Source organism: Lutibacter sp., assembly GCF_013041805.1.
GTDB lineage: Bacteria > Bacteroidota > Bacteroidia > Flavobacteriales > Flavobacteriaceae > Lutibacter.
This window is the reverse complement of record NZ_JABDRI010000059.1, coordinates 1-47,060: the sequence shown is the minus strand read 5'-3', so window position 1 is coordinate 47,060 and position 47,060 is coordinate 1. Positions and strand designations below refer to the sequence as shown.

The window sequence follows — 47,060 nt, the reverse complement described above, 5'->3', positions numbered from 1 at the left end:
TTTCTAATCCGCCTTATGTCCGTGAATTAGAAAAAGAACAAATGCAACAAAATGTTTTAGCGAATGAACCTCATTTAGCACTTTTTGTAGATGATGAAAACCCTCTATTATTTTATGAAAAAATTGCCGATTTTGCCAAAAAAAATCTCAAAGAAAACGGTGTTATTTATTTTGAAATTAATCAGTACCTAGGTTCACAAACTATTGAATTATTGAGTTCGAGAAATTTCAAACATGGCCAATTAAAAAAAGATATTTTTGGAGCTGATCGCATGATAAAAGCAACTAATAATTAGTTCTTTATTCTCATTGGAGAATAAATTTTTACAGCGGTTTTAAGGACTTCATCTTTATTTAAGGTCATTTTCTTTAATTTCTGATCAGCATAATAGTTCATTTGTGTAGTAGAATTTTCCGCATTTTCTTTAGATGAAGCTCCATAACTATTTATTGATTCTATTTCTACACCATTTTCTCCAAAACGAACCAATTGAATGTAGGATTCTCCTGCGTGAGCTCTATAAGTTCCATCTTCTTGCTTTTTAGCATACATAGCGGCTAAAACATCTGGAGCACCACCAATTGGAATGTTTACATTTCCTCTACTATGCCGCTGTAATTTTCCTAACTCAACCTCTAATGAACCATAATTTGCTATCAATTCTTTCTTTGCTTCTGTAATACCATAAATACAATCATCTAGAGTGATTTTACCGCCAATTTCAATTCTATTTTCCATTTTACGTCTTTCATCTAAATGCATCCAAGATAATATATATAAGGCTGCTGTTGTATTTGTAATATCTGTTTTTCTATCCCACCCATTCAGTAATTTTATAGCATCAGCAATTTCAGGGTATTTTTCAGGATTCAAATTCATAAGCATTTCTAAATTAGTAGCTGTCCTGGTCGTCATTTTTGATGGAAATTGATTGTCGTATTTTATACGCTTAAAATCATCATAGCTCATACTATCATATTGAGAAATCAACTCTAAAAAACGTATACTTCTATTATTTTCTAATCCGGTTGGTTGAAAGCCCATCGTTTTATTAAAAGAAGTTTCCTTGAAATTACTTAAACTATCACTCGCTGAAAAAGGAGTATTATTTGTATTGAAAACCCATCCGCTTTTTGGATTTAAAACTTGAGGTAAGCTATCTAAAGGAACAATTTCATGACTCCATAAATTTTTTGAGGTATTTCCTGGTAATACTTTATCCCATGCAAAATCTGGATTTCTAATTGGAAATCTACCATTACTCACATAATAAATAATATCATCTTTATCAGCATAGACAATATTTAATGAAGCTAAACCTCTAATTTTTAATGCTTTTTTAAATTCGTCAAAATTTTTCGCTTTATTCATTTCATACCATTGTTCAGCCATTTTTATAGATTGACCAACAACAAAACGCCAAGCAAAAACACCTTTATCAGTTTTAAAAGTTGGACCGTATTTACTCTCATAAATAGTTTTTCTAATTGGAATTTTTATAGGACCCACAAGCTTTAACCAAGACCAATATATTTTTTCCTTTAATTCCAACCACTCATCGTCAAAGTGATAAAAATCTTCTTTATCTGGATGCATTTCTAATTCATACACATCAGAAAAATCTGCGTGATTTACAGTATGCGCCCATCCTAAATTTTCATTTACTCCATGGAAAATACAAATTCCACCAGCAAAGGTTCCACCTAAAACATTCATTCCTTCTTCACTATTTAAATGTGCTTCATACCAAGAATACCAACCTTCTAGAGGTTGATGCGCATTAACCGCTAAATACGTTTTATGATCTGTTGTTTTTCGTTTAGAAATTGCAAATGCATTAGATCCTTTTGGAACATCACTTTTTAACTCTTTAATAATAGTTCCGTTCATGATTTTAGCCAAGTCTTGCCCTGCATGTGAAACTTCTAGATTTCCTAGTAAATAACCTACAATAATATCTTGTCCTGTTAATGGGAATAAATCTTTTAACAAAACTTCATTTGGATGCAAAGCGGCATAGGCATTTACTCCATTCACAAAACTTTCTAAATAGTTTTTAAACTTTCCTGTTACTTCAGTAGTATATTTTTTTGCAGCAATTTCTTGAAAACCCATAAATTTCACTCCAAAATCTGCCACTAACCCATCTTTTCCTTTTATTTCTCCTAACATTCCTTTACAAGCAGCCATTAACTCTTGAAGTGTCACAAAATCATCTTCACATTCAGCCCAAGCCAAACCATAAGCAACCTCAACATCAGTTTTAGCAAAAATATGTGGTACTCCCCAAGCATCTCTTGCTATTTGAATTGCTGAAAATTCTTCAGATTCAGGAATGGTTGAACAAGCAGTTATTAATATAAGTACTAAGAATTGAAGTTTACGCATCTATTCATGATTTTTTGTAAATATAAATGATTTGATTAATTGAGGAAATTTAAAATATTAAATCACTAAATAACCATTTTATTGCTAAAGTTTTAAACACAAAAAAGTATCTTTGTACCATGCGAATTGATATTATTACAGTTTCTCCAGAATTAATTAAAAGTCCGTTTGAGTTTTCAATAATCAAACGTGCCATTGATAAAAATTTAGCAGAAGTTCACTTTCATGATTTAAGAAAATATGCCTTAAATGACTATGGAAAAATAGATGATTATCAATTTGGCGGAGGAGCTGGAATGGTTTTAATGGTTGAGCCTATTGATAAATGCATTTCAAAATTAAAATCAGAAAGAACTTATGATGAAATAATTTATATGACTCCAGATGCCCCAACTCTAACTCAACAAACAGCAAATACTTTATCTTTAAATGAGAACATTATTATTCTTTGTGGACATTATAAAGGAGTAGATCAACGTGTTAGAGATTTATTTATTACTAAAGAAATTTCAATAGGAGATTATGTTTTAAGTGGAGGGGAATTAGGTGCTGCGGTTTTATGTGATTCTATTATTCGCCTTATTCCAGGTGTTCTAGGTGACGAAACTTCAGCTTTAACTGACTCTTTTCAAGACGATTTACTTTCACCTCCTGTTTACACTAGGCCCTCTGAATATAAGGACCTTAAGGTGCCAGAAGTGTTGCTGTCAGGTAATTTTCCTAAAATTGAAGAATGGAGAAACGAACAAGCTTTTGAGCGCACTAAAAAAATTAGACCTGACTTGTTGGAAGACTAATATTTTTTATTAAATTTGCAATCTCAAAATTAACCTCTGACGAAAATCGTGAATGTTGATTATTGATAAAACCATTTAAAAGTTAACAATGGAAAATTTAGTAAAATTTATACAAGACGAATTTGTAGATAAAAAAGAGTTCCCTCAATTTCAAGCAGGAGATTCAATTACAGTATACTACGAAATTAAAGAAGGGCAAAAAACTCGTACTCAGTTCTTTAAAGGAACAGTAATTCAAAGAAGAGGAACAGGAGCTTCAGAAACTTTCACAATTAGAAAAATGTCTGGAACAATAGGTGTTGAAAGAATTTTCCCTATTAACTTACCTGCTATTCAAAAAATTGAAGTGAATAAACACGGTAAAGTTCGTAGAGCACGTATCTTCTACTTTAGAGGATTAACTGGTAAAAAAGCTAGAATTACAGAGAAAAGACGTTAAGTTATTCTTTAATAATATTATTAAAACCCGTTTTGAAATTCAAAGCGGGTTTTTTGTTGTTAACAAATGTTAATAAGTCACGTTTATATCTTGTTCAAAACTAAACAGTTATAAATTTGGAAATTCCCTTTTTCTGTCATTATTTTACATAAGAATTAACAGAGAGATGTGAGGTGAAATGGAGAGATGCAAATTTTGAAATAACACTAAAATTCTCAAAGTGAAGTTCGAAATGTTCTTGAACATCGTTTTTAAAACTAAGCTTTAAGTAGTAATGTGCCCTGATATTTAGCATGAATGAATGGAAACATAGTTTTAAAAGCACCATTTAAAATAAAAATTTCAAGGCGAGTGATTTTAATAAATTACAACAAAGTTTTGAGTTTTATTTTAAACGAAATAACTAATTAGTAAGAAGTTGAGTTTGTAAGAAAGCAACAAGTTACAGTGAAATTGATAATTGTGGGTGATCTTTAACGAGAATAGCTAAAACAATTAAATAAAAGTAATTGTAAACTTATTAAAAAAGTGTTTCAGCAAAAAGCCATGATACTGAGAAATCAATATGATGGCTTTTGTTTTTTCAACGTATTATTATTCCTATAAAATATCTCATTTTTTTTGCTTTAATAATAAAATTCACCCCCTATTTATAACGTTTTCGCAAGCAATTTTTCCAGCTATATTTAGTATATTTGTGCTGCTTAAATTTATTTAATTATTAATGCCTTAATTAAAATAATCAAAACTAATTATAGGTTTAAAAAACATACAAAAACCATGAGTCAAACACCAAGAATTATTTATACTAAGACAGATGAGGCACCTGCACTTGCTACTTATTCTTTATTGCCAATTGTTGAAGCTTTTACAAAATCATCTAATATTGAAGTTACAACAAAAGATATTTCTCTAGCTGGAAGAATATTAGCTTTATTCCCTGACCGTTTAACACCTAAACAGCAAGTATCAGACGCTCTCTCTGAGCTAGGAGATTTGGCAAAAACTCCCGAGGCAAATATCATCAAACTACCAAATATTTCTGCATCTGTGCCACAATTAGTGGCAGCAATAAAAGAATTACAAGCCCTTGGATATAACATACCTGATTATTTAGAAAATCCTAAAACCTCAGAGGAAAAAGAAATTCAACAAAAATACAATAGTGTAAAAGGTTCTGCTGTAAACCCTGTACTAAGGGAAGGAAACTCTGATAGAAGGGCTCCAAAAGCCGTTAAAAATTATGCTAAAAAAAATCCACATTCTATGGGTGCCTGGTCACCTGATTCAAAAACGCATGTTGCTACCATGGGAGAAAACGATTTTTTCTCAAATGAGAAATCTGTAACTGTTTCAAAAGCTACAGAAGTTAAAATTGAATTTTTTAATAAAAATGGAGGTTCCACTGTTTTAAAAGAAAAAACATCTTTATTGGCTGGTGAAATTATTGATGCAACTGTTTTAAATAAAAAAGCACTTGTAAATTTTTTGGAAGCTCAAATTAAAGATGCCAAAAAGAAAAATGTGTTGTTCTCAATTCATATGAAAGCAACTATGATGAAAATATCTGATCCAATAATTTTTGGACACGCTGTTTCTGTATTTTTTAAAGATGTTTTAGAAAAATATAGTGATTTAGTTCAAGAATTAGGTGTTGATGTAAATAATGGATTTGGTGATTTTGTAAAGAAAATTCAACATTTACCAGCTTCTCAAAAATCGGAAATTGAAGCAGACATTAAATCTTGTTTAGAAAATGGTCCTGCTATTGCTATGGTAGACTCAGATAAAGGTATTACAAATTTACATGTTCCTAGTGATGTGATTATTGATGCTTCTATGCCTGCTATGATTCGTACTTCTGGACAAATGTGGAATGCTGAAGGAAAACTTCAAGATGCCAAAACTGTAATACCAGATAGCACTTATGCTGGTGTATACGATGCAACTATTGATTTTTGTAAAAAGAATGGTGCTTTTGATCCTGCAACAATGGGTACAACCCCTAATGTAGGTTTAATGGCTCAAAAAGCTGAAGAGTACGGTTCGCATGATAAAACTTTTGAAATTCCTGGAAATGGTGTTGTAAAAGTAATTGACAACAATGGGGCTACATTAATGGAGCATACTGTTGAAAAAGGTGATATTTGGAGAATGTGTCAAGTAAAAGACGCTCCGGTACAAGATTGGATTAAACTTGCCGTTAAAAGAGCCAGAGCAACTAGTACGCCTGCTATTTTTTGGTTAGATAAAAACAGAGCGCATGATGCTCAAATTATTGAAAAAATAAATATCTATTTACCAAATCATGATACAACAGGATTAGACATTCAAATTATGTCTCCTAAAGATGCTACAATCTTTACATTAAAAAGAGTTAAAGAAGGTTTAGATACTATCTCAGTTACTGGAAATGTACTTCGTGATTATTTAACAGATTTATTCCCAATATTAGAATTAGGAACAAGTGCTAAAATGTTGTCTATTGTACCTTTAATGAAAGGTGGAGGGTTATTTGAAACTGGAGCTGGAGGATCTGCACCTAAACACGTGCAACAATTTGTCAAAGAAGGACATTTACGTTGGGACTCATTAGGAGAGTTTTTAGCTTTAGCAGTTTCATTAGAACATTTAGGAGAAAACTACCATATCCCTAAAGCACTAGTTTTAGCTGAAACCTTGGATGAAGCAACTGATAAATTTTTAGATAATAGAAAGTCACCTTCTCGTAAAGTAAATGAATTAGACAATAGAGGAAGCCATTTTTATTTAGCCATGTATTGGGCTCAAGCGTTGGCTGCTCAAAATAAAGATACTGAATTAAAAAACCAGTTTACAAAAGTAGCTGCTGATTTGGAAGCTAATGAACAGGCGATTGTTCAAGAATTAAATAATGCTCAAGGTGATGCTGTTAATATTGGAGGATATTTCCATTTTGACGATAACTTAACTAGTAAAGCTATGAGACCTAGTGCTACTTTAAATAGTATTATTTCTTCTATCTAAGCTTTTAAATAAATAATTTTAAAAAAGCGAGAAATAGGATTCTCGCTTTTTTATTTGACATACCTATCTCCACAAATTTTAAATAGTGTTGTACAATTTAGTATTTTTGACAAATAATAGCTATTAATAAAAAAATAAATGAGTACCGATAGAAATGAACTATTACGAGGATTAAAATATGAATTGATAGCATTTCCACTATTAATTATTGGACCTATATTAATTACCATAGGTTTAAAAGCCATAAAGCACCAAAACAATTATATATGGTTTGTCGCGGGAGTGCTAATTGCAATTGCATCTATTATCATAGGCTTTTTAGGAATTAGAATTATTTTAAATGCTTTTTTTAATGAAAAATAATGTCGAATCTTAATTTTAAAAAAATTACAAATTGGGAATATTGGCCTTCGTACATGTTTTATATTCCTATCATTCCATATGCATTTCTTTTAGCTTTAAAATCAAGGAGTTTCGGATTTTTTTCAGCAGTCAATCCAGCAATTGATGGATCAGGTAATGGACTAGAGTCTAAATATGATACCATTCAATTAATTCCTGATAGCTACAAACCAAAAACAATTTTTTTAAAAAAAGGTGAACAAGTAATAAACTTACTACCTAAACTTACTTTAAATAACATTAACTATCCTTTAATTATAAAACCTGATATTGGTTTTAGAGGTTTATTAGTTCAAAAAATAAATTCAGAGAGTGAATTATCCGAATACATTACAAAATACAATTCTATCAACTTAATTATACAAGAGTTTGTTGATTATAAAAATGAATGTGGTATTTTTTATCATAGGTTTCCCAATGAAAAAACAGGAAAAATAACCTCAATTACATTAAAAAAATATTTAACCATTATTGGCGATGGGAAATCTTCCATTTCTGAACTTATTTTAAAAGATGAGAGAGCCAAAATTTATACCTCACTCATTTCAGAAATAAATAAAGATAAACTTGAAACAATTCCACTTTTAAATGAAAAAATCGTACTCAATATTATTGGAAATCACTCGAAAGGAACACAGTTTATCAATGGTAATAACCTTATAAACAAAGATTTAATTAATTTTTTCGATAAATTAAGTTTTGATATTGACGGTTGGTACTATGGAAGAGTTGATATTAAATATACTACTTTTGAAGAATTAATTAAAGGTGAAAACTTAAAAATTATTGAAATTAATGGTGTTATTTCTGAACCAACTCATATTTATGATGCATCCAGTGGAACTTATTTTGGCGCCCTAAAATCTATCAAAAACCACTGGAAATTAATATATCTTATTGGTATAAAAAATAAAAATATGAATAATGCCAATTTTACAAATTTTAATTATTTGATTCACCTATATTTTAGATATAAGAAGTATCTAAAAAAGATAAATAACGTATCGATTAACCAATAACTTTATCTCTTGGAGTGGTTGGATTAAATCCAAAATCGTCATCTGGTAATTGTATCCCTAACTGAGAAATAATATATCCTACACTTGCGAAATGATGAATTGCATGACTATGAGCTTGAATTAGTATTGAAGCTAAAGTATAGTTTGCGGTAACAACTCCTAAACCCAAATCATCAGTCACTTTCAAAATTTTATTCAAATCCTCTGATTTAATCTTATTTAATTGATTTATGGTTTTCTCAAAATAATCAATACCACTTTTCGTATAATTCTCAACTGATTGATTTCGAGTTCTTTCTATTAGATTTATATCTCTTTCAATTATACCATTAAAAATACAATCAAAAACATCTAATATATGTCGCATATGACCTCCTATACTTGAGTAATATGGAGCTATTGAGGTATTACTATATTCTTCATCAGAAATATATTCCAATAACTGTATACCTCGTTCTAAGTTTTTTTCAATAGCTTCAATCATACCAACTAAGTCGTAAAAAATAATTTCGTAAATATAAAAAATAAAATTAAGCCAATAGCTTGACTAAAGTGAATATCCCTAAAACTAGAAATAATAAGCTTAAAATAATATTAATATTAGTAGCGATAAATGAAACTTTTTTAATAATTATTTTAGCAAATAAAATGTAGGTAAAAAACAATAAAAACGAACCTATTGATGCTCCAATAATAAAGAATAAAATATACGGTTGTTCAATAATTATTTTATCAATAGAAACTAAATAAATACTTAGGCCCAAATAAAAAGGAATGGCCAGCATATTTACCGATGACATGGCTAAACCACTTACAAAATAATTCTTTTTATTGCTTTCTGAGTTAGGCTTTATTTTTTTTCTAGAAAGCAAAAAAAAGAAAATTGACAATGCAAAAAACACAAAGACAGCGGCAATTTTTAAAATCTCAATAATTTTAGGATTCTTAGTGAAATAATCTGCAAAAAATAATGCAATTCCTGCCTGAAAAAAAACAATAACTGATGCACCAAGTGCAAACTTTACACTTTCAACTTTACCTGTATTTATTCTTATTTTTAGTGCTGTCATATTTAGCATACCTGGTGAAACCAAACCAAAATATGCCATAACCAAACCATAAAACACATGAAGAATATAACTTACTACCATTATTTAATTTTAAAAAATAAATACTTCGATATTAAAGAGTTAATATCTTTAGAAATTTCTAATTTTTTTATGAGCACAACATAAGTTACGACCAGTATTAAACTCTTTAAAACAATATTTAAGATTGGGTGAAATGAAAAATTCCAAAAATAAAACAAACCAAAAACTACGATGATAACAGTAATTACTTTACTTGTTTGCCTACTAAAAGGCTGAATATTTAATTTGCCCTTTATATACAAAATTTTGAAAATTGTATAAAAAACCACAACAATTAAAGTAGCTAGAGCGGCACCATTGATTCCAATTAAATGAATAAGCCATTTATTCAGTAAAATTACACTTATAGCCATTGCTAATGATAAATAGAAAAATATTTTATAATATTTCGAATTTACCAAAATAGCATTTCCTGTACCTAATGCTAGCTCCATTAATTTAGCTAAAGAAATAATAAATACAATCCAAATTCCTTTCGTAAATTGAGGCTTATTAATTAACATATACAAATCACTTATATTTAAATTAATTAGTAAGAAAAACAATCCGCCTATTACTAATAAATTTATTGAAGTTTGTTTGTATAATTTTTCTACATCCGCTAACTTATTTTCATTCATATCCTTAGCGGTAATTGGAGTTGTGATATGCTGCATTGCACGTGTTGGAATGGCAATAACACTTGCAATATAAATACCTACAGAATAATACGCAACTTCAGCAATTTGTTCCATCTGAGGTATCATAAACTTATCAATTTCTAATAAAACGCCTGCAGCTGAACCAGCAACAATGATATATAGAGAAAATGATAAAATTTCTTTTATATTCATAGGGATTTTAAATACTAATTGAGGCCTACACACATAAAATGCATATAGCTTCATTATGAATGCTCTAATTCCATAAACTAGCACAATAGCATATATAAATTCATCATTTGTTAACAACTTAAAATAAACCGCTATTAATAAAAAAGATGTACAAATACGTGCAAATAACTCTTTAATAAAATTTCCAAAAACAGAATTGAATTTAACTTTCGTCCACGAATAGAACACTTCAAAATATCCCATAAAAATGGCAGTAATAAAAATAAGGCTTGTGTAATCTTTAATTAATGTATTCTCAGAAGAAATCCAATTTGCAATAACATCATACAAGTAGATTCCAATAAGCCCTACAGGAATAATTATTAAAAGGGGAATAAATATTGTTGAAATCAAAAAGCTATCTTGCTCTTTTTTAGATGTATAAAAGGAATAAAATTTAATTACAGAATGCTGCATTCCAAAAACTAATAATGGCAAAATAATAGTAGCAGTTGATAATAAAAAAGTAATTAATCCAAAATAATCTTCGTGTAAAAAATGAGTAAATAAAAATAATACGTTAATCCCACCAATGGAAAATCCTAAAAATAAGATTAACGTATTTAAAAAAGATTGTTTTAAAACAATACCCATTATAATAATTTAAGAATTTCAGAATGAATCTTCTCTCCTACTTGATTTCCATATAAATCAATCTCAAAATTAGCTGTTGAATTTTGAAAATCTTTAAATGCCTTTATTATTTCTTTTGAAGAACTACCAACAATTTTAGCAAGTCCATTATTTACCAGCTCAACCCATTCAGTAGAATTTCTAGCAACTATACAATGTTTCCTGTTAAAAAAAGCTTCTTTTTGAAGTCCTCCACTATCAGTTATGACTAAATTACAGTTTTTAAGTAACTCTAACATATCAAAGTAACCAACAGGATCAATAAAAGTTACATTGTATTTTAACTTGTTCTTTTCTAAAACAGCTTTTGTCCTTGGATGTATAGGAAGTATTACCTGTTTATACTTATTTATTTCTTCCAATCCAGAAAAAATAGCTGTTAAATTCTCTATTAAATCTGTATTTTCTTCACGATGAATCGTTGCTAAAACAAATTCATTTTTAGATAAATTTAATTTAGATATAATTGTCGATTTTTCAGCTGAATTTTTCCCGTAAAACTCCACTGCATCTTTCATAATATCGCCACATTTTACCACTTTTGAAGGTAAATTATCGAAACCTTCATTTTTCAAGTTTTTAATAGCTGTGTCAGTTGGGCATAATAATAAATCTGAAATTCTATCAGTTAAAATTCTATTTACCTCCTCTGGCATTTTCATATCAAAAGAACGCAAACCTGCCTCAATATGAACAACCGTAATGTTCATTTTTTTAGCTACTAAAGCGCCAGCAATGGTTGAATTTGTATCACCATAAACCACAACTAATTTTGGCTTCTCTATTAGCAATACTTCTTCAATTTTCTCTAACATTTGCCCAGTCATTTGAGCATGACTTAACCCATTGATATTTAAATTATATTTTGGCTTTGGAATCTCCATTTCGTCAAAAAAAATGGCACTCATGTTTTCATCATAGTGCTGTCCGGTATGAATTATAACTTCGTGCATAGCTTTGTGTTTAGAAATAATTCTACTAAGCACTGCGGCTTTAACAAATTGAGGCCTAGCTCCTAATATGGTAACAATTTTTTTCATTCAGCAATTGAATTAATAATTTGAGCAACTTTTTTAGTTAGTTCTTTTCTATGAAATTGTTTTATATTTTTTGAATCAATACTCAACTCTTCTTCTTTAAATTTCGAATACAAATTTAAGATAGTTTTTTTCAATAAATCTCTTTCTTCAAAATCAACTACAAAACCACTAGCCGTTTCATTAATTATTTCGGCCAAATCACCATTTTTTGGTGCAATTGCTAAAATAGGACGTTTTGCCATTAAGTACTCAAATATTTTACCCGTAATAATTTGGTTTGCACTAACCACATTATTAACAAGCAACAATAAGACTTGTGCTTTTTTTTGAAATTCAACAACTTTATTATGAGCTACATAATTAATTAAAGTTACACTTTTTATAAGATCAAATTTTGAAATATCAGCTATCACTGAATCAGCTACGTTTCCTATTAGTTTTAATTCAAAATCGTTAGCAAACGACTTATTTTCGCTGATAATTTCAGCTAAAACTTCCCATAACATTTTAGGGTTTCTATCTGAATTCATCAATCCAATATGAGTGAGCGTAAACTTCGTATCTAATTCTGTTTTAACATCAGAAAATTCCGTATCATAACCATTGGTTACAACTAAGGTATTTTTATTAAATTTCACATATTTCTCTTTCATTGAATTCCCAACAACTAAAACAGCATCAGCATTTTTCAATACCTCTTTTTCCAATAAGTGGTGTTTTTCAATTGCCTTTTTAGATAGTGGTAACTGATGAAAATAATCAATCTCAGTCCACGGATCACGAAAATCAGTAATCCATTTTATACCTAATTGCTTTTTTAATTTGAGAGCAATTAAATGCATACTATGTGGAGGACCAGAGGATATTATAACATCAATATGATGCTCTTTCAAGTATTCTTCTAAAAACTTAACAGATGGTTTTATCCAAAATTTACGAGCATCAGGAATAAAAAAATTGGCTCTAATGTAGTGAGCTAACTTACCAAATAAAGAAGGATTCGAATTTAAAAAACCTGCACTTTCTTTTTTTTTCTTACCAAATAGCCCTATTAAATTATTTGGTTCCCAAATAGGATGTCTTAATATTTCTAAATTGTTTGGAATCTCGCCCATAAGTGACTCATCCAATATTGGATAATTCGGATTTTCAACTGTATAAACAACTGGTTCTATACCAAAACCTCTAAAATATTTCACAAATTTAAGCCAACGCTGTACTCCTGAACCTCCTGCTGGAGGCCAATAATAGGTGATGACAAGTACTTTTTTCATGTGCTTAATTTGGAATAAAAATCTATTAAATCTTTTGATGCTTTTTCCCAGTAAAAATCTTCCTCAACAAATCTCTTTCCATTTTTACCTAAAGTTTCTCTTAAAATTTCATCTTCAAATAGCTTTACAACATTATTTGCAAAATCATCTGAGTCCTTTTCTAAATGCACCAATCCACAGTTGGTTTTTTCAATTATGTTCTTTTGTGCTGTTGCATTACTAACCAATAATGGTTTAGAAAAACTCATATATTGAAAAAGCTTATTTGCATATGTTGTATCATGATGTAAATTTTTGTGTAAAGGAGAAATACAAACTGAGCTTGCTTTTATATAGGAAGGAAACAATTTTTCATCTTGCCAACCTTCAAAATCAACCAAATGTTTTATATCTAAATCTTCAACTTGAGATTTTAAAACTGTATCAGATGTGTTACTTCCTATAATAACCAATTTTATAGTTGGTATTTTATTCTTTAAACTATTCAGAGAAGCTATTGCAGTTTGTAATCCTCTTCTTAAACCTGTATCCCCTAAATATAATAAAACAAAATTATTTTTATATTTATCGATTATCTCATTTTGAATTACTGCATTTTTATAAAAAGTTTGATGTACTGTATTTGGAACAATAATTATATTTTCAGACTTAGTATTTGTTCTTTTTATAATTTCATCTTTTGATTCTTCAGTAATTACAATAACCTTGTCTGCCTTTTTAATAAATATTTCCTCTTTTTGTTTCCATTTTTTTGAAGAAATTAAAAACTTACCTGGAAATTTTTGTAAATGAACGTAGAACTTCATAATTTCTGGTCTGTTTTCGTGTAAATCTAAAACAGTTTTAAGTTTTAAATTTTTAGCAGCTCTGAATGTAGCTTCTGCGATTTGAATATCGTGAATATGTACTACGTCAATTTTATTGGTATTTAAAAAGTGATTGATTTTTTTTGCCATAATTAAAGAATAAAAAGGAATTGTATAAACCAAAGCAGATAATTTATAAATCATCTTATTAGATGCATATCTTATAACCTGAATGCCCTTTATCTTTTCATTATCCTTTTCCTTCCCATATTTTAAACAAAACAAATATACTTCATGACCATTTTTAATTAGTGAAATAGCTTCATTTTCTACCCTTGGGTCGGGTGGAAATACTTTATCTAAAATCATTCCTATCCTCATACTACTTATTTTTCAGCGTAAATAGCATAATATCTTGGTGTAAATTTTCTTAAAATTGGTCTAAATCCTATTTTATGAATTGGGCTTGTCCACTTAGATTTCTTTTTAATGTTCCATCCTGATTTTTCTAATAGCCAATCAAATTGCCAATCTTCAAACTCATGAAAATGCCTATCGCGCATGTCTGTTTTACTTCTATAAGCTTTGGCAAACCATAATTTTAATGGTACTGTAGCAATAATTTTTTCACATTCAATAGCCTTCAATACTTCATATGGAGAAAGTAGGTGCTCAAATATTTCAAAAGCTGTAACCGCATCAACCTTATGCTGCTTTACAATTTCTGGAAATTCATCTAAATCTTCACCTGATGTATTGTAAACTTTATATCCGTGTTGCTCCATAATTTCACTAAATGGATTCCGAACCCCCAAATCTAAAATTGTAGCTGGTGCTGGTAAAATATTTTGTAAAAAATCTAATGTGTGTTTATATCTTTTATGCGGTAATTCATTATACATCAGCAAACTAATTAAATCATCTAATAAGTAGCAAGATATTGATTTAATTATAAAATCAGTAAAAATATTTCATAAAAAAAGGGTCCTAAATCAAAGTTCATTTTTTACTTGAATCAAACAATTTTTTCGGAATTGATTTTGATTTAGAGACAAAACTTGTATTCTAAGAATAGAAAAATTAATGAATTATTCTATTTAGATTTCTTTTTTTGAATAATAAACCATCCTAAAGGAATCATTAATAACAACACATATGATATAAGTGTTATTGTATTTCCATTTTTAATAATGGTTGGTTCAAATTTAAATGTAATATTGTTTTCACCTTTCGTTATTTCCATTCCGCGCAATACATAGTTAACACGATAATGTGGCGTTAATACTCCATCAACATAAGCATTCCATCCGTTTTTATAATACATTTCAGAAAATACAATAAACTGATTAGTATTCGTCTTAACTTTATAGGCTAATTCATTTGCCTCATATGAAATTAATTTAATTGTTGCAGTTGTATCAATTGAGTAATTTTTAGCAATATCACTGCTTAATTGGTTGGAGTTAATAACTGCTTCACTTTTAGTATTTAAACTATCTAATGCTCCAATTTCTTCATTAGCAGTTTTTACAATTTTTAATCTATTTATGAACCAAGCATTTCCATTTGCTTCTGGATTTTGTTGTACTGATTTCTGCCCATTTTCATCTTCAAAAATCAAGTATTTCGTGTTTAGCATATTTAACACTTGAATATTATTTTTAGCTATTTGAAAATCATATAATTCTTGATAACGTCTTGGTTTTGCGGCGTGATAACCTCCAATAGACTTATGAAAATAAGATGTTGCGCCGTCAGCCATGATATTTTTAGTAAAATCAGCAACCCTATAAATGCTTTTATCTTTTAAAATTTCTTTATCAATTTTAGAAGCAACAAATGGTTTATCAACTTTCCTTGCCGAAACAAAAAAGTTATTATCTACATAACGTTTATCAACATTTACCAAATCAAATAGTAATAATACAGCGAGGACAATCAAAAGAATATTCTTGTTTAATTTTTCTTTCAAAAACAACCAGATCGCTCCCGAAATTAATACAACAAATACCAATGATCGTAAACTATCATTCACAAACAATGTTTTTCTATCGGCGGTAATTGCATCTAAAAACCCTGATATTTGTTCCTCAATTTGAAGGTCTATTGCTGTTTCAAAAGTAAATAAACCTGTACCTCCAATAACGAACAGTAAAGCTAAACCACCAACAATAATAGTTGCCCATTTTAATGCCTTTAATTTTAATTCTTTTGCAGTTTCATTAGAAAATAACTCCTTTAAACCTAAAATACCTAATAAAGGAATTGCTAATTCTGCTATAACTTGTATTGAAGAAACCGCTCTAAACTTATTATATAACGGCACATAATCAATGAAAAAATCTGTAATTATATTAAAGTTTTTTCCCCAACTCAACAGTATCGAAAAAATAGTTGCTGCCAATAACCAATTTCTAATTTTAGGTTCAACTAAAAATAACGCTAAAACAAACAGAAAAATAAATAGTGCTCCAATATAAGCTGGTGCAGCTACAATAGGCTGCTCTCCCCAATACATGGACGCTATTTGCATCAGGTAATTTGCGTCATTTGGGTTTAATCCTTTATTTACAGCATCTTGTAAAAAACTCTGTAATTCACTATTTTCCAAACTTTCATGTCGTGTTCCTCCCATAAAACGAGGAATAAACAAGTTAAAAGTTTCAGCCCGTCCACAACTATATTCAGTGATATAATCTTTGGATAAACCTGAAGTAACTTGTTTTGAAGAACCATCAGGATTTATGGTTAATTCACTTTTACTACGAGTACTATGCTCAGAATATTCCTTCATCGCAAGCAAACTAGTTGCATTTGTACCTATTGCAATTAGTACAGCAATTAATAAAACTCCAATGCTTTTTCCAAAATGAGGAAGTTCTTTGTTTTTAACTGATTCTATTAATTGAACAATTCCAAAAATTATCACTAAAAACAATAAGTAATAGGTCATTTGAATGTGACTTGCACTAACCTCAAGCGACATTGCTAGAGCAGTTAATACAAACCCAAATAAATATTTATGTTGAAAAACCAATAAAATCCCTCCTAAAACTAAAGGCATATAGGCTATTGCGTGTGCTTTTGCATTATGGCCAACACCTAAAATGATTATCAAATAGGTTGACAGTCCAAATCCTAAAGAACCAATTATTGCGAGTTTCCAATCAACTTTTAAAACCGTAAGGAGAATAAAGAAACTTAAAAAATATAAAAATAAATAATCAGCTGGGCGAGGTAAAAAACGAAGCAACTTATCTATTGATTTGATAAAATCATTTGGATAGTAAGTGCTTACAGCATATGATGGCATCCCGCCAAAAGAAGTATTTGTCCAATACGGTTCTTCACCATACTCTTTTCTAAAATCCTTAATTTCTTTGGATGAACCTATAAATTGAGTAATATCACTTTGCTGAATTTTCTTTCCTTGTAAAACGGGAGAAAAATAAGCAAGCGAAACAAAAACAAAAACTGCAATTGCGATAAGATATGGTGTAATTTCTTTAACTGAAAACTTCATTTATTTATCGTCTTTTACTTCTTCATAATCAACATAATCACCTACATCTTTATTACTTTCTTTTCTAACTTGTGGTTTTTTAGCAATCACAGTTTCACCAATGTTTCCTGAATCCTCTTTATATTGATTTTCTTGTTGTTCCCTCATTTTCTTTTCAACATTTTTCACTACCCTTTTTAAAAACAACGGCATAATATACTTTCCAATAAATTTAAAAGCATAATAAACAATAATTATAATTGCTATAGTTCTTAACAATCCCATTTAAATAACGTTTTATAATTTTCAAAAATAACAATTTGACAGGAACTAAAACGTTTAATTATATAAAATCTTATATTTGACAACTTAATCAACATACAATATGAAACGAATTTTATGGCTTGTAATTCTTTTTGGCGGTATTCAAATAGTGAGTGCCCAATACACAGAAATAATTAACTCTAAGCGGCCTGGTTTTTCTGAAAGTCCGTATAGTATTGGAACCGATGTTTTTCAGTTCGAAACAGGTATGTTTTATAGATCAAGTGATAACAATGCCTTTTTATCAAAAGCAAACTCTCTGGGAGGAGAGTTGTTTTTTAGATATGGGAAATTTTATGATAAACTTGAAATGAATGCTAAAATTACATACCAAAAAGATGAAATTGTAAATAATCCCTCAGAAGCCAGAACTAATATTAGCGGAATAAGTGAACTTACTATTGGTGCTAAGTATTTAATTTATGAGCAAAATTACACTGACAAATCTAAAGAAGTAAGAAGTTGGAAGCGTAGAATGGCATTTGATAAAAAACGATTAATTCCATCTGTAGGTGCTTTTGTAGGTGTAAATACTAATTTTTTAAGTGACGATTATAAAGCAAATGAGCTAACATTAAAAGGAGCTATTTTATTACAAAACGATTTCTCAGACCGATTGGTTTTATTAACTAATTTAATTGCAAATAAAATTTTATCTGACTCAAATGAATATTCCTATATAGCAACAATGACCTATGCTTTGAGCTATAAGTGGTCTTATTTTGTTGAAAATCAAGGTGTATTTGAAAAACATGCAACACCAAAATTCAATTTTGGAACTGGAATTGCCTATTTATATTCAAGAAATTTACAATTAGACGCTTCTTTAAGGACAAACTTTTTTGATGATTATTCGTTTATTTATTCTTCCGTAGGTTTAGCTTGGAGGCTAGATAGACATTCTGATCAATTAGTGGTTAAAAACTCTCCAAGAGCGAAAATAAAGAAGAAAGGAAATTTCTTTTCAAGATTATTTAAGAAGAATTAATAGTTATGATTATACTGCAAGAAATGACTACAAAAAAGGAAATGAAAGCTTTCGTTAAATTTCCTTTTAAACTTTACAAAGACAATCCTTATTGGGTGCCTCCAATTATTAATGATGAAATTAGTTCGTTTGATAAAACTAAAAATCCAGTTTTTGAACATGCTGAAGCTCGATTTTTTGTAGCTAAAAAAAATAATGAAGTTGTTGGACGCGTTGCTGCAATTATAAATTATACTGAAATTAAAAAGCAAAAATTAAAGAAAATGCGTTTCGGATGGTTTGATTTTATTGATGACATAGAGGTTTCTACATTATTATTACAGAAAGTTGAAGAAATTGGAGTTCAAAACAATTTAGAATTTATGGAAGGTCCAGTTGGATTTTCAAATCTAGATAAAGTTGGAGTTTTAACTGAAGGTTTTGATCATATCGGAACCATGATAACTTGGTACAACCACGCGTATTATAAAACTCACTTAGAAAAGTTAGGCTTCAATATTGAAAAAGAGTATTTAGAAAGTAAATTTCTTTTTAAAAATGTAAAAAGAGAGCCGCTAGAACGAGTTGGTGAGTTGATAAAAAAACGTTATCATCTTACACCTCTTAATTTTACTAAAACAAAAGAAATTTTCCCTTATGTAGATAAAATGTTCGACTTGTTTAATGAAAGTTATGCTGCGTTACCATCCTTTGTTCCAATTTCAGAAAGAGAAAAAGAATATTTCAAAAAGAAATACATCTCTTTTATCAACCCTGAGTATATAAAATTTGTAGTTGATAAAAACGGCGATATGATAGCCTTCGCAATTACCATGCCTTCATTCTCTGAGGCTTTACAAAAGGCGAATGGCAAATTATTCCCTTTTGGAATATTTCATTTACTTAAGGCAAAAAACAATAGCAAAGATGCTCTATTTTACTTGATAGGCGTGCATCCAGAGCATCAAAATAAAGGCATACATGCATTGCTTTTTTTAGAATTTCAAAAAAGTTTTGAACCTAAAGGAATTATAAATTGCATTAGAACTCCAGAACTCGCATCAAATGAAGCCATCGCTGCAGTTTGGAAAAATTTTGATTCAAAAGTATACAAAAGGCGTTGTACCTATAAAAAAGTGATTTAAATGCAATTATTCTACAATTCTGAACTAACAGCTACTTCTCAACAATTCACTTTTGATAAAACCGAAAGTAGACATATAGTTCGTGTATTAAGAAAAAAAGAAAATGATAAAATTTTTATCACCAATGGAAAAGGAAAACTATTTACATCTGAAATTCTAATAGCAAATGACAAAAAATGTTTAGTTAAAATTATAACAACTGAAGCTTTTAAAAAACCTTGGAATTATTATTTACACATTGCTATTGCCCCAACAAAATTAAACGATCGCTTTGAATGGTTTTTAGAAAAAGCTACTGAAATAGGTATTGATGAAATAACACCAATTATTTGTGAACACTCTGAAAGAAAAGTAGTTAAACCAGAACGATTGGAAAAAATAATTCAATCTGCGGCAAAACAATCTTTAAAGTATCACTTTCCAAAATTAAATGAACCTGTCACTTTTAATCAATTTATTAATTCAAATTTTGACGGACAATTATTTATAGCACATTGCGAAGAAACTGCTAAAAAATCATTAAAAACTGCTTTAAAACCAAAACTTGACACAACTATTTTAATTGGTCCTGAAGGTGATTTTTCAATCAAAGAAATTATGCAAAGTTTGGTACATAACTTTATTCCTGTATCTTTGGGAGAAAGCCGCTTACGAACTGAAACCGCTGGTATTGTAGCTGTCCATAGCGTTGCTTTTACAAATGAATAATTAGATGAAGAAATTTTTACAAGTACATTTTAAAATTTATAGCTTTCAAATAAATATTATATGCTTATTTTTTTTAGTTACTCTTTTTTCTTTTTCAAGTATTTCAGCACAGCAAATTGCCATTTTAAAATATAACGGTGGTGGAGATTGGTATGCAAATCCAACGGCTTTACCCAATTTAATAGAATTTTGTAATTCGAATATACATTCTTCAATAAATGCAAATCCTGAAACGGTTGAAATTGGTAGTTTAGACATTTATAATTATCCTATTGTATTTATGACTGGTCATGGGAATGTCTTATTTTCTAATGATGATACTGAAAACTTAAAAAGCTACCTTCAATCTGGAGGATTTTTGCATATTTCTGATAATTATGGTTTAGATAAATACATTAGACGGGAACTTAAAAAAATATTTCCGAATCAAGAATTTCAAGAAATTCCTTACAATCATCCCATTTTTCACCAATCATTTAATTTTGAAAATGGAGTTCCTAAAATTCACGAACATGACAACAAAGCATCTAAAGGATTTGGTTTATTTTACCAAGGAAGATTGGTTTGCTTTTATGATTATGAAGCTGATTTAAGTGATGGTTGGGAAGATGAAGAAATACATAACGATAGCTTTGAAGTACGTGATAAAGCACTAAAAATGGGTGCAAATATTATTGAATACGCTTTTAAAAATTAATATGCAGGAAAACTTAGATTCGCTTAAAATAAATTTCGATACAGAAGGTCTATGGGTTTTAAATGTCACCTTGGCATTAATTATGTTTGGAGTTGCTCTTGGTATTACTATAGATGATTTTAAACGACTTTTTAAATCACCTAAAATCTTATTAACAGGTATTATTTCTCAATTTTTTTTACTTCCATTTGTTACATTCATTTTTATAAAATTAGTGAATCCTATGCCAAGTATTGCTTTAGGAATGATGATGGTTGCTGCTTGCCCCGGGGGAAATATTTCTAATTTTATGACACAAATGGCTAAAGGAAATTCAGCTTTATCAGTAAGCTTAACAGCTTTTGCTACTCTAATTTCTGTAATAATGACACCTCTGAATTTAGAAATTTGGGGAAACTTATATGCTCCAACTGCTAAAATTCTTCAAACCATAGAACTAGACCCTTATGAATTAGTAAAATTGGTGACCCTTATTTTGGGAATTCCTCTTATTATTGGGATGTGGGTAAGAAGGTATAAACCGAATGTAGCTGATAAATTATCTAAAATTTTAAAACCTGTTTCTCTAATCATTTTCATGATTTTTATAGTTATTGCATTTTACGACAATTTTAATATTTTTATGAATTATGTGCACTATGTTTTAATTTTAGTCATTGCCCATAATATTTTAGCCCTACTTACAGGATTTTATTTTGCAAAAGCAATGAAACTATCTTATAAAAATCAAAAAACCTTGGCCATTGAAACTGGGATACAAAATTCAGGCTTGGGTTTATTATTAATTTTTAGTTTTTTTAACGGTCTTGGAGGGATGGCACTCTTAGTTGCTTTTTGGGCAATTTGGGATATTTTATCTGGACTTTTATTAGCTAGCTATTGGGCAAAACAAAAAACAGCTGAATAAGTGAAAAGTCTCTGGTATTACATAATGAGGGCTTATTTAAAAATTGGTTTATTTTTTTTACATAAAAAAATAACGATTGTGGGTAAAGAAAACATACCTAAAGATGGACCTATTCTATTTATTGCCAATCACCAAAATGCTCTTATAGATGCTATTCTAATTCCAACAACTACAAAAAGAGAAATTCATTTTTTAACTCGAGCAAGTGCATTTACGACTAATCTTATTTCAAAATTTTTAAAATCTCTAAATATGATTCCCGTATATAGAATTAGAGATGGGTTTAATACGATTGAAAAAAATGTTTCCGTTTTTGAACAGTGTTTCGATATTTTAAAAAATGAAGGAGCAGTTGAAATATTTGCCGAAGGAGCACATCACCTAAAAAGGCAAATTATGCCATTAAAAAAAGGGTTTGCTCGTATTATTTTAGGAACACTTCAAAAATACCCACATCTAAACATTCAAATTGTTCCTATTGGAATAAATTATGATTCACATTTGAATTTCCCAAGTAGTGTTTCCATACACTATGGACAACCCATTTTGGCAAATAACTTTGTCAATACTGAAAATCCAGATCTACGCTTTACAGCCATTATTAATGAAGTTACTATTGCTCTTAAAAACTTGACCCTTCATATTAAAGATGATGCCAATTATGACGAAACTATTTCAAAATTAAACTCAGCTAATGTTGACTTTACAAACCCAATTGAAGCTGCTGAATTACTACAAAATATAAATTCAATTTCAGAAACCAAACCAACAAAGAGTAGCGTTAATTGGTTCTTTCCAATTCATTTAATCACTAAATTAAATAGCATACTTCCTTTACTTATTTGGCTATATTTAAAATCTAAGATCTCAGATATTGTTTTTACAAATACCTATAGATTTGCTCTAATTTTGACTGTTTTCCCTTTATTCTATATTATTCAAACACTAATAATCTATTACTTTTATAATAGCTATTATGCTTTAATTTATCTAGGAATAAGTATTCTATTAGGAATTATTTCAACCAAAACAATGTCTATTAATAAAGAATAGCATCTTGAATGTACTGCTGAATTTCAGTTCTTATATTTTTTCTAATTAAACCCATATTATCAGCCGTTGGATATACTCTATTCGATAAAAATATATAAATGATTTCTGTTTCAGGATCAGCCCAAGTATAGGTGCCAGTAAAACCGCTATGTCCAAAACTTTCATCAGAAACACACCCACAAGTTGCTTTTTCTCTTTCACGTATTTGAGGTTTATCAAAACCAATACCTCTTCTCACTTGATTATTTGCATAATACCGATGATTAAATTTATCAATAGTTTCAGATTTAAAATAGCGTTTACCACCATAATAACCTTTTTGTAAATATAATTGCATAATCTTAGCAATATCATTTGTGTTTGAAAATAAACCTGCGTGACCTCCAATACCTTTTTGGAAGGCCGCTCCCAAATCATGCACATAACCGTGAACTAATTGATTTCTGTAATAATCATCTAATTCAGTAGGTATAATATTCTTCTTTGAAAATTTATTTAATGGAAGATATGTTGTTTGAGTTGCTCCCAATGATTTATAAAAATGTTCCTGTGTCAATTCATTTAAATCTTGTTTATAATAGTTTTCAATATAGTTTTTAAAAATATAAAATGGTAAATCACTATATTTATAACCAACCCTTAACCTTTGCTCAGCACTAATAATACTATCTAGCATGATAGAAGGGTAATCGGTTTTTAAATACATCTTATCACCTACTCTAATACCGAATTCTTCAGTTCTCTTTTGGTTATAAAATTCATTTGAAGGTTCATTCGTTATACTATCTAACGTGTTTATATAAAATGGTATCCAGGATTTTAACCTACCGTAATGAGATAACACTTCCTTTACTGTTAAAGTATCTTTATTTGAATTTTTAAACTTCGGAATTAAATTACCTAAAGTGGTATTCAAATTAAAAATTCCTCGTTCTTCCAACTCCATAATTAAAGGCAATGAAGCCAATATTTTTGTTAAAGAAGCGATATCATACATGTCATTATTCTTTACCATTACTTGCTTTTTGTTCGTGTGATAACCAAAAGCTTTTTGGTATACAATTTTTCCTTTTCTGGCGACCAAAACTTGCATTCCCGGAGCCATTTTTTCTTCCAAAACAATTTGAGCAATAGAATCAATTTTCTCTAACTTCTTAGAACTTAGTCCAACATCCTCGGGTATTGAATATGCTAAACGTTGCAATGAGGTAGACAGTAATCCGTGTCCTTCAGAAAATATGTTTTTCAATGAAACTGGTAACTTACCTTTAGTTTCTATCGCTCCAAAAATCATTTGAGCTGAAATTTCTTGAGAAATTTTACTATTTTGATATGATAACAATAACCCGTTAATATTTTCAAATGTTTTTAATTGTAATAAACTATATGGGCTAGCAAAAACATCTAAAATGACAGTATTAGTTCTGGCTATTTCTTGTAGCCAAACCAATTCCTTATCTTTAAATTTATACTCTTTCCAAGGAGTTAAATTAGATTTGTGATATCCTATTATTACTAAATTATATGACTTTAATTTGGTAACTAATTCATCTAAATTTTTGCCTGAAACTACAGTTACATCTGTGTAATTTTTTAGCATATTTACAAAGTCTCTATTTTGAGCATCACCTAATTTTACATACGCAATTTTCTTTTTGTCCAAATTTTGAATTGGAAAAACTAACGACTCATTTTTTATTAATGTAATTGAATTTTCAACTAATTCTCTATGAAGCAATTCATCAGAAATTGAATTTAAATCTTCTTGTAGATTTTCTAACTCCACCAACTTAAATTCACTTAAACCAGCCCAGTATTTAGCCATTAAAACTTTACGAACTGAAAAATCAATCCTTTCTTCCGTAATTATATTCTCATCAATTGCTTTTTTAATTTTGGAAATAGCAGCTGGGACATCTTCAGGAATCAATAAAAGGTCATTTCCAGCTTGCAAAGCTGCTAAATCTATATCACCTGGTTTTGCAAAATTTGAAGCTCCTTTCATATTAAGGGCATCGGTTAGTACTAAACCCTTAAAATTTAATTTTTCCTTTAATAATTCAGTAACCACTTTATACGAAAGTGATGTTGGTAAGTCTTGACTTGGCTCTAACGCTTTAACACTTAAATGTGCAACCATAACGCTAGTTAAATTACTTTTAAAAAGTTGTTTGTAAGGATACAATTCAATAGAATCTAATCTTTCAATGTCAAAATCTAAGACAGGAAGCGTTTTATGAGAATCTGAATCGGTATCTCCGTGACCGGGAAAATGTTTTGCAGAAGCTAATACATACTGACTTTGGATTCCTTTTATAAATGCGGAAGCTTTATTAGTTACGTTCTCTCTTCCTTCTCCAAAAGAACGATTTCCAATTATTGGATTTTCAGGATTTATATTGATATCTACAACAGGTGCAAAATTTATATGAATCCCTAAACGTTTGCAATGTTTCCCAACTTGTTCTCCAAATTTTTCAATTAGTTTATTATTTCTTATTGCTCCAAGTGTCATATTCCAAGGAAAACGATACGTATTTTTTAAGCGCATATCTAATCCCCATTCACCATCAAAACCAATTAACAAAGGTGTTTTAGAAATAGATTGGTATTTATTAGTAAGTTTGGCCTGAGATTCAGGAGTTCCCTGCATAAAGATGAGTCCACCGATATGATGTTTTTTAATTAAATTTTGAATAAAATTTGTGTGGCTAATATCTTTATTTGAATAGGCTTGAACCATGAACAATTGACCTATTTTTTGATCAATAGTCATTTGATCCATTAACGTATCTACCCACTTTTTTTGAGCCAACGAATCCTGAGCGATTAATGGATCCAAATTTTGTGACTGCAAAAAAGCACTAAATAATAGCGCAAATATGAAAAATATGTTTTTTTTCATTTTATCAAAAAATCAAAAAGGTGATTATACTGATTCTACTAAAAAACGTTTGTGCCAACTGTTCTCTGCTGTAACTTCCCAATTCTTAATTAAATCTTCCTTGGTTGTAACCATATTGTTGAATACAACTGTATTTGAAGTTATTTTTTGCTCTTGGGCATATTTTTGAAAATCAGCCATAGAAACAATGTTTATACTATCTCTATGCTTAAATGAAATGTTTAATTTATTGGTTAAATCTAACTGAAATTCGTTCTCTAGTTTTTTTATAAATTTTACTGAAGAATCAATTGAACAACCAGAAACATCATTATAATGCTGGTCAGCAGCAATAATAATAAATTGATTGTATTTAATTAAAAATGAAGCTTTTATTTGATCACCATGTCCTAACCAATCTTCAATAAATTCTTCAACTTTATCACTTATTTTAACAACTTCACTTTCTAAAAATTCTCTATCAGACTGATATATCCATACTCTGGAAGTATCTGCCAAACTTTCAAAATTCACTAACATATTTATAATTTTTGATTGAATTTATTTTTTAAATCATCTATTGTAGTTTCTTTCTTTCTAGGAAATAAACTCTCCTTAATTTCTCCCAAAACTTTTTTTGTATATAATGGAAAATCCGCATTTTGAATCCATGAAAAATAACCCTTATCTTTCTTCAAAATTTCTTTTACTGTTTGATTTTTATATTTTCCAAATGTAAAAATTTCATCACCTTCCACATTGTATTGAATAAACCCTGCAAAATCAGCTCTTTTATTAAATGTTGAATATTCATTTAAAAAATTAACATTATTTTCTAAATCATCATACTTATCTAATTGTGCTTTTAAAATTTCATAGGTTGCAAGAGTATCCGCTTCTGCCGAATGGGCATTTTCCAAACTTTTATCACAATAAAATTTATAACCTGCACTCAGCGTTCGTTCCTCTTTTTTATGAAAAATAACCTGAACATCAATAGCTACTCTATTCTTCATGTCAAAATTTACATTGGCACGCAACATTTCTTCAGCAAGCAAAGGAATATCAAATCTATTCGAGTTAAATCCAGCCAAATCACAACCTTCAATAAGCTCACTCACTTGTAAAGCAAGTTCGTTAAATGTAGGTTCAGTAACTACTCGTTCATTAGTAATTCCATGAATATCTGAAGCTTCTTTTGGTATTTCCATTTCTGGATTTACTAACCACGTTTTACTTTCTTTATTTCCATTTGGAAATACTTTTAGTATTGAAATTTCAACAATTCTATCTTTTGCAATATTAATACCTGTTGTTTCTAAATCGAAAAATATAATCGGTTTTTCTAATTTTAATTCCATAGTAAATTTTAAATAATCGAGATGTAAATATACAATTTGTAATGTACGATTTATGCTTTAAAACAAGTAGTTTTAAAGACTTTTTAACAAATATTTAAGTTACTCATTTTGAAGTTGTTTTTTATAATTTTCAATTTCAACTTGGTATTTTTGAGGTAATTCAGGTTCTTTAAAATTGTATGTTTTTAAAGATTCTAAAATAGTTTCAGCTACTAATAATCTTGCCGTTGACTTGTCATCTGCAGGAATTATAAACCATGGTGCATTTTCTTTTGAAGTCTTATTTAACAAATCTTCATAACAAAATTGATAAGCATCCCAAAGCTTGCGTTCTTTCAAATCTCCAGGCGAAAATTTCCAATTTTTTTCTTTTAAACGCAGCCTCCTTAATAATCGATTCTTTTGTTCTTCTTTGGATAGATTTAAAAAGAATTTTAAAATTATTGTACCATTATTTACAATATGACTTTCAAAATTATTTATTTCTTCCATTCTGTTATTGAAAAAATCATCATTTAAGACCTCTACACTAGTTGCTGACGGAATATTCTCACCAACAATATACTCAGGATGTACACGCGTTACTAGTACATTTTCATAATGGGTTCTATTAAAAATTCCTATTTTACCTCTCCCTGGTAATGCTATGTAATGACGCCATAAATAATCGTGTTTTTTTTCTAATTCTGATGGCACTTTAAAACTATGCACATTAATACCTTGCGAATTCACATCTTTAAAAACTTCTCTAATTAAACTATCTTTTCCTGATGTATCCATTCCTTGTAAACAAATCAAAACAGCGTATTTGCCTTCAGCATACATAGTATTTTGAATTTTACTAAGTTCTTTCCTAATTTTATTTAGCTTTTTTTTGGCATTTTTTTCAACTAGTTTCGTACTGTATTCTTTTAAATTAACCGTTCCTTTTACTAGGTATTTGCTCATTCTAAAATATATTTAATTAATTGACTAAAATTCTATTTGCATCGAAAATAATAGAAATTAAATAATCAGTGAAATTTTCTAACCATTTTGTTCAAATATAAATTAAATATTTCCTCATATTATTAAGTTTATTCTTCTCAAAGCTAACTCTAATATAGTCGCATATATCAACTTCAAATTGAAATTTGTTACAAAAAAATCACCAAATATGTATGACATTTATCACAGATTGACATTTATCATAGTTATTATAACGTTTTCGTAATATCTTTGAGGATAATAAAATTACAACGTATTATTTATATATAAAATTATTAATATGGCAAAAGTTAAAGGAGCAATTGTAGTTGATAATGAAACATGCAAAGGATGTGAGGTTTGTATACCTGTTTGTCCTGAAGATGTGATTAGTATGTCAACCGAAGTAAACAGAAAAGGATATCACTATGCATATATGAGTAATCCTGAAGCTTGTACAGGTTGTACAAACTGCGGAATTGTTTGCCCAGATAGAGCAATTTCTGTGTATAGAGTAAAAGTTCAAGCATAATTAATAAACGAATTAGAATGGCGGAATTAAAATTAATGAAAGGTAACGAAGCATTAGCCGAAGCTGCGATAAGAGCTGGTGCCGATGCATATTTTGGTTACCCAATTACACCACAATCTGAAGTTATTGAATACTTAATGACAGAGCATCCCGAGGATAGAACTGGGATGGTTGTGTTACAAGCTGAAAGTGAAATTGCAGCAATAAATATGGTTTATGGCGCTGCAAGTACAGGTAAAAAAGTATTAACTTCTTCATCAAGTCCAGGTATATCTCTAAAATTAGAAGGTATCTCTTATTTAGCTGGAGCAGAATTACCCGCAGTTATCGTAAATGTTGTACGTGGTGGTCCTGGATTAGGTACCATACAACCTTCTCAAGCTGATTATTTTCAATCGGTTAAAGGCGGCGGGCATGGCGATTATAAATTATATGTTTTAGCACCTTCGTCTGTGCAAGAGATGGCAGATTTTGTTGAAGACGCATTTGATATTGCTTTTAAATACAGAGCTCCTGTATTAATTCTTTCCGATGGGTTAATTGGTCAAATGATGGAGAAAGTGAACCTAAAAGATCAACAAGAAAGAATGTCAAATGAAGAACTTATTGAAAAATATGGGGATTGGGCAGTAACAGGTAAAACAAACAGAGAGAGAAATATTATTACCTCTCTCGATTTACAATCGGAAAAAATGGAAGCAAGAGTTCGTAGATTAATGAAAAAGTACGAACAAATGGAAAAAGAGGACTTGCGCTTTGAAAAAATTATGTGTGATGACGCAGAGTACCTTATTGTAGCTTATGGTTCAAGTGCACGAATTAGTCAAAAGGCTGTTGAGTTGGCTCGAGAAAAAGGACTAAAAGTTGGTCTTTTACGCCCAATTACATTATTCCCTTACCCAAAACAAGAACTTTTTGAACTAGCAGATCAGGTTAAAGGCGTATTAAGCGTTGAATTAAACGCTGGTCAAATGGTTGAAGATGTAAGAATGTCAGTTCAATTTAAAGTACCTGTTGAACATTTTGGAAGAACTGGTGGTATCATTCATACTCCAGAAGAGATATTAGAAGCATTAGAACAAAAAATTATAAAATAAATGGACGTATTAGATATTATAAAACCCGAAAATCAAGTTTTTTGTAAAACAAAATTAATGACAGATACACCATTATCTTATTGTCCCGGTTGTGGTCACGGTACTGCTCATAATTTAACAATGGAAGTGATTGATGAAATGGGTATTTCAGAAGAAACAATTGGCGTTGCACCTGTTGGATGCTCAGTTTTAGCATACGATTTTATGAATATCGATATCACACAAGCTGCACACGGTCGTGCTCCGGCAGTAGCAACTGCAATTGCAAGAACTTGGCCAGAAAAATACGTATTTACGTATCAAGGTGATGGTGATTTAGCAGCAATTGGTACTGCAGAAACTATTCATGCTTGTAATAGAGGTGAAAATATTGTCATTATTTTTGTAAATAATGGAATTTATGGAATGACAGGTGGTCAAATGGCTCCAACAACTTTAGAAGGAATGAAATCATCAACATCACCATTTGGTAGAGATATTTCAACAATGGGTTCTCCATTAAAAATGACAGAATTAGTGGCTAACTTACCAGGTGTATACTATGTAACTCGACAAGCAGTCCACAACCATAAAAGTGCAAGAAAAGCTAAAAAAGCCATTAAAAAAGCATTTGAAAATACTCGATTAAGAAAAGGACTTTCATTTGTTGAAATTGTTTCGAACTGTAACTCAGGTTGGAAAATGACACCCAATGAATCTAATATTTGGATGGAAGAAAATATGTTTCCTTACTTTCCGCTTGGAGATATTAAAGTTGATGGTAAATTAAAATAAAAATTATGACAGAAGAAATTATTATTGCAGGTTTTGGTGGTCAAGGTGTACTATCAATGGGGAAAATATTAGCCTATTCTGGAATTATGCAAAATCAAGAAGTAAGTTGGATGCCATCTTACGGACCGGAGATGCGCGGTGGTACTGCAAACGTTACGGTAATTTTAAGTGATGAAAGAATAAGTTCTCCCTACTTAAGAGTTTTTGATACTGCTATTATTTTAAATCAGCAGTCCATGGATAAATTTGAAGATGAAGTTAAACCAGGTGGTGTATTAATCTATGACCCGAACGGAATTTCTCATCATCCAACAAGAACTGATATTAATATTTTTCAAATTGAAGGTACTAAACTTGCTTCTGAGATGGGAAATAAAAAAATATTTAATATGGTAGTATTAGGTGCATTTTTAAAAATAAAACCAATTGTACAATTAGAGAATGTTATTTCAGGATTGAAAAAATCGCTATCTGAACGATATCACCATTTAATTCCTTTAAATAAAGAAGCTATTACTATGGGAATGAATAAAGTCACCTCGTTAAAAGTTACTGAAGATATTTCATAGCGTAGATTTTAATTGTTTGTTAGTATTAAATTCGATTACTTTGTTTTTTTAAAAACAGTGTAATCGAATTTTTTATGGCATCAATATTAATTACAGGAGGAACAGGTTTAATTGGAAAGCAATTAACATCTTCATTACAAAATAAAGGGCATAAAGTTTCTATTTTAAGTAGAAATACTTCTAAAAAACCTAACGTATATCAATGGAGTATTAACGATAGTTATATTGAAAATGAAGCAATTCTAAATGCAGATTACATTATACATTTGGCCGGAGCTGGGATTGCAGATAAACGTTGGACAAAAACCAGAAAGAAAGAATTAATTGATAGTCGAGTTGATTCTACAAACTTATTATTCAACAAAATACAAGAACTAAACCATAATTTAAAAGGATTTATAGCAGCTTCAGGTATAGGCTATTATGGAGCAACTACCTCTTCAACTATTTATTCTGAAAAGGATGCTCCTGGAAATGATTTCATAAGTAAAATTTGTAAATTATGGGAAAAGGCATCTTTGAAATTTTCAACAATTGATGTAAGAACAGTTATTTTAAGAACTGGAATTGTACTTTCTAATAAAGGTGGTGCATTACCAAAAATTGTAAAACCAATTAAACTTGGATTCGGTGCAGCACTAGGAAAAGGAAATCAATATATGCCTTGGATTCATATTGATGATTTATGTAATATGTATGTAGAAGCTATTGAAAATAATAAAATTGAAGGTATCTACAATGCAGTTTCTCCATCCCATGTTAATAATATTGAATTAACTAATATAATTGCCACTTACCTAAAAAAGAAGATCCTACTACCAAATGTTCCTTCATTTGTGTTTAAGATTTTATATGGCGAGATGTCTAAAATTTTATTAGAAGGAAGTAGAGTCTCTTCAAAAAAAGTTGAAAAAACTGGGTTTAAATTTAAACATAGTAGTACTCAAGATACCATTAAAAACATACTTACTAATTACTAAAGTTTTATTAGTAAATTTTAGTTTTGAAGTTTAAAATTTCGTTTTATTTCTTGAAATGGACTATTTGAGTTGATTAATTTTTTAATAATTCTTTTTCTTAAAACTTCAATAGTTACATCATAATACCTTGCCCATTTTTCATCTTTAAAAAGTGATTTTATTTCTTTTTGTCTTTTAAAGGCAAAATCTAAAGTCATTAAATAGTTTTGAGCACTATCATTTTCTAATTTATAGGAAATTTTGGATATACCTCTATTGTAATCAACTTCAAGATAAAAACTTTTTCTATTAGAATCTAAATTGAAGAAACTAAACCAATTGGCATAACCAACATAGTAGTATTGGTTTTTATAATCCTCAATCCCTTCTATGTTCCATCTACAGTTTGCAACTCTTCCCCAATGGTTAGAATAACGATAAACACCATCTTTTGTATAGTGATATAAACTTTCTGATTTACTTTTATAGTGAATTGATTTTTCGTTAAAAAAATCTATTTGAACCATTTTAAATTCGCAATAAGTTCTTTTATGAAAATTTAATTTATTGAAGTTATTCAAAGGTTAATTAAATTAATGTTTCAGCAAAAATATTAATTAACTAGATTTGATACTATTTCTTTAACAGGTAAAATTTGTTTGGTATGTTCAATACTTGGACCGGCCACCCAAACTGTTTTATATGTTACTTTGGTTGCAGCATTTGTAACTGCATTAGTTCCAACCATAAAACGAATCAATTTTATCCATTTCTTTAATTTCTTATTCTTATTTAAAAATGATTCTATCCAAGATTGTTTTGTACCAATTTTTTGAACATATGGTGTATTTATAACAGTACAAGGTGTACCTGAAATACGCTCTGTCATTACAATATTATCAGCTCCATTATCAATACATGCTTGCTTATACTCTTCGGTTACATTGGCCTCTACCGAGGCTATAAAAGGGCTGCCTATTGAAACACCTTCAGCTCCATAACTCAGCATTGCATCCAACTCATTTTTAGACCCTACACCTCCAGCTGAAATAATAGGGATACTACAATGCTCAACTAACTCTCTGATTAATTTTTCTGGGGAAATATTTCCTCTATGCCCTCCTGCTTTATTATTTACCGCAATAATTGCATCTGCACCTAATTCCTCAACTTTTTGAGCAAATTTTAAATCGGTTACATCACAAAAAACTTTAATATTTTTTTTATGCGCCTGCTTTATTGTCTCTTCTGGACTTCCTAAAGATGTTATAATAAAATCAGCTCCATGCTCACAAATAACAGCTAATTGGTCTTTATACTTAAGATTAGATTTATTAACAATAAGGTTAAATCCAAATGAGCCTCCTTCAACTTTTGCAGATTTCAACTCTATAATTGCTGCTTTCAATTCATCCAAAGTTCTATAATTTAGAGCTGGTATACAACCTGCAATACCACTTTCCATAGCTTCAATAACCATTGCGGTATTTGATACTAAAAACATTGGTGCCATAATTATAGGGTGCTTTATATTTAACAGCTTTTTAAGTTTCATAGTTTTCATTTAGATGATTTTTTCAAATATAGTAATTATTATGCACGCATAACAATCAAGTTTAAAACAAAAAAGCACTTTCAAATTGAAAGTGCTTTTTTATAATTATTTAAAAGAAAATTAATCCTCTTTTACCTCTTCAAAGTCAACATCTTCTACATTGTCTCCTTCAGCTTTTGGCTCAGTACTTCCAGCATCTCCTGTTGGAGCTCCAGCTCCCTGTGCTTGAGCATCTTGTTGTGCTTTGTACATTTCCTCACTTGCAACTTTCCAAGCTTCATTTATTTTCTCCATCGCTGCATCAATTTTTCCAAGATCTTTAGATTCGTGAGCTTTTTTCAACTCTTCTAAAGCAGCTTCAATTGGTCCCTTTTTATCTGCTGACAATTTATCTCCAAACTCTTTTAACTGTTTTTCTGTTTGAAAAATCATAGAGTCAGCACCATTAATTTTTTCAGCAGTTTCTTTAGCCATTTTATCTGCTTCAGCATTTGCTTCAGCATCAGCTTTCATTTTTTCAATCTCAGCATCAGATAATCCTGAAGAAGCTTCAATTTTAATGTTTTGAGATTTTCCTGTAGCTTTATCAGCAGCGGTTACGTGAATAATACCATTTGCATCTATATCAAAAGTTACTTCAATTTGAGGAACTCCTCTTTGTGCTGGTGGAATATCTGTTAATTGGAAACGTCCCATTGTTTTGTTATCTGCAGCCATAGCTCTTTCACCTTGTAATACATGAATATCTACGGATGGTTGGTTATCTGCTGCTGTTGAAAACACTTGTGATTTTTTAGTTGGAATTGTTGTATTTGCATCAATCAACTTCGTCATTACATTCCCCATAGTTTCAATACCTAATGAAAGAGGTGTAACATCTAATAACAATACATCTTTCACATCACCAGTTAAAACACCACCTTGAATTGCAGCACCAATAGCTACAACTTCATCAGGATTTACACCTTTTGAAGGGGCCTTTCCGAAAAACTTTTGAACTGCTTCTACAACTGCAGGAATACGCGTTGACCCTCCAACTAGAATAATTTCATCAATATCTCCAGTTGATAAACCAGCCGCATTTAAAGCTGTTTTACAAGGCTCAATAGTTCTTTTTACTAAATCGTCAATTAACTGTTCGAATTTAGCTTTCGACAAAGTTCTAACTAAGTGTTTTGGTCCACTTGCTGTAGCAGTAACATAAGGTAAATTAATTTCAGTACTTGCAGAAGAAGATAATTCAATCTTCGCTTTTTCAGCTGCTTCTTTTAAACGTTGTAAAGCCATTGGGTCTTTACGTAAATCCATTGACTCCTCTGCTTCAAATTCTGCAGCTAACCAATCAATTATTTTTTGATCAACATCATCACCACCTAAGTGTGTATCTCCATCAGTTGATAATACTTCAAAAACACCATCACCTAATTCTAGAATAGAAACATCGTGTGTACCACCTCCAAAGTCAAATACAACAATCTTTTGGTCTTCACCTTTTTTATCTAAACCATAAGCCAATGCCGCTGCAGTAGGCTCATTAATAATTCTACTTACTTTTAATCCTGCAATTTCACCAGCTTCTTTAGTTGCTTGGCGCTGCGCATCATTAAAATATGCCGGAACTGTAACAACAGCTTCAGCAACTTCAGTTCCTAAATAGTCTTCAGCCGTTTTCTTCATTTTTTGAAGAATCATTGCTGAAATTTCTTGTGGTGTATACAATCTTCCATCAATATCAACACGAGGTGTATCATTATCACCTTTAACAACTTTATAAGGTACACGTTCTGCCTCCATTTTAGATTCAGAATACTTATTACCCATAAAACGTTTAATTGAATAAATTGTTTTTAAAGGGTTTGTTACTGCCTGACGTTTTGCAGGATCACCTACTTTTCTTTCACCACCCTCAATAAATGCAACAATAGAAGGAGTTGTTCTTTTACCTTCTGCATTTGGAATTACAACAGGCTCATTTCCTTCCATTACAGAAACACAAGAGTTGGTAGTTCCTAAATCTATTCCTATAATTTTACTCATAACTATATATTTAATTTTTTGTTTTTATTATTTTTTAAACTTACAACTACAAATAGTCAATGATTATGCCATTGAAAAAAATATGTCAAGTTGTCATAATTTCTATAAATCTCATGTTTATTTGTCATTCAATCATTTGTAAATTAAAAATTGCTTCTATAATTGACATCATATTTAACAAAAGCATATATTTACGACCAACAAAATCTAACTAAAAAATGGAGTGTATTTCAATATTTGATATGCTTAAAATAGGTATTGGACCTTCAAGTTCTCATACCTTAGGACCATGGCGAGCAGCAGAAAGGTGGATAAATCACTTAAAAAAAGAAGAGTTATTTGATGCTATTACTTCAATAAAAGTGGACTTATACGGTTCCCTTTCGTTAACAGGAAAAGGTCACGCAACAGATTTAGCCATTCTTTTAGGATTAGAAGGTAAAGACCCCGAATATATTCCTGTTGATGAAATTGAACCTTTAATAGAAAAAATTAAAACAACCAATAAAATTAATTTTGGGGAACTAATTAACATAGATTTTAACCCTTCAAAAGACATCGTATTTAATAGAGAATTTTTACCATTTCATGCAAATGCAATTAAGTTTACTGGATTTAATATGAGTGTAGAAATTTCATCTGACACCTATTACTCTATTGGTGGTGGATTTGTTGTTAGGGAAGAATTAATTCACGCCAAAGAGAATATCAAAATTTATAAAACATTTCCTTACCCCATTCAAAAAGCAAAAGAATTAGAAAACTACTGTAAGCAAGGACAATTAAAAATTTCTGAACTTGTTTTAGAAAATGAAAAATCGCTTAGAAATGAATCTGAAATTGATTTTGAGATAAAAAGAATTTGGGATACCATGCTTGAGTGCATGTACGTAGGATGTCATACTGAAGGAATATTACCTGGAGGCTTAAAAGTAAAACGACGTGCATTTGAAATGCATAAAAACTTAAAAAGTAATATTCCTTATAGCTCTCCAAATGAATGGTTAGAAACTATAAGATCTACTGAAGTAAAATTCAGACAAATCTTAAAATGGGTTAGTTGTTTTGCTTTAAGTGTAAATGAAGTAAACGCTTCACTAGGAAGAGTTGTTACTGCACCAACCAACGGAAGTGCAGGAGTTATACCTGCCGTTTTAATGTATTATTTGGTTATTGAAAATCATGAAGCAAATTTTAATGAAATAAAACAATTTTTATTAGTTGCAGGAGAAATGGGAAGCTTATTCAAAAAGGGAGCTACAATTTCAGCAGCAATGGGTGGTTGCCAAGCAGAAATTGGGGTATCATCTGCAATGGCAGCAGGTGCATTGACTGAGTTGCTAGGAGGAACACCTGAACAGGTTTTAATGGCAAGTGAAATTGCCATGGAACATCATTTAGGATTAACTTGTGACCCCATAGGTGGATTGGTTCAAATACCCTGTATTGAACGAAATGCAATGGGTGCAATTAAAGCCATAAATGCAGCAGAACTAGCTTTAAATACTGATTCTATTCATGCTAAAGTTCCATTAGATAAAGTGATTGAAAGTATGTATGAAACCGCTAAAGACATGAATTCCAAGTACAAAGAAACCTCTGAAGGTGGTCTAGCTGTAAGTGTAAATATTGCAGATTGTTAAAATAAAGTAGCTTGAAACAAATAATATTTTTTATATTTGAGTACAAATCAATAGTATTAATAAAAAAATTCATTACTCATGAGTAAATTCGATGAAAAAATAGCACTTTATCAAGGTGCAATGAAAGATTTAGGTATTAGCTTTAACGCTGATTTATTTGCAAAAGTTACTAAAGGTTTAGGACCTTCAATTTACAAGAAAGACGCAGAAACTGTTTCTGGATCTGACGCTAAAGAATTAGCTACTGTAAAAAACAACTTCCTAATGAAAAAATTAGGCCTATCTGATGGTGCTAAATTAGATAATGCTATCGAAGCCGTTATGGAAAAAATGGGAAAATCTAATAGAAATAAATACAGAGCAATTGTATACTATTTATTAGTAAAAGAATTAGGTCAAGAATCTAAATACTAAAAAATTACATTCTTATTTCAATAAAAAACCTGCAGTAGCAGGTTTTTTTTATACAAATAATTGAAAATTTTAATCATCAACTTCATCCTCAGCAATCCCATCAAAATCATTATCATAAGCATCATCAAAATTATCTTCATCAGCATCATATTCTTCCATTGTTTCTTCCAACTTTAAGCTTATTTTTACAAGGTAAATAGTATCATCTGTTTTTACTTCAACTGCTCTAACAGTTTCACCTTGAGCATTCTTAAATGTAATTATATCTCTATAGTTATATCCCTCTGGAAATTTTTCAACCAATAAATCTAAAATATCACTTGTTAATTTACTGTAATCTACAATAACTCTTTTCATATTCTAAAATTACATATTCAATAAATAGGCAAAAATTAGTGGTGCTACTATTGTTGCATCCGACTCAATAATAAATTTTGGTGTGTTAATATCTAATTTACCCCAAGTTATTTTTTCATTTGGTACTGCACCAGAATATGAACCATAACTTGTTGTTGAATCAGATATTTGACAAAAATAACTCCAAAATGGAGTGTCAGTTCGTTCCATGTCTTGATATAACATTGGTACCACACAAATTGGAAAATCACCAGCTATTCCTCCACCAATTTGAAAAAAACCAATTCCATCTTTAGAATTTTCAGAATACCAATCAGCTAGAAATGTCATATATTCAATTCCAGATTTCATAGTACTCGCTTTTAATTCTCCTTTCAAAACATACGAAGCAAAAATATTTCCCATTGTACTATCTTCCCAACCTGGAACAACCATTGGCAAATTAGCCTCTGCTGCAGCAATCATCCAACTATTTTTTGGGTCTATCTCATGATATTGATCTAGTACTCCTGAAAGGACCAATTTATACATAAATTCATGCGGAAAATATCGTTCCCCTTTCTCTTCTGCATCTTTCCAAATTTTAAAAATATGCTCTTGTAATCTTCTAAATGCTTCTTCCTCTGGAATACAAGTATCAGTTACTCGATTTAACCCTTTTTCTAATAAGTTCCACTCATCTTGCGGAGTTAAATCTCTATAATTTGGCACTCTTTTGTAGTGAGAATGTGCCACTAAATTCATTATATCCTCTTCTAGATTTGCACCTGTACAAGAAATAATTTGAACTTTATCTTGTCTAATAATTTCTGCAAATATTTTTCCAATTTCCGCAGTGCTCATAGCTCCTGCAAGGGATACGAGCATTTTAGAACCTGATGCTAATTGATTTTCATACTCTTTAGCTGCATCAACAATGGTTGCAGAGTTAAAATGTAAATAATACTTCTCAATAAATTGAGATATTTCGCCTTTTTTAGTCATAATCTTCGTCTTCGAATTTTCCTACTTTATTATTTGAATTTGAAAAATCAGTATCAAACTCTTCTTCTTTATCTATTTGCTCATTAAATTTATAGCTCAACATTTTATAATAAAGTTTTGCTGCTAAAAAGTCTGATGATTTATCCTTTTCATTCGGACATAATTCAACAATGTCAAACCCTACAACATTTTTTTCTTCAAAAACTTTCTTTAAAAAATCTAATGTTTCATACCACAATAAACCACCTGGTTCTGGTGTTCCTGTAGATGGCATTATTGATGGATCAAACGCATCTAAATCAATTGTAATAAAAACATTGTTTGTCATTAAATCAATTGCATTTTCAACCCAGTAATCATCTGTTACCATTTCGTGCGCAAAAAATACTTTTTCTGTATCCATTACACTTGTTTCCGACTTGTCCATGCTTCTAATTCCTACTTGAATTAAATTGGTATTTTGGCTTGCTTCATAAACCGCACAGGCGTGATTACAACTTGAGCCTTCGTACTCTTTTCTTAAATCAGCGTGTGCATCAATTTGCAAAACTGTTAAATTGTCAAAACATTCATTAAAAGCTCTTATTGAGCCTATTGATATTGAGTGTTCACCTCCAAATAACGTTACAAATTTATTTCTGTTGATATATGATTTTGTCGTTTCATGAACAGCCTTAGCCATTGCTTCAGGTGAAGAATTTTCTTCTACTGGATCAGCTAGATAAATACCGTTTTTATATACTTCAGAATTCGTTTCAATATCATATAACTCCATATTTTCAGAAGCTTCTAAAAAGGCTTCCGGGCCTTTATTAGCTCCTTTTTGCCAAGTGCTTGTACCATCATATGGAACCGGTATTAAAACTACTTTTGACGTTTCAATTTTTGAGTACTGTTCAGGAATTCCTGCATACGTTTTTTTATTCATAACCTAAAATTTTCAAAAAGTCTTTTGCTGTTTGTTGTTCTTTAAAAATAGAATGTTCTAATTTTCCTTCTTCGTTTTTCGAAATAATTACATGTTTTGGCTGAGGAATTAAGCAATGTTGCAAACCCCCATAGCCTCCCAAGGATTCTTGATAAGCCCCCGTATTAAAAAATCCAATATACAAAGGCTTATCATCTTTATAAGTGGGTAAATAAATAGCGTTTATATGTTGGTCTGAATTATAATAGTCATCACTATCGCAGGTTAACCCCCCTAATAAAACACGTTCATAATTATCATTCCACCTATTTAAAGGTAATAATACAAAACGTTTATTTATAGCCCAACTATCTGGTAATGTTGTTATAAATGATGAATTTATCATATTCCATCGCTCTCTATCATTTTGTTTTTTTTGATATAGTACTTTATAAATACTTCCTCCACTTTCACCAACTGTAAAACTTCCAAATTCAGTAAAAATATGTGGTGTTTGGACTTCTGCTTCATCACAAGCTAATTTTATTTGATTGATAATTTCATCAATCATATACTCATAATCATAATCAAAAGCCAACGAGTTTTTTATGGGGAATCCACCGCCAATATTTAAACTATCTAACGAAGGGCAAATTCGTTTTAAATTAATATAAACTTTTAAGCATTTATTTAATTCGTTCCAATAATATGCATTATCCTTAATACCGGTATTGATAAAGAAATGCAACATTTTTAAATTTACCTTGTTGTTTTCTTTAATTTCTCTTCTATAAAAATCAACTATATTTTTATACCCAATTCCTAATCTCGAAGTATAAAACTCAAATTTAGGTTCTTCCTCAGACGCAATTCGAATTCCAATATTTATTTTCTTTCTAATTCCTGTTGTTAATAAATCAATCTCTTCATAATTATCAATAATCGGAATACAATTTTTATGACCGTCATTAATTAATTTTTGAATTTTGCTTATATAATGTTCTCGCTTAAATCCATTACATAATATATAGGTTTTATCGGAAATTTTGCCTTCTAATTTTAACTTTTCTAAAATATCAATATCAAAAGCTGAAGAAGTCTCAATATGGATATCATTCTTTAAAGCTTCATCTAACACATGTTTAAAATGAGAACTTTTTGTGCAATAGCAATAATTATATTTGCCTTTATATTTGTGCTTGCGCATAGTTTCCTTAAACCACCCTTTAGCTTTTTGAATATTCTCACTAATCTTAGGTAAATAGGTAAATTTTAAAGGTGTTCCATATTCCTCAACCAATTTCATGGTATCTACATCATGGAAATGTAAATTTTTTTTAGCATCAACTTTAAATTCTTCTTGAGGAAAATCAAATGTTTGATTTATTAAATCAATATACTTAGTGTTCATTATTAGATTTTAATTTTTAAACTTAAATTTCAGCTTGTAATTAAGCTGATAAAACATCGAACAATTGATATACCTAAACTCTTAATACTAAATATTTGCGTTGATTATTAACAACCTTAAAATAGTTGTAAAAACTAAAAATGTAGTAAATAGAAGTTATCATTTGTCTTAATTTTTCGTTGTGCTTCCAAAACACATAGCAACTTAAAAACTTCTTAATAAAAAAGTTACGACCGAAAAAATATAAATTTTTCAACGTTAATTAAAAATATAACGCAACAAACATATAGAAAAAAACAATACAATTGAAAAAAAACGAAAAAATTATCGAGTAAAAACTAATTCTTTTGCATTAGATAGATTTTGATCAAATGCATAGCCTTCATAATTAAAGCCTTTTAAATCTTCAACATTTTCAATATTATTGTCAATAATATAACGTACCATTAAACCTCTGGCCTTTTTCGCAAAAAAACTAATTATTTTCAGCTTGCCATTTTTATAATCTTTAAATACTGGAGTTATTACCGGTACTTTCAATAATTTAGGTTGAATCACCTTAAAATATTCGTTACTTGCTAAGTTTACAAAAACCTCATTATTATTTAGTTCCCTATTTAGAACATTGGTAATAGACTCATCCCAAAATTGATAAAGATTCTCTTTTTTTCCAACTTTTAATTTTGTACCCATTTCCAACCTGTAAGGTTGCATTAAGTCTAATGGTTTTAATAACCCATATTGTCCAGATAAAATTCTTAATTTTTGCTGAAGCTGCTCTATTTTATCTTCTGAAAGTGAATAAGCGTCTAACCCAATATAAACATCCCCTTTAAAGGCAAAAACCGCTTGTTTTGCGTTTTCTAAGGTAAATGGTAATTGCCAATCTTGATTTCTTTGCCAGTTTAATTCTCCTAATTTTTCCGAAATACTCATTAAATCAGAAAGTTTCTTTGGTGATTTCTTTTTTAAAACAGCACTTAATTTATCGGCTTCATTTAAAAAAATTCCTTGAGTGAATTTTGAAATTGGAGCTTGAGTTTCAAAATCTAGCGATTTGGCTGGTGAGATTACAATTTTCATTTTATACTTATTGGTGAATTAAACATTATATTTAACAAATTTAAGATTTTATGGAGTTATTCTCGTTAAAAAATAATATGATAATCCTATTCTAGGATAAACTTAACTTATAATAATTCATCCATAAATTGCTGCATTTTTTCAAATAACAAACCTACATGAATTCCGTCCATTAATGCGTGATGCACTTCAACTGAAAACGGCATAATCTTCCGCTCATTAACTTCCTGAAACTTCCCAAAAACTAGTTTAGGAATTCCAATATTCTTTTCATTTCCATTACGTGCATGTTTAAAGCCTGTAATGGAAACCCAGGGAATGGTTGTGCTGTGTGCAACGTCTAAATCATACACGTGAGAATCATTTAAAGCCCCACTTCTATGATCGTTTAATACTTTTGATCCATTTTTCATAAACTCCATAAAAGTTGAAGCAGTTTCAAAATGACAAAATGAAAAAGTATTATCATTATTTAATACCGTAGAGTCAATATGTACTTTGTCAAAGGCTAATACTTTTCCTTCTTTCAAACGCAATCTAAAAGCTGGAATTTGGTTCATTGCCTGATTAGCAGTATACAAACCTGCAAGAAAAAAAGATAAATTATTCTTTTTGCAGTAACTATATAAATTAGTTACATCTAAAGTTGCTGTGATATTAAAAAAAGGGTCTTCATAATTTTTAAAAAAGTTATACTGTTTTTTTCGGTCCCAATTCTCTAAATTAATTTCTTTCATCATCTATTTTTTAAGAAGTAAAAATTCAACCAAAATTATTTATTTTCTAAACTTTAAAAAAGTAAAATTCGCTAATCAGCAAATAAAGTTAATTAAAACAAATTTTATCTAAATGATAAACATCCTTAAAACTCTTTTACTTTTTTTTCAAATGACTTTCAATATCACTTATATGAACATTAAGTGCTTGAGCCGAAATTTGAATTTCTTTTATTAAAAGTATTAACGATACAATTAGTAAAATCAATGCAATTCCAAATACCCAAACAGCAATCATTTGCTGATGAATATAAATGAGAAACATGGTAAAAACACATAAAAGAAGACTTGAGATTCCAAATATCTGCATCCAACGAGTAAGATTAATTCGAAGTTTGAGATTTTTAATTTGATGAATTAATGATTTGTCATTTTTTTTTAAATATTCACTATGCAAATTTCTTATAACTGCTGCATAGGCCAAAAACCTATTCGTATAAGCAAGCATAATTAAAGATATTGCAGAAAATAACAGTGCTGGTGTAGTTAATGTAAGTTCTTCCATAAATAAATACTCTAATGATCTACCTTTTGATTCACTGTATATGTTCTCCATTTTTCTAAACACATCTCTATATCTTGAGGTATTTCAGAATTAAACCTTAGAAATTCGTTGGTTGTCGGATGCTCAAAACCCAAGGTTTTTGCATGCAGCGCTTGTCTCGGCAGTACTTTAAAACAATTTTCAACAAATTGTTTGTATTTTGTAAATGTGGTACCTTTTAAAATTTCATGACCTCCATAACGTTCATCATTAAAAAGTGTATGGCCAATATGTTTAAAATGTGCTCTAATTTGATGAGTGCGCCCAGTTTCTAACTTACATTGAACAAGAGTAACATAACTAAAACGCTCCAATACTTTGTAATGCGTAACTGCATGTTTACCAAAATCACCTTCCGGAAAAACACTCATTTGAAGTCTGTTTTTCAAACTTCTTCCTATATTTCCTTCTATTCTACCTTCATCTTCATCAACATTTCCCCAAACTAAGGCATAATATAAACGTTCAGTAGTTCTATCAAAAAACTGTTTTGATAAATGTGCCATTGCAAATTCAGTTTTTGCAACTACTAATAAACCACTTGTATCTTTATCTATTCTATGAACCAATCCTGGTCGTTCATTCGAGTTTGTTGGTAAATTTTCGATATGATGTATTAACGCATTCACTAAAGTTCCACTATAATTCCCGTGGCCTGGATGAACAACCATTCCAGCCGGTTTATTTACCACCATAACTTGGTCATCTTCAAATACAATATCTAATGGAATATCTTCTGCAACTAATAAATTTTCATGTGGCGGATGCGACAAAACAACACGAACAACATCATTTGGTTTTACTTTGTAATTTGATTTTACAGGAATATCATTTACCAAAACATTTCCTGCTTTTGCTGCTTGCTGTATTTTATTTCTTGTAGCATTTTCTACAAAATTCATTAAAAATTTATCAACTCTTAACGGCTCTTGCCCACTATGTGCCACATATCTAAAATGTTCGTAAAACTCTTCCTTTTCTAATTCTTCAACATCCATTAATTGCTATTTGCTATGCTTGGTTTATACTGCCCACTTCCTTTTCCATTTCCTAATTTTAATGTAATTACTGAGTTTTTCGGAATTTTATCACCAGCTCTTAAATCTTTGCCATTAAATTGCAATCCTCTTACTACATCTTTAGCAATATCAGACACATACAATTCTTTTGAGTTCACTCTAAATCCAATAGCTTTGAGTTGAGAATTTGCTTGTCTTTTCGTTTTTCCATATAAATTTGGCACTTGAACATTGGCATAATTTGAAGGATTTAATGTTAAATAAATTTTTCTCCCTTCTTTTACTAAATCACCAGCCTCTGGATTATGAGAAATCACCGATTGTTTTGGATATGAGGGATTATAACTTGCAGAATCAATAACCTTGATACTTAATTCTAATTCACCCAATACTTTTTCAACTTCATTTAAATTCATTTTTTCCAAGTTTGGAACTTCAATTTTTTGATCATGATTCGTGGTAATATCTAACCATTTAACCACTACAATAAAAAAAACACCAAGTCCTACTGCAGCAAATATTAACTGCTTTAAAAATAATTTAGATTTTATAAATTGAAAAATACTCATTTGCTATTTTTTGATTTTGACAAAGATACTTTATAAATACCAACTTCCAAACAACTCAAATTGTAGATTTGTATATTCACTTCTATTTTTTTTAAATGTACTCAACTACTTTAAACTTTAAATATGTAAGTTTGTAATTACGGTTTAACTATTAACATAAAATGAAAAAAAATATTGCCATTATTATGGGTGGTTATTCTTCGGAAGTTGATATTTCTTTAAAAAGTGGTGAAGTTGTTTATCAAAATATTTCCAAAGAATTATACAACACATATAAAGTTCACATTTTAAAAGATAAATGGGTACTTGTTAACGATGACAACATTGAGTTTGTAATAAATAAACATGATTTTTCAGCTAAAATAGATGGTCAAAAAATAAATTTTGATTGTGTTTTTAACGCCATTCACGGGCATCCTGGAGAGGATGGAACTATCTTGGCTTATTTCGATTTAATTGGGTTAAAACATACTTCTGCTCCGTTTTATGAAATGGCAGTAACATTTAATAAACGTGATACCTTAAGCATTGTGAAACAGTATGGTATAAAAACCGCAACTTCTTATTATTTAGATAAAGGTGAAACTATTTATATTGAAAAAATTATTAAAAAAGTTGGATTACCTTGTTTTGTTAAACCTAATAATGCGGGTTCTAGCTTTGGAATTTCTAAAGCTAAAACTAAAGAAGATATAATTCCTGCTATAGAAAAAGCTTTTAAAGAAGATTCTCAGATTTTAATTGAAGAATTTTTAGATGGACCAGAAATTACAATTGGGGTTATAAATTACAATAATGAAATAAAGGTCTTACCAATGACTGAAATTGTTACTGATAATGACTTTTTTGATTATGAAGCAAAATATTTAGGGAAATCGCAAGAAATTACGCCAGCTCGAATTTCAGATGAAATTCACCAAAAATTAGAACGAATAGCTAAAAAAGTATACAAAATTCTAAACTTAAGTGGTTTTTCTAGAGCAGAATATATTTTAGTAAATGATGAACCCTACTTTTTAGAAATTAATATGGTTCCTGGTTTAACAAACGCTAGTTTAATTCCACAACAAGCTGCTGAAGCGGGTATTAGTTTACAAGAACTTTTTCATAACGCCATTAAAATGGCTTTAAAAAATTAATCATGAGAAGAGCCATTTTTCCAGGATCATTTGATCCAATTACACTAGGACATGTTGATATTATTAACCGGGCGTTACCACTATTTGATGAAATAATAATTGCTATTGGTATAAATGCTGAAAAAAAATACATGTTTACACTTAAAGAACGTGTGCAGTTTATTACTCAAAATTATGCAAATGAACCAAAAATAAAAGTTGAAACCTATACCGGATTAACCATTGATGTTTGTGAAAAGTTTAATGTTGATTTTATTTTAAGAGGGTTAAGAAACCCTGCCGATTTTGAGTTTGAAAAAGCAATTGCACAAACAAATAGAAAAATGTCAACCATAGAAACTGTTTTTCT

At 29.8% G+C, this 47,060-nt stretch carries 46 protein-coding genes and 1 pseudogene; 21 read left to right on the top strand and 26 right to left on the bottom strand.

The features are described from left to right. A pseudogene (locus HKP59_RS07900) lies at positions 1-296 on the top strand (protein-(glutamine-N5) methyltransferase, release factor-specific); the annotation flags it as partial. On the opposite strand, the gene HKP59_RS07895 reads toward HKP59_RS07900, so the two are convergent. Continuing rightward, the gene (locus HKP59_RS07895; protein WP_291805379.1) at positions 293-2,389 is read right to left on the bottom strand and encodes a penicillin acylase family protein; all 2,097 of its coding nucleotides are present in this window, start codon (positions 2,387-2,389) and stop codon (positions 293-295) included. The pseudogene HKP59_RS07900 and the gene HKP59_RS07895 overlap by 4 nt on opposite strands. 119 nt (positions 2,390-2,508) lie before the next feature. Here HKP59_RS07895 and trmD point away from each other — a divergent pair, with 119 nt between their 5' ends. The 5 genes from trmD to HKP59_RS07870 all read left to right on the top strand — a co-directional run bounded on the left by trmD (position 2,509) and on the right by HKP59_RS07870 (position 8,052). After that, positions 2,509-3,186 carry a tRNA (guanosine(37)-N1)-methyltransferase TrmD gene (gene trmD / locus HKP59_RS07890; protein WP_291805376.1) on the top strand — a complete coding sequence of 226 codons (678 nt, stop codon included), beginning with the start codon at positions 2,509-2,511 and terminating at the stop codon, positions 3,184-3,186. A gap of 88 nt (positions 3,187-3,274) precedes the next feature. Then, entirely contained in the window at positions 3,275-3,625 is a 351-nt protein-coding gene (gene rplS, locus HKP59_RS07885) for a 50S ribosomal protein L19 (RefSeq protein WP_291805373.1), read from the top strand. A 780-nt stretch (positions 3,626-4,405) separates the two neighbouring features. Beyond that, positions 4,406-6,631, top strand: a complete 2,226-nt coding sequence (locus tag HKP59_RS07880; protein ID WP_291805370.1) for an NADP-dependent isocitrate dehydrogenase — start codon at positions 4,406-4,408, stop codon at positions 6,629-6,631. Positions 6,632-6,769: 138 nt separating this feature from the next. Further along, on the top strand, positions 6,770-6,994 hold the full coding sequence (locus HKP59_RS07875) for a DUF6095 family protein (protein WP_291805367.1): 225 nt from the start codon (positions 6,770-6,772) through the stop codon (positions 6,992-6,994). Further along, entirely contained in the window at positions 6,994-8,052 is a 1,059-nt protein-coding gene (locus tag HKP59_RS07870) for an ATP-grasp domain-containing protein (RefSeq protein WP_291805364.1), read from the top strand. Before HKP59_RS07875 ends, HKP59_RS07870 begins: the two co-directional genes overlap by 1 nt. Here HKP59_RS07870 and HKP59_RS07865 read toward each other — a convergent pair. The 9 genes from HKP59_RS07865 to HKP59_RS07825 form a co-directional block, all read right to left on the bottom strand. Further along, a complete protein-coding gene (locus tag HKP59_RS07865; RefSeq protein ID WP_291805362.1) occupies positions 8,042-8,536 on the bottom strand; it encodes a DinB family protein in 495 nt (164 codons plus the stop codon). The genes HKP59_RS07870 and HKP59_RS07865 overlap by 11 nt on opposite strands. Before the next feature lie 46 nt (positions 8,537-8,582). Further along, positions 8,583-9,203 carry a hypothetical protein gene (locus HKP59_RS07860; RefSeq protein WP_291805359.1) on the bottom strand — a complete coding sequence of 207 codons (621 nt, stop codon included), beginning with the start codon at positions 9,201-9,203 and terminating at the stop codon, positions 8,583-8,585. Beyond that, a complete protein-coding gene (locus HKP59_RS07855) occupies positions 9,203-10,669 on the bottom strand; it encodes a polysaccharide biosynthesis C-terminal domain-containing protein (protein WP_291805356.1) in 1,467 nt (488 codons plus the stop codon). The genes HKP59_RS07860 and HKP59_RS07855 overlap by 1 nt, the downstream gene beginning before the upstream one ends. Then, positions 10,669-11,748, bottom strand: a complete 1,080-nt coding sequence (wecB, locus tag HKP59_RS07850) for a UDP-N-acetylglucosamine 2-epimerase (non-hydrolyzing) (protein ID WP_291805353.1) — start codon at positions 11,746-11,748, stop codon at positions 10,669-10,671. Before wecB ends, HKP59_RS07855 begins: the two co-directional genes overlap by 1 nt. Further along, positions 11,745-13,022 (bottom strand): glycosyltransferase family 4 protein, encoded by a 1,278-nt coding sequence (locus tag HKP59_RS07845; protein ID WP_291805350.1) that lies wholly within the window; start codon positions 13,020-13,022, stop codon positions 11,745-11,747. The genes wecB and HKP59_RS07845 overlap by 4 nt, the downstream gene beginning before the upstream one ends. After that, on the bottom strand, positions 13,019-14,209 hold the full coding sequence (locus HKP59_RS07840; RefSeq protein ID WP_291805348.1) for a glycosyltransferase family 4 protein: 1,191 nt from the start codon (positions 14,207-14,209) through the stop codon (positions 13,019-13,021). Before HKP59_RS07840 ends, HKP59_RS07845 begins: the two co-directional genes overlap by 4 nt. Positions 14,210-14,214: 5 nt before the next feature. Next, complete coding sequence (locus HKP59_RS07835) at positions 14,215-14,730, bottom strand: methyltransferase (RefSeq protein ID WP_291805346.1); 516 nt, start codon at positions 14,728-14,730, stop codon at positions 14,215-14,217. 191 nt (positions 14,731-14,921) lie between these two features. After that, positions 14,922-17,351, bottom strand: a complete 2,430-nt coding sequence (locus HKP59_RS07830; protein WP_291805343.1) for a YfhO family protein — start codon at positions 17,349-17,351, stop codon at positions 14,922-14,924. Continuing rightward, positions 17,352-17,615 (bottom strand): DUF4834 domain-containing protein, encoded by a 264-nt coding sequence (locus tag HKP59_RS07825; protein ID WP_291805340.1) that lies wholly within the window; start codon positions 17,613-17,615, stop codon positions 17,352-17,354. A 100-nt stretch (positions 17,616-17,715) separates the two neighbouring features. Between HKP59_RS07825 and HKP59_RS07820 the strand changes: the two genes are divergently transcribed. The 6 genes from HKP59_RS07820 to HKP59_RS07795 all read left to right on the top strand — a co-directional run bounded on the left by HKP59_RS07820 (position 17,716) and on the right by HKP59_RS07795 (position 23,131). Next, entirely contained in the window at positions 17,716-18,642 is a 927-nt protein-coding gene (locus tag HKP59_RS07820) for a transporter (RefSeq protein ID WP_291805337.1), read from the top strand. 5 nt (positions 18,643-18,647) lie between these two features. Then, a complete protein-coding gene (locus tag HKP59_RS07815) occupies positions 18,648-19,766 on the top strand; it encodes a GTP cyclohydrolase (protein WP_291805334.1) in 1,119 nt (372 codons plus the stop codon). Further along, a complete protein-coding gene (locus HKP59_RS07810; RefSeq protein ID WP_291805331.1) occupies positions 19,767-20,474 on the top strand; it encodes a 16S rRNA (uracil(1498)-N(3))-methyltransferase in 708 nt (235 codons plus the stop codon). Between the two features lie 55 nt (positions 20,475-20,529). Further along, positions 20,530-21,171 (top strand): DUF4159 domain-containing protein, encoded by a 642-nt coding sequence (locus HKP59_RS07805; protein ID WP_291805383.1) that lies wholly within the window; start codon positions 20,530-20,532, stop codon positions 21,169-21,171. A gap of 1 nt (position 21,172) precedes the next feature. Then, a complete protein-coding gene (locus tag HKP59_RS07800) occupies positions 21,173-22,078 on the top strand; it encodes a bile acid:sodium symporter family protein (RefSeq protein ID WP_291805329.1) in 906 nt (301 codons plus the stop codon). A gap of 78 nt (positions 22,079-22,156) precedes the next feature. Then, entirely contained in the window at positions 22,157-23,131 is a 975-nt protein-coding gene (locus tag HKP59_RS07795) for a 1-acyl-sn-glycerol-3-phosphate acyltransferase (RefSeq protein WP_291805326.1), read from the top strand. Here the strand turns inward: HKP59_RS07795 and HKP59_RS07790 are convergent. The 4 genes from HKP59_RS07790 to HKP59_RS07775 all read right to left on the bottom strand — a co-directional run bounded on the left by HKP59_RS07790 (position 23,118) and on the right by HKP59_RS07775 (position 28,324). After that, positions 23,118-25,973 (bottom strand): glycoside hydrolase family 3 N-terminal domain-containing protein, encoded by a 2,856-nt coding sequence (locus HKP59_RS07790; protein ID WP_363289013.1) that lies wholly within the window; start codon positions 25,971-25,973, stop codon positions 23,118-23,120. The genes HKP59_RS07795 and HKP59_RS07790 overlap by 14 nt on opposite strands. A gap of 87 nt (positions 25,974-26,060) precedes the next feature. Continuing rightward, positions 26,061-26,555, bottom strand: a complete 495-nt coding sequence (locus tag HKP59_RS07785; RefSeq protein ID WP_291805321.1) for an ABC transporter ATPase — start codon at positions 26,553-26,555, stop codon at positions 26,061-26,063. Positions 26,556-26,557: 2 nt separating this feature from the next. Next, a complete protein-coding gene (locus HKP59_RS07780) occupies positions 26,558-27,376 on the bottom strand; it encodes a 3'-5' exonuclease (protein ID WP_291805319.1) in 819 nt (272 codons plus the stop codon). Positions 27,377-27,475: 99 nt separating this feature from the next. Next, positions 27,476-28,324 carry a PPK2 family polyphosphate kinase gene (locus HKP59_RS07775; protein ID WP_291805316.1) on the bottom strand — a complete coding sequence of 283 codons (849 nt, stop codon included), beginning with the start codon at positions 28,322-28,324 and terminating at the stop codon, positions 27,476-27,478. 319 nt (positions 28,325-28,643) lie between these two features. Here HKP59_RS07775 and HKP59_RS07770 point away from each other — a divergent pair, with 319 nt between their 5' ends. The 5 genes from HKP59_RS07770 (at position 28,644) to HKP59_RS07750 (ending at position 32,294) form a co-directional block, all read left to right on the top strand. Next, positions 28,644-28,874, top strand: a complete 231-nt coding sequence (locus HKP59_RS07770) for a 4Fe-4S binding protein (RefSeq protein WP_291805314.1) — start codon at positions 28,644-28,646, stop codon at positions 28,872-28,874. 17 nt (positions 28,875-28,891) lie between these two features. Continuing rightward, entirely contained in the window at positions 28,892-29,971 is a 1,080-nt protein-coding gene (locus tag HKP59_RS07765; RefSeq protein WP_291805312.1) for a 3-methyl-2-oxobutanoate dehydrogenase subunit VorB, read from the top strand. Further along, entirely contained in the window at positions 29,972-30,745 is a 774-nt protein-coding gene (locus HKP59_RS07760; protein WP_291805308.1) for a thiamine pyrophosphate-dependent enzyme, read from the top strand. It abuts the gene before it with no gap. 5 nt (positions 30,746-30,750) lie between these two features. Then, positions 30,751-31,314, top strand: coding sequence for a 2-oxoacid:acceptor oxidoreductase family protein (locus tag HKP59_RS07755; protein WP_291805306.1), 564 nt, complete (start codon positions 30,751-30,753; stop codon positions 31,312-31,314). Between the two features lie 74 nt (positions 31,315-31,388). Beyond that, positions 31,389-32,294 carry a TIGR01777 family oxidoreductase gene (locus HKP59_RS07750; protein ID WP_291805303.1) on the top strand — a complete coding sequence of 302 codons (906 nt, stop codon included), beginning with the start codon at positions 31,389-31,391 and terminating at the stop codon, positions 32,292-32,294. 17 nt (positions 32,295-32,311) lie between these two features. Here HKP59_RS07750 and HKP59_RS07745 read toward each other — a convergent pair whose 3' ends face one another. The 3 genes from HKP59_RS07745 to dnaK form a co-directional block, all read right to left on the bottom strand. Next, positions 32,312-32,800 carry a hypothetical protein gene (locus HKP59_RS07745; RefSeq protein WP_291805300.1) on the bottom strand — a complete coding sequence of 163 codons (489 nt, stop codon included), beginning with the start codon at positions 32,798-32,800 and terminating at the stop codon, positions 32,312-32,314. A gap of 86 nt (positions 32,801-32,886) precedes the next feature. Further along, the gene (locus HKP59_RS07740; protein ID WP_291805297.1) at positions 32,887-33,837 is read right to left on the bottom strand and encodes a nitronate monooxygenase; all 951 of its coding nucleotides are present in this window, start codon (positions 33,835-33,837) and stop codon (positions 32,887-32,889) included. Between the two features lie 111 nt (positions 33,838-33,948). Further along, positions 33,949-35,865 (bottom strand): molecular chaperone DnaK, encoded by a 1,917-nt coding sequence (gene dnaK, locus HKP59_RS07735; RefSeq protein WP_291805294.1) that lies wholly within the window; start codon positions 35,863-35,865, stop codon positions 33,949-33,951. Between the two features lie 218 nt (positions 35,866-36,083). Between dnaK and HKP59_RS07730 the strand changes: the two genes are divergently transcribed. Next, on the top strand, positions 36,084-37,508 hold the full coding sequence (locus HKP59_RS07730) for an L-serine ammonia-lyase (RefSeq protein ID WP_291805291.1): 1,425 nt from the start codon (positions 36,084-36,086) through the stop codon (positions 37,506-37,508). A 78-nt stretch (positions 37,509-37,586) separates the two neighbouring features. Beyond that, on the top strand, positions 37,587-37,922 hold the full coding sequence (locus HKP59_RS07725) for a DUF2853 family protein (RefSeq protein ID WP_291805288.1): 336 nt from the start codon (positions 37,587-37,589) through the stop codon (positions 37,920-37,922). A 69-nt stretch (positions 37,923-37,991) separates the two neighbouring features. Here the strand turns inward: HKP59_RS07725 and HKP59_RS07720 are convergent, their stop codons facing one another. The 9 genes from HKP59_RS07720 to HKP59_RS07680 form a co-directional block, all read right to left on the bottom strand. After that, positions 37,992-38,279 carry a hypothetical protein gene (locus HKP59_RS07720; protein ID WP_291805285.1) on the bottom strand — a complete coding sequence of 96 codons (288 nt, stop codon included), beginning with the start codon at positions 38,277-38,279 and terminating at the stop codon, positions 37,992-37,994. Between the two features lie 9 nt (positions 38,280-38,288). Beyond that, positions 38,289-39,263 carry a deoxyhypusine synthase family protein gene (locus tag HKP59_RS07715; RefSeq protein ID WP_291805282.1) on the bottom strand — a complete coding sequence of 325 codons (975 nt, stop codon included), beginning with the start codon at positions 39,261-39,263 and terminating at the stop codon, positions 38,289-38,291. After that, positions 39,256-40,191 (bottom strand): agmatinase, encoded by a 936-nt coding sequence (speB, locus tag HKP59_RS07710; protein ID WP_291805280.1) that lies wholly within the window; start codon positions 40,189-40,191, stop codon positions 39,256-39,258. The genes HKP59_RS07715 and speB overlap by 8 nt, the downstream gene beginning before the upstream one ends. Continuing rightward, positions 40,184-41,581 carry an arginine decarboxylase gene (locus tag HKP59_RS07705; RefSeq protein ID WP_291805278.1) on the bottom strand — a complete coding sequence of 466 codons (1,398 nt, stop codon included), beginning with the start codon at positions 41,579-41,581 and terminating at the stop codon, positions 40,184-40,186. The genes speB and HKP59_RS07705 overlap by 8 nt, the downstream gene beginning before the upstream one ends. Before the next feature lie 324 nt (positions 41,582-41,905). Then, positions 41,906-42,664: a peroxide stress protein YaaA gene (gene yaaA / locus HKP59_RS07700; protein WP_291805276.1), complete on the bottom strand. Its 759-nt coding sequence runs from the start codon at positions 42,662-42,664 to the stop codon at positions 41,906-41,908. A gap of 107 nt (positions 42,665-42,771) precedes the next feature. After that, on the bottom strand, positions 42,772-43,404 hold the full coding sequence (locus tag HKP59_RS07695) for a CatA-like O-acetyltransferase (protein ID WP_291805274.1): 633 nt from the start codon (positions 43,402-43,404) through the stop codon (positions 42,772-42,774). A gap of 133 nt (positions 43,405-43,537) precedes the next feature. Further along, positions 43,538-43,945 carry a DUF2721 domain-containing protein gene (locus HKP59_RS07690; protein ID WP_291805382.1) on the bottom strand — a complete coding sequence of 136 codons (408 nt, stop codon included), beginning with the start codon at positions 43,943-43,945 and terminating at the stop codon, positions 43,538-43,540. Between the two features lie 11 nt (positions 43,946-43,956). Next, positions 43,957-44,982, bottom strand: coding sequence for an RluA family pseudouridine synthase (locus HKP59_RS07685; protein ID WP_291805272.1), 1,026 nt, complete (start codon positions 44,980-44,982; stop codon positions 43,957-43,959). Continuing rightward, entirely contained in the window at positions 44,982-45,572 is a 591-nt protein-coding gene (locus tag HKP59_RS07680; RefSeq protein ID WP_291805270.1) for a PASTA domain-containing protein, read from the bottom strand. The genes HKP59_RS07685 and HKP59_RS07680 overlap by 1 nt, the downstream gene beginning before the upstream one ends. Positions 45,573-45,733: 161 nt before the next feature. Between HKP59_RS07680 and HKP59_RS07675 the strand changes: the two genes are divergently transcribed. Further along, positions 45,734-46,711: a D-alanine--D-alanine ligase gene (locus tag HKP59_RS07675; protein WP_291805268.1), complete on the top strand. Its 978-nt coding sequence runs from the start codon at positions 45,734-45,736 to the stop codon at positions 46,709-46,711. A 2-nt stretch (positions 46,712-46,713) separates the two neighbouring features. Further along, positions 46,714-47,060: pantetheine-phosphate adenylyltransferase (gene coaD / locus HKP59_RS07670; protein WP_291805266.1), on the top strand; the 347-nt coding region annotated here is incomplete at its 3' end.

What these genes read in the sequence shown, in the direction of transcription:
- HKP59_RS07760 (WP_291805308.1), top strand. Translation starts at nt 29,972, where the DNA reads ATGGACGTATTAGATATTATAAAACCCGAAAATCAAGTTTTTTGTAAA.
- HKP59_RS07810 (WP_291805331.1), top strand. Translation starts at nt 19,767, where the DNA reads ATGCAATTATTCTACAATTCTGAACTAACAGCTACTTCTCAACAATTC.
- HKP59_RS07860 (WP_291805359.1), bottom strand. Translation starts at nt 9,203, where the DNA reads ATGGTAGTAAGTTATATTCTTCATGTGTTTTATGGTTTGGTTATGGCA.
- HKP59_RS07775 (WP_291805316.1), bottom strand. Translation starts at nt 28,324, where the DNA reads ATGAGCAAATACCTAGTAAAAGGAACGGTTAATTTAAAAGAATACAGT.
- HKP59_RS07675 (WP_291805268.1), top strand. Translation starts at nt 45,734, where the DNA reads ATGAAAAAAAATATTGCCATTATTATGGGTGGTTATTCTTCGGAAGTT.
- HKP59_RS07800 (WP_291805329.1), top strand. Translation starts at nt 21,173, where the DNA reads ATGCAGGAAAACTTAGATTCGCTTAAAATAAATTTCGATACAGAAGGT.
- HKP59_RS07690 (WP_291805382.1), bottom strand. Translation starts at nt 43,945, where the DNA reads ATGGAAGAACTTACATTAACTACACCAGCACTGTTATTTTCTGCAATA.
- HKP59_RS07755 (WP_291805306.1), top strand. Translation starts at nt 30,751, where the DNA reads ATGACAGAAGAAATTATTATTGCAGGTTTTGGTGGTCAAGGTGTACTA.
- speB (WP_291805280.1), bottom strand. Translation starts at nt 40,191, where the DNA reads ATGAATAAAAAAACGTATGCAGGAATTCCTGAACAGTACTCAAAAATT.
- HKP59_RS07765 (WP_291805312.1), top strand. Translation starts at nt 28,892, where the DNA reads ATGGCGGAATTAAAATTAATGAAAGGTAACGAAGCATTAGCCGAAGCT.
- HKP59_RS07740 (WP_291805297.1), bottom strand. Translation starts at nt 33,837, where the DNA reads ATGAAAACTATGAAACTTAAAAAGCTGTTAAATATAAAGCACCCTATA.
- HKP59_RS07845 (WP_291805350.1), bottom strand. Translation starts at nt 13,022, where the DNA reads ATGAAAAAAGTACTTGTCATCACCTATTATTGGCCTCCAGCAGGAGGT.
- HKP59_RS07745 (WP_291805300.1), bottom strand. Translation starts at nt 32,800, where the DNA reads ATGGTTCAAATAGATTTTTTTAACGAAAAATCAATTCACTATAAAAGT.
- HKP59_RS07715 (WP_291805282.1), bottom strand. Translation starts at nt 39,263, where the DNA reads ATGACTAAAAAAGGCGAAATATCTCAATTTATTGAGAAGTATTATTTA.
- HKP59_RS07770 (WP_291805314.1), top strand. Translation starts at nt 28,644, where the DNA reads ATGGCAAAAGTTAAAGGAGCAATTGTAGTTGATAATGAAACATGCAAA.
- HKP59_RS07815 (WP_291805334.1), top strand. Translation starts at nt 18,648, where the DNA reads ATGATTATACTGCAAGAAATGACTACAAAAAAGGAAATGAAAGCTTTC.
- HKP59_RS07835 (WP_291805346.1), bottom strand. Translation starts at nt 14,730, where the DNA reads ATGTATAATGAATTACCGCATAAAAGATATAAACACACATTAGATTTT.
- HKP59_RS07880 (WP_291805370.1), top strand. Translation starts at nt 4,406, where the DNA reads ATGAGTCAAACACCAAGAATTATTTATACTAAGACAGATGAGGCACCT.
- HKP59_RS07725 (WP_291805288.1), top strand. Translation starts at nt 37,587, where the DNA reads ATGAGTAAATTCGATGAAAAAATAGCACTTTATCAAGGTGCAATGAAA.
- HKP59_RS07840 (WP_291805348.1), bottom strand. Translation starts at nt 14,209, where the DNA reads ATGAGGATAGGAATGATTTTAGATAAAGTATTTCCACCCGACCCAAGG.
- HKP59_RS07865 (WP_291805362.1), bottom strand. Translation starts at nt 8,536, where the DNA reads ATGATTGAAGCTATTGAAAAAAACTTAGAACGAGGTATACAGTTATTG.
- HKP59_RS07750 (WP_291805303.1), top strand. Translation starts at nt 31,389, where the DNA reads ATGGCATCAATATTAATTACAGGAGGAACAGGTTTAATTGGAAAGCAA.
- HKP59_RS07705 (WP_291805278.1), bottom strand. Translation starts at nt 41,581, where the DNA reads ATGAACACTAAGTATATTGATTTAATAAATCAAACATTTGATTTTCCT.
- HKP59_RS07685 (WP_291805272.1), bottom strand. Translation starts at nt 44,982, where the DNA reads ATGGATGTTGAAGAATTAGAAAAGGAAGAGTTTTACGAACATTTTAGA.
- HKP59_RS07825 (WP_291805340.1), bottom strand. Translation starts at nt 17,615, where the DNA reads ATGGGATTGTTAAGAACTATAGCAATTATAATTATTGTTTATTATGCT.
- HKP59_RS07720 (WP_291805285.1), bottom strand. Translation starts at nt 38,279, where the DNA reads ATGAAAAGAGTTATTGTAGATTACAGTAAATTAACAAGTGATATTTTA.
- HKP59_RS07830 (WP_291805343.1), bottom strand. Translation starts at nt 17,351, where the DNA reads ATGAAGTTTTCAGTTAAAGAAATTACACCATATCTTATCGCAATTGCA.
- HKP59_RS07895 (WP_291805379.1), bottom strand. Translation starts at nt 2,389, where the DNA reads ATGCGTAAACTTCAATTCTTAGTACTTATATTAATAACTGCTTGTTCA.
- wecB (WP_291805353.1), bottom strand. Translation starts at nt 11,748, where the DNA reads ATGAAAAAAATTGTTACCATATTAGGAGCTAGGCCTCAATTTGTTAAA.
- dnaK (WP_291805294.1), bottom strand. Translation starts at nt 35,865, where the DNA reads ATGAGTAAAATTATAGGAATAGATTTAGGAACTACCAACTCTTGTGTT.
- rplS (WP_291805373.1), top strand. Translation starts at nt 3,275, where the DNA reads ATGGAAAATTTAGTAAAATTTATACAAGACGAATTTGTAGATAAAAAA.
- HKP59_RS07875 (WP_291805367.1), top strand. Translation starts at nt 6,770, where the DNA reads ATGAGTACCGATAGAAATGAACTATTACGAGGATTAAAATATGAATTG.
- HKP59_RS07780 (WP_291805319.1), bottom strand. Translation starts at nt 27,376, where the DNA reads ATGGAATTAAAATTAGAAAAACCGATTATATTTTTCGATTTAGAAACA.
- HKP59_RS07855 (WP_291805356.1), bottom strand. Translation starts at nt 10,669, where the DNA reads ATGGGTATTGTTTTAAAACAATCTTTTTTAAATACGTTAATCTTATTT.
- yaaA (WP_291805276.1), bottom strand. Translation starts at nt 42,664, where the DNA reads ATGAAAATTGTAATCTCACCAGCCAAATCGCTAGATTTTGAAACTCAA.
- HKP59_RS07695 (WP_291805274.1), bottom strand. Translation starts at nt 43,404, where the DNA reads ATGATGAAAGAAATTAATTTAGAGAATTGGGACCGAAAAAAACAGTAT.
- HKP59_RS07680 (WP_291805270.1), bottom strand. Translation starts at nt 45,572, where the DNA reads ATGAGTATTTTTCAATTTATAAAATCTAAATTATTTTTAAAGCAGTTA.
- HKP59_RS07820 (WP_291805337.1), top strand. Translation starts at nt 17,716, where the DNA reads ATGAAACGAATTTTATGGCTTGTAATTCTTTTTGGCGGTATTCAAATA.
- HKP59_RS07785 (WP_291805321.1), bottom strand. Translation starts at nt 26,555, where the DNA reads ATGTTAGTGAATTTTGAAAGTTTGGCAGATACTTCCAGAGTATGGATA.
- HKP59_RS07730 (WP_291805291.1), top strand. Translation starts at nt 36,084, where the DNA reads ATGGAGTGTATTTCAATATTTGATATGCTTAAAATAGGTATTGGACCT.
- trmD (WP_291805376.1), top strand. Translation starts at nt 2,509, where the DNA reads ATGCGAATTGATATTATTACAGTTTCTCCAGAATTAATTAAAAGTCCG.
- HKP59_RS07870 (WP_291805364.1), top strand. Translation starts at nt 6,994, where the DNA reads ATGTCGAATCTTAATTTTAAAAAAATTACAAATTGGGAATATTGGCCT.